General features: G+C 72.7%; 41 protein-coding genes (2 of these 41 running past the window's edge). 21 read left to right on the forward strand and 20 right to left on the reverse strand.

The window, feature by feature from the left end:
- Window positions 1-155 carry the 3' portion of a hypothetical protein gene (locus ACZ7FF_RS36125; RefSeq protein WP_470817844.1) on the forward strand. 40 nt of this gene lie to the left of the window's left edge, so only the last 155 of its 195 coding nucleotides appear in the window; the start codon falls outside the window, past its left edge; its stop codon occupies window positions 153-155.
- A gap of 93 nt (window positions 156-248) precedes the next feature.
- Here ACZ7FF_RS36125 and ACZ7FF_RS36130 read toward each other — a convergent pair whose 3' ends face one another.
- From ACZ7FF_RS36130 to ACZ7FF_RS36145, 4 genes are all read right to left on the reverse strand, one after another.
- On the reverse strand, window positions 249-1,175 hold the full coding sequence (locus ACZ7FF_RS36130) for a hypothetical protein (RefSeq protein WP_470817846.1): 927 nt from the start codon (window positions 1,173-1,175) through the stop codon (window positions 249-251).
- Between the two features lie 295 nt (window positions 1,176-1,470).
- Entirely contained in the window at window positions 1,471-2,577 is a 1,107-nt protein-coding gene (prfB, locus tag ACZ7FF_RS36135) for a peptide chain release factor 2 (protein WP_470817848.1), read from the reverse strand.
- Between the two features lie 682 nt (window positions 2,578-3,259).
- Window positions 3,260-4,489 carry a serine/threonine-protein kinase gene (locus ACZ7FF_RS36140; RefSeq protein ID WP_470817850.1) on the reverse strand — a complete coding sequence of 410 codons (1,230 nt, stop codon included), beginning with the start codon at window positions 4,487-4,489 and terminating at the stop codon, window positions 3,260-3,262.
- A gap of 111 nt (window positions 4,490-4,600) precedes the next feature.
- Complete coding sequence (locus ACZ7FF_RS36145; protein WP_470817851.1) at window positions 4,601-6,262, reverse strand: serine/threonine-protein kinase; 1,662 nt, start codon at window positions 6,260-6,262, stop codon at window positions 4,601-4,603.
- Between the two features lie 362 nt (window positions 6,263-6,624).
- On the opposite strand from ACZ7FF_RS36145, the gene ACZ7FF_RS36150 reads away from it, so the two are divergent.
- From ACZ7FF_RS36150 to ACZ7FF_RS36170, 5 genes are all read left to right on the forward strand, one after another.
- Window positions 6,625-10,356 carry an FtsK/SpoIIIE domain-containing protein gene (locus ACZ7FF_RS36150; protein WP_470817852.1) on the forward strand — a complete coding sequence of 1,244 codons (3,732 nt, stop codon included), beginning with the start codon at window positions 6,625-6,627 and terminating at the stop codon, window positions 10,354-10,356.
- 236 nt (window positions 10,357-10,592) lie between these two features.
- A complete protein-coding gene (locus ACZ7FF_RS36155; protein WP_470817853.1) occupies window positions 10,593-11,978 on the forward strand; it encodes an ABC transporter substrate-binding protein in 1,386 nt (461 codons plus the stop codon).
- A gap of 70 nt (window positions 11,979-12,048) precedes the next feature.
- A complete protein-coding gene (locus ACZ7FF_RS36160; RefSeq protein WP_470817855.1) occupies window positions 12,049-13,329 on the forward strand; it encodes a carbohydrate ABC transporter permease in 1,281 nt (426 codons plus the stop codon).
- Window positions 13,326-14,237: a carbohydrate ABC transporter permease gene (locus tag ACZ7FF_RS36165; protein WP_470817857.1), complete on the forward strand. Its 912-nt coding sequence runs from the start codon at window positions 13,326-13,328 to the stop codon at window positions 14,235-14,237. The genes ACZ7FF_RS36160 and ACZ7FF_RS36165 overlap by 4 nt, the downstream gene beginning before the upstream one ends.
- A gap of 154 nt (window positions 14,238-14,391) precedes the next feature.
- Entirely contained in the window at window positions 14,392-16,623 is a 2,232-nt protein-coding gene (locus ACZ7FF_RS36170) for a bifunctional glycosyltransferase/CDP-glycerol:glycerophosphate glycerophosphotransferase (protein ID WP_470817858.1), read from the forward strand.
- A gap of 183 nt (window positions 16,624-16,806) precedes the next feature.
- Here the strand turns inward: ACZ7FF_RS36170 and ACZ7FF_RS36175 are convergent, their stop codons facing one another.
- Complete coding sequence (locus ACZ7FF_RS36175) at window positions 16,807-17,220, reverse strand: organic hydroperoxide resistance protein (RefSeq protein ID WP_470817859.1); 414 nt, start codon at window positions 17,218-17,220, stop codon at window positions 16,807-16,809.
- Between the two features lie 124 nt (window positions 17,221-17,344).
- Here ACZ7FF_RS36175 and ACZ7FF_RS36180 point away from each other — a divergent pair, with 124 nt between their 5' ends.
- A complete protein-coding gene (locus ACZ7FF_RS36180; RefSeq protein WP_470817860.1) occupies window positions 17,345-17,827 on the forward strand; it encodes a MarR family winged helix-turn-helix transcriptional regulator in 483 nt (160 codons plus the stop codon).
- Here the strand turns inward: ACZ7FF_RS36180 and ACZ7FF_RS36185 are convergent.
- The gene (locus tag ACZ7FF_RS36185) at window positions 17,775-19,268 is read right to left on the reverse strand and encodes a glycosyltransferase family 39 protein (protein WP_470817862.1); all 1,494 of its coding nucleotides are present in this window, start codon (window positions 19,266-19,268) and stop codon (window positions 17,775-17,777) included. The genes ACZ7FF_RS36180 and ACZ7FF_RS36185 overlap by 53 nt on opposite strands.
- Before the next feature lie 231 nt (window positions 19,269-19,499).
- Between ACZ7FF_RS36185 and ACZ7FF_RS36190 the strand changes: the two genes are divergently transcribed.
- From ACZ7FF_RS36190 to galE, 3 genes are read left to right on the forward strand one after another with little or no spacing between them, the layout of a single operon-like run.
- Window positions 19,500-20,771 (forward strand): glycosyltransferase 87 family protein, encoded by a 1,272-nt coding sequence (locus ACZ7FF_RS36190; protein WP_470817863.1) that lies wholly within the window; start codon window positions 19,500-19,502, stop codon window positions 20,769-20,771.
- Between the two features lie 44 nt (window positions 20,772-20,815).
- Window positions 20,816-22,444, forward strand: a complete 1,629-nt coding sequence (locus ACZ7FF_RS36195; RefSeq protein WP_470817907.1) for a glycosyltransferase family 2 protein — start codon at window positions 20,816-20,818, stop codon at window positions 22,442-22,444.
- A gap of 54 nt (window positions 22,445-22,498) precedes the next feature.
- Window positions 22,499-23,479 (forward strand): UDP-glucose 4-epimerase GalE, encoded by a 981-nt coding sequence (gene galE, locus ACZ7FF_RS36200; RefSeq protein WP_470817865.1) that lies wholly within the window; start codon window positions 22,499-22,501, stop codon window positions 23,477-23,479.
- Window positions 23,480-23,577: 98 nt separating this feature from the next.
- Here galE and ACZ7FF_RS36205 read toward each other — a convergent pair whose 3' ends face one another.
- Window positions 23,578-24,216 (reverse strand): TetR/AcrR family transcriptional regulator, encoded by a 639-nt coding sequence (locus ACZ7FF_RS36205; protein WP_470817867.1) that lies wholly within the window; start codon window positions 24,214-24,216, stop codon window positions 23,578-23,580.
- Window positions 24,217-24,422: 206 nt separating this feature from the next.
- Here ACZ7FF_RS36205 and ACZ7FF_RS36210 point away from each other — a divergent pair, with 206 nt between their 5' ends.
- From ACZ7FF_RS36210 to ACZ7FF_RS36225, 4 genes are all read left to right on the forward strand, one after another.
- Window positions 24,423-25,337 carry an ABC transporter permease gene (locus ACZ7FF_RS36210; RefSeq protein ID WP_470817869.1) on the forward strand — a complete coding sequence of 305 codons (915 nt, stop codon included), beginning with the start codon at window positions 24,423-24,425 and terminating at the stop codon, window positions 25,335-25,337.
- A gap of 55 nt (window positions 25,338-25,392) precedes the next feature.
- Complete coding sequence (locus tag ACZ7FF_RS36215) at window positions 25,393-26,232, forward strand: ABC transporter ATP-binding protein (protein WP_470817909.1); 840 nt, start codon at window positions 25,393-25,395, stop codon at window positions 26,230-26,232.
- 178 nt (window positions 26,233-26,410) lie between these two features.
- A complete protein-coding gene (locus tag ACZ7FF_RS36220) occupies window positions 26,411-28,606 on the forward strand; it encodes a CDP-glycerol glycerophosphotransferase family protein (protein ID WP_470817870.1) in 2,196 nt (731 codons plus the stop codon).
- Complete coding sequence (locus tag ACZ7FF_RS36225; RefSeq protein WP_470817872.1) at window positions 28,603-30,267, forward strand: glycosyltransferase family 2 protein; 1,665 nt, start codon at window positions 28,603-28,605, stop codon at window positions 30,265-30,267. The genes ACZ7FF_RS36220 and ACZ7FF_RS36225 overlap by 4 nt, the downstream gene beginning before the upstream one ends.
- Before the next feature lie 158 nt (window positions 30,268-30,425).
- Here ACZ7FF_RS36225 and ACZ7FF_RS36230 read toward each other — a convergent pair whose 3' ends face one another.
- The 3 genes from ACZ7FF_RS36230 to ACZ7FF_RS36240 all read right to left on the reverse strand — a co-directional run bounded on the left by ACZ7FF_RS36230 (window position 30,426) and on the right by ACZ7FF_RS36240 (window position 37,492).
- Window positions 30,426-31,946 (reverse strand): hypothetical protein, encoded by a 1,521-nt coding sequence (locus ACZ7FF_RS36230; RefSeq protein ID WP_470817873.1) that lies wholly within the window; start codon window positions 31,944-31,946, stop codon window positions 30,426-30,428.
- Window positions 31,927-32,406: a GtrA family protein gene (locus ACZ7FF_RS36235; protein WP_470817875.1), complete on the reverse strand. Its 480-nt coding sequence runs from the start codon at window positions 32,404-32,406 to the stop codon at window positions 31,927-31,929. Before ACZ7FF_RS36235 ends, ACZ7FF_RS36230 begins: the two co-directional genes overlap by 20 nt.
- A 136-nt stretch (window positions 32,407-32,542) precedes the next feature.
- Window positions 32,543-37,492 carry an NAD-glutamate dehydrogenase gene (locus tag ACZ7FF_RS36240; RefSeq protein ID WP_470817877.1) on the reverse strand — a complete coding sequence of 1,650 codons (4,950 nt, stop codon included), beginning with the start codon at window positions 37,490-37,492 and terminating at the stop codon, window positions 32,543-32,545.
- Between the two features lie 614 nt (window positions 37,493-38,106).
- Here ACZ7FF_RS36240 and ACZ7FF_RS36245 point away from each other — a divergent pair.
- The gene (locus ACZ7FF_RS36245; RefSeq protein WP_470817878.1) at window positions 38,107-38,664 is read left to right on the forward strand and encodes a DJ-1/PfpI family protein; all 558 of its coding nucleotides are present in this window, start codon (window positions 38,107-38,109) and stop codon (window positions 38,662-38,664) included.
- Between the two features lie 68 nt (window positions 38,665-38,732).
- On the opposite strand, the gene ACZ7FF_RS36250 is transcribed toward ACZ7FF_RS36245, so the two are convergent.
- The gene (locus ACZ7FF_RS36250; protein WP_470817880.1) at window positions 38,733-39,398 is read right to left on the reverse strand and encodes an HAD family hydrolase; all 666 of its coding nucleotides are present in this window, start codon (window positions 39,396-39,398) and stop codon (window positions 38,733-38,735) included.
- A gap of 57 nt (window positions 39,399-39,455) precedes the next feature.
- On the reverse strand, window positions 39,456-39,968 hold the full coding sequence (locus ACZ7FF_RS36255; RefSeq protein ID WP_470817881.1) for a DUF6912 family protein: 513 nt from the start codon (window positions 39,966-39,968) through the stop codon (window positions 39,456-39,458).
- Window positions 39,969-40,658: 690 nt separating this feature from the next.
- Here ACZ7FF_RS36255 and ACZ7FF_RS36260 point away from each other — a divergent pair.
- A complete protein-coding gene (locus ACZ7FF_RS36260; RefSeq protein WP_470817882.1) occupies window positions 40,659-40,991 on the forward strand; it encodes an Rv3235 family protein in 333 nt (110 codons plus the stop codon).
- Window positions 40,992-41,082: 91 nt separating this feature from the next.
- Here the strand turns inward: ACZ7FF_RS36260 and secA are convergent, their stop codons facing one another.
- Window positions 41,083-43,893 (reverse strand): preprotein translocase subunit SecA, encoded by a 2,811-nt coding sequence (secA, locus tag ACZ7FF_RS36265; RefSeq protein ID WP_470817883.1) that lies wholly within the window; start codon window positions 43,891-43,893, stop codon window positions 41,083-41,085.
- 254 nt (window positions 43,894-44,147) lie between these two features.
- On the opposite strand from secA, the gene ACZ7FF_RS36270 reads away from it, so the two are divergent.
- Window positions 44,148-44,720, forward strand: coding sequence for a GNAT family N-acetyltransferase (locus tag ACZ7FF_RS36270; protein WP_470817884.1), 573 nt, complete (start codon window positions 44,148-44,150; stop codon window positions 44,718-44,720).
- 116 nt (window positions 44,721-44,836) lie between these two features.
- A complete protein-coding gene (locus ACZ7FF_RS36275) occupies window positions 44,837-46,012 on the forward strand; it encodes a winged helix-turn-helix domain-containing protein (RefSeq protein ID WP_470817885.1) in 1,176 nt (391 codons plus the stop codon).
- Between the two features lie 16 nt (window positions 46,013-46,028).
- Here the strand turns inward: ACZ7FF_RS36275 and ACZ7FF_RS36280 are convergent, their stop codons facing one another.
- The 6 genes from ACZ7FF_RS36280 to mtrA form a co-directional block, all read right to left on the reverse strand.
- Window positions 46,029-46,778, reverse strand: a complete 750-nt coding sequence (locus ACZ7FF_RS36280) for a response regulator (RefSeq protein WP_470817887.1) — start codon at window positions 46,776-46,778, stop codon at window positions 46,029-46,031.
- Window positions 46,779-46,981: 203 nt separating this feature from the next.
- Window positions 46,982-47,674: a ribosome hibernation-promoting factor, HPF/YfiA family gene (gene hpf, locus ACZ7FF_RS36285; protein ID WP_470817889.1), complete on the reverse strand. Its 693-nt coding sequence runs from the start codon at window positions 47,672-47,674 to the stop codon at window positions 46,982-46,984.
- A 313-nt stretch (window positions 47,675-47,987) separates the two neighbouring features.
- Window positions 47,988-48,896, reverse strand: coding sequence for a ComF family protein (locus tag ACZ7FF_RS36290; RefSeq protein WP_470817891.1), 909 nt, complete (start codon window positions 48,894-48,896; stop codon window positions 47,988-47,990).
- Window positions 48,897-49,387: 491 nt separating this feature from the next.
- Window positions 49,388-51,217 carry an LpqB family beta-propeller domain-containing protein gene (locus ACZ7FF_RS36295; RefSeq protein WP_470817893.1) on the reverse strand — a complete coding sequence of 610 codons (1,830 nt, stop codon included), beginning with the start codon at window positions 51,215-51,217 and terminating at the stop codon, window positions 49,388-49,390.
- A complete protein-coding gene (gene mtrB / locus ACZ7FF_RS36300) occupies window positions 51,207-53,303 on the reverse strand; it encodes an MtrAB system histidine kinase MtrB (protein WP_470817895.1) in 2,097 nt (698 codons plus the stop codon). The genes ACZ7FF_RS36295 and mtrB overlap by 11 nt, the downstream gene beginning before the upstream one ends.
- Before the next feature lies 1 nt (window position 53,304).
- Window positions 53,305-53,994 carry a two-component system response regulator MtrA gene (gene mtrA / locus ACZ7FF_RS36305; protein WP_191870552.1) on the reverse strand — a complete coding sequence of 230 codons (690 nt, stop codon included), beginning with the start codon at window positions 53,992-53,994 and terminating at the stop codon, window positions 53,305-53,307.
- Window positions 53,995-54,160: 166 nt separating this feature from the next.
- On the opposite strand from mtrA, the gene ACZ7FF_RS36310 reads away from it, so the two are divergent.
- Entirely contained in the window at window positions 54,161-54,919 is a 759-nt protein-coding gene (locus ACZ7FF_RS36310) for an alpha/beta hydrolase (RefSeq protein WP_470817897.1), read from the forward strand.
- A gap of 61 nt (window positions 54,920-54,980) precedes the next feature.
- Here ACZ7FF_RS36310 and mtnA read toward each other — a convergent pair whose 3' ends face one another.
- Window positions 54,981-56,123, reverse strand: coding sequence for an S-methyl-5-thioribose-1-phosphate isomerase (gene mtnA / locus ACZ7FF_RS36315; protein WP_470817898.1), 1,143 nt, complete (start codon window positions 56,121-56,123; stop codon window positions 54,981-54,983).
- 140 nt (window positions 56,124-56,263) lie between these two features.
- Here mtnA and ACZ7FF_RS36320 point away from each other — a divergent pair, with 140 nt between their 5' ends.
- Both ACZ7FF_RS36320 and ACZ7FF_RS36325 read left to right on the forward strand, forming a co-directional pair.
- On the forward strand, window positions 56,264-57,661 hold the full coding sequence (locus ACZ7FF_RS36320) for a DUF7847 domain-containing protein (protein WP_470817900.1): 1,398 nt from the start codon (window positions 56,264-56,266) through the stop codon (window positions 57,659-57,661).
- Between the two features lie 4 nt (window positions 57,662-57,665).
- Window positions 57,666-57,671, forward strand: partial view of a DUF4129 domain-containing protein gene (locus ACZ7FF_RS36325; protein ID WP_470817902.1) — the 5' portion only. Its footprint extends 774 nt past the window's final position; the window shows 6 of its 780 coding nt (coding positions 1-6); it begins with the start codon at window positions 57,666-57,668; its stop codon lies off the right edge, out of view.

A 57,671-nucleotide genomic window follows, 5' to 3' on the forward strand; every position in this document is an offset into this window, starting at 1 on the left:
CCGTGAGCGAGGGCCGGTGCCCCGTGTGCCGCGCCAACCGCGAGCGACTGCAGCAGGAGCAGGGCTTCCTCGCGGGTCTGAACCCGATGGCGCTGATCGCGATGCTGGCGGTGCTGATCGCCGCGGTCGCGTTGCTGGCGCACCAGACCGCGTAAGAAAAGCCCGAGAAACCCCAAAGGGCCCGGAGCGCCGAGCTCCGGGCCCTTGGGCATGCGCGGTGCACGCGGGGCGTGACCGTACGGCTACGCTCAGGCGGCCGCGCCGCCCCGGCCGTTCACCAGACGCGGCAGGACGCGGAAGCCGATGCCGCCGGCGATCATCGTCGCGGCGCCGACGAGCAGGAACGCGGTCTGGCCGGCACCGGTCTCGGCGAGCTGCTTGCCGCCGCCCTGGGCCTGGGTGTCGGACCCGGTGTCGGTGAGGGCCGAGGAGCCCTCGTCCTGGGAGGCGTTGTTGTTGCCGCCGCCCTGGGGGGTGTCGTTGTTGCCGCCGGTGCCGGAGCCACCGGTGGTGCCGGAGCCGCCGGTGGTGCCGGAGTGGCCGCCGCCGGTCGTGGAGCCGCCGTTGCCGCCGCCGGTGGTGGAGCCGCCGCCGTTGCCGCCGCCGGTGCCGTTGCCGCCGCCGGTGCCGTTGCCGCCGCCGGTGCCGTTGCCGCCGCCGGTGCCGTTGTCACCGCCGTTGCCACCGTCGGTGTTGCCACCGTTGCCGTTGCCGCCGCCGGTGCCGTTGTCACCGCCGTTGCCACCGTCGGTGTTGCCGCCGTTGCCGTTGCCACCGTCGGTGTTGCCACCGTCCGTGGTACCGCCGATGGTCACCGTGCCGCCGTCGGTGGTGGTCGTGCCGCCGTCCGTGGTGCCACCGTCAGTGGTCGTGCCACCGTCGGTGGTCCCGCCGTCGGTCGTGCCGCCGTCGGTCGTCGTGGTGCCGCCGTCGGTGGTACCGCCGTCGGTCGTGCCACCGGTGGTGTCGCAGACACCGACCGGGTCGCAGCCGCCGCCACCGTCGGTGTTCCCACCGTCGTCGTTGCCGTCGGCGCTCACGCCGAGGCTGATCGGGCCCGCCTGGACACCGAGGTCCAGGGCGGATGCCGCGCCGGCCGCGGTCAGTGACGCACCGGCCGCGATCACGGCGCCGGCGGCTATCCGCGCGACCCGGATCCGCGTCTTCTTCGTCATGTGGTTGCTACCCCCAGTAGCTGTTCGTCAATGAGGCGGCGCGTGGGGCGTGCCGTGATCGACGGAGGCAGCCGGTGACGAAGTGTGCGTCAACTCATTCCCCCGGTTCACATGCGCCCCAAGGTACGCATGCCGCGCTTCACCCTTCCGATTTTTCAAAGCAACGTCAAGGGCATTGCGGGCGCAATGTCCAGGGGGGAGGTTTTTGGGGGGAGTTGAAGGGTGTGAGTGTGATGTAAAACCCAGACATAAGACAACTGCCGCCTCCCGGGCGGCAGTTGTCATGTCGACAAAGTTACTTCTCCTGCTGCTTGCGCCAGCGAATGCCGGCCTCCAGGAAACCGTCGATCTCGCCGTTGAACACGGCCTCGGGGTTGCCCACTTCGTGCTCGGTGCGCAGGTCCTTGACCATCTGGTACGGGTGCAGCACGTAGGAACGCATCTGGTTGCCCCAGGAGTTGCCGCCGTCGCCCTTGAGGGCGTCCATCTTGGCCTGCTCCTCCTGCCGGCGGCGCTCCAGCAGCTTGGCCTGGAGGACGTTCATCGCCGTGGCCTTGTTCTGGATCTGCGAGCGCTCGTTCTGGCAGGAGACCACGATGCCGGTGGGGAGGTGGGTCAGCCGGACCGCGGAGTCGGTCGTGTTGACGCCCTGACCGCCGGGGCCCGAGGACCGGTACACGTCCACGCGCAGCTCGGACTCGTCGATCTCGATGTGGTCGGTCTGCTCGACCACGGGCAGCACCTCGACGCCCGCGAAGGAGGTCTGGCGGCGGCCCTGGTTGTCGTAGGGCGAGATGCGCACGAGGCGGTGCGTGCCCTGCTCGACGGAGAGGGTGCCGTAGGCGTAGGGCGCCTGGACGGAGAAGGTGGTCGACTTGATGCCGGCCTCTTCGGCGTACGACGTCTCGATGAGCTCCGTCTTGTAACCGCGCTGCTCGGCCCAGCGCAGGTACATGCGCTGGAGCTTCTCGGCGAAGTCGGCGGCGTCGACGCCGCCGGCCTCGGCGCGGATGTTGACGAGCGCCTCACGGGAGTCGTACTCGCCGGACAGGAGGGTGCGGACCTCCATCTCGTCCAGCGACTTCTTCACCGCGGCCAGCTCGGACTCGGCCTCGGCGCGGGTGTCCGGGTCGTCCTCCTCCTCGGCCATCTCGAAGAGGACCGCGAGGTCGTCGATGCGGCCGCGCAGCCCCTCCGCCTTCCTGACCTCGGCCTGGAGGTGGGAGAGCTTGCTGGTGATCTTCTGCGCCTCGTCCGGGTTGTCCCAGAGGGACGGCGCGGCCGCCTGCTCCTCGAGCACGGCGATGTCTGCCCTCAGCTTGTCGAGGTCCAGGACGGCCTCGATCGACTCCATGGTCGAGGAGAGGGACTTCAGCTCTTCGGATACATCGACGACTGCCACGCATCCAGCGTAACGGCTCCGCCGGGCAGCCAGCCCCGGCCGTGCCGCCCCCGGGCCCGCGACCGGGCCCCGGGCCGCCGGAGCGGGGCGCACGGAGCGACCGGGGCCCGGCCGGACCAGGCCCACGGGACACCGTCCCGGCCGACCGGAACGGGAACCAGCGGGGCCGGGGCGGGAACCAGCGGTCCGGGGCGGACAGGCCACCGGCCGGGCCGCGCTTCCGGGCGACCACGCCAGGACCCGGGGGGCCTACCGGCGAACCGTTGCCCTCCGGCCGACGGGGACGGGGCGGTGAGGCCGTTTCCGGGGTGTGGCCGGATGCGGCGAGGCCGTTTCCGGAGCGTGGCCGGTTCGGCGGGGCCGGACCTCGGGACCGGGCCGGAGGGGCGCCCTTCGCCACCACCGGGATGAGACCGGCGGGGCCACCTCCGACCGACGGGGACGGGGCGGCGAAGCCGATTCCAGGGTGAGGCCGGATGCGGCGACGCCACTTCCGAGGTGAGGCCGGATACGGCGACGCCGCTTTCGCGGTGTGGCCGGATCGGCGGGGCCGGACCTCGGGACCGGGCCGGAGGGGTGCCCTTCGCCGCCACCGGGATGAGGCCGGCGGGGCCGCCTCCGGCCGACCGGGTCAGGGCCCGCCGGTGTCGCCCGGGGCCGGTGTGGGGGACGCCTGGCGCGGTCAGGGGGTCGACGTGGTGTGGGTTTGGGGGCCGGGGTGGGTGTCGCTGTCGGAGGAGGCCCACCAGGCGCCGGCGGCGATCAGGGCCGCCAGGACCGCGCCGGACACGCCGAGGGTGATCCGGCGCCGCCGTACCGCGGCCCTGTGGCGCGCCGAGCCCGGCCGGGGCGCGCCGGTGGCCCGGGGAGCGCGGGCGGTCCCGTGGGCGCCGCCGGCCAGCTCGTCCGGCGCCGGCACCCGCATCGACGTGTGCGTGTCCCGGTTGGAGTCCGGCTTGGCCCCGGGGACCAGCGACACCGCTCCCCGTCGCCGTACCGGCTCCTCCCCCGCCGGACCCGCGGGCGCCGGCTCCTCCTCCGCGGACGCCTCGGCCGGGTCCGGCTCGTCCACGTCGAGCGGCGGCATGCCCGCCAGGATCGGCAGCTGCTCCCGCAGCCGCGCCGCCAGCTCGGAGGCGCGCAGCCGGGAGGCGGGGGCCTTGGCGAGGCACTGCACGATCAGCTGCCACAGCTCCTCGGGGATGCCGGGCAGCGGTACGACGGTCTCGGTGACGTGGCGGCGCAGCACCGCGCCGGGGTGGCCGCCGCCGAAGGGGGTGAAGCCCGCCAGCAGCTCGTACAGGACCGTCACCAGGGCGTAGATGTCCACGGCGGCCCGCGGGGGCAGGCCCTCGACGATCTCGGGCGCCAGGTAGTCCGGCGTTCCGATGATCTTCGTGGCCCGGGTCCGCCTGGGCGTGTCGATCAGCTTGGCCACGCCGAAGTCGGTGAGCAGCGCCGGGTGGGCCCCGCCGGGACCGAGCGGGCCCTGCATGTCCAGCAGCACGTTCTCGGGCTTGACGTCCCGGTGCACGACCCCCGCCGCGTGGGCCGCCGCCAGCGCGTCGGCGACGTCGGCGACGATCGCCACGGCCGCCTCCGGGGCGAGCCGCCGCTCACGCTCCAGGCGGGTGCGCAGATCGGTGCCGCGCACCAGGTCCATGACCAGAGCCAGGTCGTTGCCGTCGACCACGAGGTCGCGCACGGTGACGATGTGCGGGTGCTCCAGGCCGAGCAGCGCGGTGCGCTCCTGCACGAAGCGCCCGACGAGCTCCTGGTCGGAGGCGAGGTCCTCACGCAGCAGCTTGACGGCGACGGGGCCCTCGGGTCCCTCGCCCAGCCACACCGTGCCGGCGCTGCCCCGCCCCAGGATCTGGTTCGCGGTGTACCGGCTGCCGATCTTCCGTGCCAAGACTGCTCCTACAGACGCGTGTTGTCGTTAAAACTACGCGTCCGACGAGCCAACCTTCACCGCGGAGACGGAAATCACCCGCCAGATGTCGACAAATCAGCAAACTCGCGGTCAGTTGCCACCGCTCGACGAGCCGCCCAGGTCCTTGACCCAACGGCTCACCTGACCCGCCCAGTGGGACACCTCGTGCCAGTAGCCACGGCCCTGGCCGACCCAGGTGTGCAGCGGGGTCAGCTCCCAGACGAGCCAGCTCGCCACCACCAGGATGACGATCGTGAACAGGCAGCCCTTCAGGCAGCCGAGGCCCGGGATCTTCATCGGGTTGGCGCTGCGCTGACGCGGCGCCCGGGGCTCGCGCGCGGGCCGCTGCGGCTCCGGCGGCGCGTACCGCTGCGGCTGCTGCGGCGGGGCGTACTGCTGGGGCTGCTGCTGCGGCGCGTAGCCGTATCCCTGCTGCCGGCCGCGCGGCTGGGGCTGCCGGCCGCCGCCCTGCGGGGCCTGGCGCGGCTGCTGCTGGGGCCGGGCGACCTGACGCTGCGGCCGGTGGTGCAGCGGGTCGTCCTCGGGGGCCAGGAACTGCACCTGCGTCTGCTCGTTGCGGTCGCGGGCGGCGCGCAGCTGGGTCTGCCAGGGGTGCGGCTGGTCGGGTCCCTGCCCCTGCGGGGCCGTGTTCGGCAGCATCGCCGTCGGGTCGGCGGCGCCGGTGTGCGGCAGTACGGCGGTGGGGTCGGCGGCACCGGCGGGGCCGGTGTGTGGCAGCACGCTGGTGGCGCCGTTCGGGTCGTACGCCCCCTGCGGCGCGTTCGTGGGCAGCACCTGGGTGGGATCGGCGGCGCCGGGCACGCCCGGGACGGCGGCCGGGGCCGGGTCGGGCGCGAGCAGCGCGCCCACCCCCTCGGCGGCGGCGATCTGGGCGGCGTTCGAGTGCACGCCGACGCCCTCGGCGACGACCCGCAGCCCGCGCGCCAGGTTCTCGGCGCTGGGGCGCTCCGCGGGGTTCTTGCGCAGGCACCGCTCTATGACCGTCCACAGCGGGTCCGGGACGGTCGAGGGGCGGCGCGGCTCGGCGCTCAGGTGCTGGTGCAGCACCTCCAGGGCGCTGCCGCCGGAGAACGGCGGGTGGCCGGTGACCAGCTCGTACAGCAGGATGCCGGCGCCGTAGATGTCGACGGCGGAGGTCTGCGGGCGGCCCTCGGCGGACTCCGGCGCGACGTACGCGGGCGTGCCGACGAACTCCTGGGTGCGGGTCAGGCCCGGGGAGTCGGCGAGGCGGGCGATGCCGAAGTCGGTCAGCTTGGGGTGCATGCGGCCGTCGTGCTGCATGAGCAGCACGTTGGCGGGCTTGAGGTCGCGGTGGACCACGCCGTCGGCGTGGCTCGCGGCGAGCGCGTCGGCGACCTGGGCCGTCAGCAGCGCGGCGGCGACGGGCGTGAGGGGGCCGTTCTCGCGCAGGTAGCGGTGCAGGTCGGGGCCGTCGACGAGGTCCATGACCAGGGCCAGCAGATCGCCCTCGACGACCAGGTCGCGCACCCGGACGATGTTCGGGTGGGTGAGCCGGAGCAGGACCGAGCGCTCCCGCAGGAAGCGCATCACGATGTCGGGATCGCTCGCCAGCTCTTCCTTCAGGACCTTGATGGCGACGGTCTCGCCCGGCTGGCCGGCCACGGCCGCCTCGGCGCCGGCGGTCTCGCGCTGGCGGGCACGCCAGACGGTGCCTGTGGCGCCGCGTCCGAGCGGCTCCTCAAGCAGGTACTTGCTGCCGACTGGCCGCACGTCACGCGCTCCCTGCTGCTTGCTGATGCTTGCTTCGCTGCATTCCGGTTGTTCCGAACCACTGTAGTGCCGCCCTTCGGAGCACTACGTATGCGTTCCCGAGCATGTTCGAAGGAAAGACGCGCGTCTTTGGCTCGTGGTTGCCGAGGGACGGACGTGACCGATCTCAAGTGATCGCGGGGGCGGTCCTGGTCAGGCACTTTTGGGGGCAGAGCCGACCAATCAAGATCACTTATTACCGGGTGCCGGGCGCGTTGTCGGTGGCAGGTGCGAGGATGCCTCCCAGTACTGGCCGACGTGCTCGTGTGGGGTGGGGGGAAGTCCGCGCCCGCAGACCCGCGCAGAAGGGACCGCTGACGCCGATGCAGATCCGGCTGACCGTCGTAGACCCGCTGGGCCCCTCCCCGCAGCGGGGCCGCGCCGCGAGCCGCGACGTGCTGGTCACGGCGCCCGCGGGCACGGAACTCGGCGCGGTCGCGTCGGCACTGGCCGGAGCGGGCGGCGGGGACGGCGGCACCGGCCGGGACACCGGCGGCGCGGCCGTCGTGATCTACGCCGGCACCGACCGCCTGGACCTGCGCCGCTCCACGCTCGGCGAGCCTCCGCTGGTCGACGGCGCCGTGCTGTCCCTGGGCGCCCCCGCGGTGGCCGAGCCGCACCCGGAACTGGACGACGCGCCGACCCAGCTGCACGTGGTCGCGGGCCCGGACGCGGGCGGGGTCCATCTGCTGCACGGCGGCCGCATCACCGTCGGCCGCTCCGGCGAGGCCGACGTGCCGCTGGACGACCCCGACGTCTCCCGGCTGCACTGCGCGGTCACGGTCGGCGCGGACGGCCGCGTCTCGGTCGCCGACCTCGGGTCCACGAACGGCACGACGCTCGACGCGGTGCGCGTCACCGACCGTCCGGTGCGGTTCCCCGCCGGGGCGCTGCTGCGGATCGGCGAATCGGCGCTGCGGGTTACTCCTTCCGGGGGACCCGGGGCCCGCGTGGAGACGGTGGCCGACGGGGAAGGGTGCGTACGGGTCGCCGCAGGGGGCGGGCAGTCCTCGGCGGACGGTGGGGCCCCGGGGGCCGATGGACCCTCCGGTTCCTTCGGGGCCCAGCGGGTGGAGCTTTCCGGAACGACGGCCTCGGGGGGGCATTCCTACGCCCCCGCCGGCTGGGGGGCCGCCGGCGGGGGCGCGGGGGCCCAGGAGCACCGGCGGCGGGAGGCGCCCGCGGTCCCGGGGCAGGGCGGGGCGCCGGGCATGGAGAGCCGTGGCACGGATCCGGCCCACGGCGGGGACACGCACGTGGGACGCCTCGGTGCCGGCGGGCCCGGCGAGGGCACGCGGCGGCGCGGAATCGGCGCCTGGGCCCGGCGGCTGGCCGGCGGGCGGGCCGAGCAGCAGGAGGTCCCGGAGACGTTCCGCGCAACGGCCGCCCCGGCGGGCGCCGCCCCGGTGGCCGAGGCACCCCGGCGGCCGGACACCTGGCCGGACCCGGCGGCCCTGCTGCTGACGGTGCTGGGCCCCGGGCCCCGGCTGTGGGAGCGGGGGCCGGGACACCCGGAGGCGCTGACCGTACGGCTGGGCACCGCCGACCGGAGCGCGCCGGGCGGTTCCGGGCTGCTGCCCGCCGTCCCGGTGACCGCGGCGCCGCGCGAGGCGGGCGCGCTGGGTCTCGCCGGGCCGCGTCCCCGGCTGTCCGGCCTCGCCCGTGCCGTGGTGGCCCAGCTCGCCGCGCTGCACTCGCCGGATCTGCTGGAGATCGTGCTGATCAGCGCCGACCGTTCGCGCCCGGTGGAGGAGCGCGCGGCCGAGTGGTCCTGGCTCGGCTGGCTCCCGCACGTCAGGCCGGGGCACGGCCAGGACTGCCGCCTGCTGCTGGCCTACGACCGGGAACAGGCGGCGGCCCGCACGGAGGAGCTCCTGCGCCGGCTGGAGGACCACGCGGCCACGGGAAGGACCGCCGCGCACCCCACGCGCGTCCCGGCACCCGGCGCGCCCGCACTCGGCACGCCTGCCGGCACCCCGAGGATCCCCACCCAGAGCACCTCCCGGTCCGCGGGCACGGCCCCGACCGCGCCCGGCGGCCACGGCCAGGCCCAGCCGGGCCCGTACGACCGCTCCACCGCACCCGTGCGGGGCACCGTTCCGGCCGCGTCCGGTCCCTATGACCAGGCCGCACCCGGTCCGTACGACCAGAACCGGCCCCACCCCGCGGGCACGGCCCCGACCGCGCCCGGCGGCCATGCCCAGGCCCAGCCGGGCCCGTACGCCCCCGGTCACCCTGGGCCCGCCCCCTCCGCCCAGGGCCACGCCCCCCACGGCCAGGGGGTCCCGGGCGCATACGTCCCCGGCCAGGCCGGGCCCACGCCTCCCGCGCCCGGGACGGCCGGAACCCCGGGCTTCGCCGCGGGCGCCCCCGCCGGCCCGGTCGACCAGGGCACCCCGCCCGCGCCACACCGAGCGGCCCACGGCCCCGGTCGGGCTCCCGGCGCCCCGGTGGCCGCCCCCGGCCGGCGGCCCTCCTGGGCCAGGGAGGACGCCGGGCCGGACGGGGCCGTCGGGTTCGCGGGGCCGTACACGGTCGTCGTGGTGGACGGCGATCCCGGCGGCGCCGCGCTGCGGGAGGCCGTGGCGCGGCTCGCCGTGGCCGGGCCGCGGGCCGGGATCCATGTGCTGTGCCTGGCCGAGACCGACCCGGCCTCGCCCGCCTCCCCCGTGGCGACGACGTACGAGGCCGCGTGCGCGGCGACCCCGACGTTCCGGCACTGCGGTGCCGTGGCCCTGCTCAGCGGCGACGTCGCCGGCGCGCTGCAGCTGCTGCGGGTGGCGCCGGGCGGTCCCGTCGGGACCGGCACGGTCGCCGCGGTGGACGCCGTCTCCGCCGCCTGGGCGGAGCGGTTCGCGCGGGCACTGGCGCCCCTGCGCCCGGACGGCCCGCCCGGCGAGCCGCACGCGCGCGTGGCCACGCCGTTGCCGCAGTCGGCGCGGCTGCTGGACGAGCTGGGGCTGGCCCGGGCCACCCCCGCGTCACTGATGGCGCGCTGGGCGGACGCCGCCGACGACACCGAGGCGCTGGGCGGCCGGGCCCGCGCGGTGCTCGGTGCCGGACCGCGCGGCCCGGTTACCGCGGACCTGGTGGCCGACGGTCCGCACCTGCTGGTCGAGGGGCCGCCCGGCAGCGGCCGTACGGAGCTGCTGCGGGCCGCGGTGGCCTCGCTGGCGGCAGCCGAGCGGCCGGACCGGCTGAGCGTGGTGCTGATCGACGGCCGGGACGGGACCGGCGCGGGCGCCGCGCGCGGCGAGGGCCTGCGCGCGTGCACGGACATACCGCACGTCACCACCCACCTCGTCGCCAACGACCCCGTGCGCATGCGGGAGTTCGCGCAGTCGCTGACGGCCGAGCTGAAGCGGCGGGCCGAGCTGCTGGGGCGGACCGACTTCGCGCAGTGGCACGCGGGGCGCGAGGTCTCCGGCCGGATCGTCGCCCAGCGCGCCCCGGTCGGCAACGGCGACATAGAGGCCCCGCCCAGTTCCACCCTGCGGCTGCGGCCGGGCGCGGCGGCCCGGCAACGCGCGGAGGCCGCGCCGCCGTTGCCCCGGCTGGTGGTGGTCGCCGACGACCTGGACGCGCTGGTCTCCCCCGCGCTCGGTTCGCCGGGCCGGCCCGCCGCCGGGTCGGTGATGCGGGCGCTGGAGGCGGTGGCCCGGGAGGGCGAGCGGCTCGGGGTGCACCTGGTGGCGGCGGCCGCGACCGGGGGCCGTACGGCGGAGACCGAGCCGGTGCGCCGGGCCGGGCTCAGGGTCACGCTGGAGGCCGCCATGCCCGGACCGGACGAACCGGCGCCGGGACGCGGGCGGTTGGTGTGGGCGGACGGGCGGAGCGTCGGTTTCCAGGGCGGCCGGGTGACCGGCCGTATCCCGCGGACGGCGACCCAGCGGCCCACGGTGGTCCCGCTGGACTGGCAGCGCATGGGCGACCCGCCGGCCCGCCGGCCGGTCCGGGAGCTGGGCAACGGCCCCACGGACCTGGCGCTGCTGGCGAGCGCGGTGGAGCGGGCCGCCCGGGAGGTCGCGGCGGCACAGGTGCCCTCCCTGCTGTGATGCCCTCCCTGTTGTGACCGCAGCCGTGACCGCGGCGGTGACCGGGGCCGTGGCCGGAGACCGGCGGTCCCCCGAAGTCCGCGCGCATACGCCGCCGGTCACGAGCGGGTCACGATGAGATGCCGTACGGCGCAGGCGCTCTTGCCGCCCTTGAGCGGCCCGGCGTAGACCGGAGCGCACGGGACACTCTTCTGATGTTCAACGACGTTCAACGGAGAACGACGAACGGGGAAGTGATGCGCAGAACGAGCAGCACCATCCGGACAGACAGGGCCGTCGCCACGTGCGCCGCACTGCTCGCGGGAGCCCTCGCGCTCACCGCCTGCTCCAGCGGCGGCAAGGACGAGAAGAGCGGCGGGGGCGACGGCGGGAGCCCCACCGCGGGCGGTTCCTCCGTCGCACTGCCGAAGCTGAACGGCGCGAACCTGGAGATCGCCGCCGTCTGGACCGGCCAGGAGCAGACGAACTTCAAGAAGGTCCTCGCGGAGTTCGAGAAGCGCACCGGTGCGAAGGTCACCTTCGTGCCCGCGCAGGACCCGATCATCAACTTCCTCGGTTCGAAGATCGCGGGCGGCCAGCCGCCGGACGTGGCGATGCTGCCGCAGCCGGGCGCCATCAAGCAGGCCGTGCAGAAGGGCTGGGCCAAGCCGGTCGGGCCGGATGCCCTGAAGCAGCTCCGGGCGAACTACTCGCAGGGCTGGCAGGACATCGGCAAGGTCGACGGCAAGCAGTACGGCGTCTACTACAAGGCCGCCAACAAGTCGCTGGTCTGGTACAACGCGAAGGTCTTCGAGAACGCGGGCGCCAAGGAGCCCAAGACCTGGAAAGACCTGCTGACCACCGCCCAGGCGGTGTACGACTCCGGTGTCACCCCGTTCTCGGTGCCCGGCGCGGACGGCTGGCCGCTGACCGACTGGTTCGAGAACGTCTATCTGTCGCAGGCGGGCCCCGAGAAGTACGACCAGCTCGCCCAGCACAAGATCAAGTGGACCGATCCGTCGGTGAAGCAGGCGCTGACGACGCTGGCGCAGATCTGGGGCAAGAAGGACTACCTGGCGGGCGGTCAGGACGGCGCTCTGCAGACGGAGTTCCCGAACTCGGTCACCCAGACCTTCACCGGTGGCGACCAGCCGAAGGCGGCGATGGTGTACGAGGGCGACTTCGTGCAGGTCAACATCGCCGAGACCAAGGCGAAGGTGGGCACGGACGCGAAGGTGTTCCCGTTCCCGGCCGTGGGCTCGACCGCGCCGGTGGTCTCCGGCGGCGACGCGGCGGTGGTCCTGAAGGACTCCAAGGCCGCGCAGGCCCTGGTCACCTTCCTCGCCTCCCCGGACGCGGCGACGATCCAGGCGAAGCTCGGCGGCTACCTGTCGCCCAACAAGAACGTGCCGGTCTCGGCGTACCCGAACGCGGTGCAGCAGAAGATCGCCAAGGCGCTGATCGCGTCCGGCGACGACTTCCGCTTCGACATGTCCGACCAGGCACCGCAGGCGTTCGGCGGCACCCCGGGCAAGGGCGAGTGGAAGGACCTGCAGGACTTCCTGAAGAACCCCAAGGACGTCGCGGGCGCCCAGGCGCAACTGGAGAAGGACGCGGCGGCCGCGTACGGAAGCGGGAGCTGATCCGGCCATGGCGTCGGCAGCGGCGGCCGGGGCCCCACCGGGTCCCGCCGCGTCCCGCGGTCGCAGAAGCGTGACCGGCACCCGCAAGACCGTGGCAGTCCTGTTCCTGCTGCCCGCCCTGGTGCTGCTGGGCGCGCTCGTGGTCTACCCGATCGGGTACTCCCTCGTCCGCAGCTTCTACAACGCCTCGGGCGACGGCTTCGCCGGCTTCCACAACTACAGGGCCATCTTCACCGACGACGGCATCCGTACGGCGCTGAAGAACAACATCCTCTGGGTGGTGTTCGCGCCCACGGTGTCCACCGCGCTCGGGCTGATCTTCGCGGTGCTGACCGAACGGGTGCGCTGGGGAACGGCGTTCAAGCTGGTCGTCTTCATGCCGATGGCGATCTCGATGCTCGCGGCCGGGATCATCTTCCGGCTGGTGTACGACCAGGACCCGCACAAGGGCGTAGCGAACGCGGTGTGGGTGGGGGTGCACGACACCTTCGCGCAGTCCTCGGCGTTCCCCCAGGCGCACCCGGGCCGTGAGTCGCCGCTCGTGGCCCAGGAGGGCGGCTTCCTCACCCGGGCCGCCGTGCACGCCGGGCAGCCGGTGGCGCTCCCGCTCGTGGGGGTCGCCCCGGACCAGATGCCGGACAGCGCGCGCAAGGCCGTCGCCGCGAGGCCCGAGCCGGGGAAGGTCACCGGCACCACCTGGCAGGACTTCACCCGCGGCAAGGGGGTCGGCAGGCTCGGCGCGCCCGACCCGTCCGAGCTGGGCTATGCCGGGATGCGGATCGAGGCGGTGAAGGACGGCAAGGTGGTGGCCTCGACGAAGGCCGCCGCGGACGGCACCTTCATGCTGCCCGCGTCGGCGGACGGGGCGCGGCTGAGGCTGCCGGCGGACAACTTCCGGGAGCCGTACAACGGCGTGGAGTGGCTCGGCCCGACGCTGGTCACCCCGGCGATCATCGGATCCTACGTGTGGATGTGGGCGGGCTTCGCCATGGTGCTGATCGCGGCCGGGCTCGCGGGGGTGCCCCGGGAACTGCTGGAGGCCGCGCGGGTGGACGGCGCCAACGAGTGGCAGGTGTTCCGCAGGGTCACCGTGCCGCTGCTCGCGCCGGTGCTCGCGGTCGTCGTGGTCACGCTGATGATCAATGTGCTGAAGGTGTTCGACCTCGTCTACATCATCGCCCCCGGCTCCTCCCAGGACGACGCGAACGTGCTCGCCCTGGAGCTGTACCGGAAGGGCTTCGCGGAGGGCCAGCCGGGCGTCGCGAGCGCGATCGCGGTGTTCCTGCTGCTGCTGGTGATCCCCGTGATGCTGTTCAACGTGCGTCGGCTGCGGCGGGAGGTGCGGCGATGACGGCGACCGCCGAGGGCATGGGGAAGGTGGCGCCCGTCGGCGCGACGGCGGGAGCACGGCAGTCGCTCGGCTCGCGGATCGCGGAGCGGCTGAGCGGCGGGCTGGTCCGCGCGTTCCTGGTCGTCGTGGGCCTGTTCTGGCTGGTGCCGACCATCGGCCTGCTCATCTCCTCGCTGCGCTCCCCCGAGGACATGAGCGCGAGCGGCTGGTGGACGGTGTTCACCAAGCCCTCCCAGCTGACCTTCGACAGCTACCAGAAGCTGCTGGAGAACGGCGACATCACCGGCTCCCTGTGGAACACGGTGCTGATCACGGTGCCGGCGACCCTGCTGGTCGTCGTGATCGGCTCCCTCGCGGGCTACGCGTTCGCGTGGATGGAGTTCCCGGGTCGGGACTGGTGGTTCCTGGGCGTGGTGAGCCTGCTCGTGGTGCCGGTGCAGGTGGCGCTGATCCCGATCGCCGAACTCTTCGGCAAGCTGGGGCTGTTCGGGACGATCCTGGGGGTGGTGCTGTTCCACACGGGCTTCGGCCTGCCGTTCGCGGTGTTCCTGCTGCGGAACTTCTTCGCGGAGATCCCGCGCGAACTGCTGGAGGCGGCCCGGCTCGACGGCGCGGGTGAACTGCGGCTGTTCACCCGGGTGGTGATGCCGCTCGGCGGGCCGGCGATCGCGAGCCTCGGCATCTTCCAGTTCCTCTGGGTGTGGAACGACATGCTGGTCGCGCTGGTGTTCACCAAGTCCGGCACCCAGCCGATCACGGTCGCCCTGCAGACGCAGGTACGGCAGTTCGGGAACAACATCGACGTGCTGGCGCCCGGCGCGTTCATCTCCATGGTGATCCCGCTGGCCGTGTTCTTCGCGTTCCAGCGGCAGTTCGTGACCGGCGTGATGGCGGGCGCGGTCAAGTAGCCCCTCCGGGAGCACGGTTGAGGGGCGGGCCGGCGACGGTTCGCCCCTTTCCGTTCACCGCGATGTACCCCGATCGGCGCCCGAGCCGTAACCAGGTCACTCCATCGGCCGTTCCCGGGCAGAAGGCCCGCGCCGACCGACCCATGGATGCCCCTTGCCCAGGTTCAGTGTCATCGTCCCCGCGTACGAGGTCCAGGCGTACCTCTCCGAGTGCCTGGACTCCGTGCTGTCCCAGTCGTACCCGGACCTCGAACTGATCGCGGTGGACGACTGCTCCCCGGACTCCTGCGGCGCGGTCATCGACGAGTACGCGGCCCGGGACGCGCGCGTCAGGCCCGTCCACCTGGCCGAGAACCAGGGCCTCGGCCGGGCCCGCAACGCGGGCACGGCCGTGGCGACCGGCGACTACCTGGTCTTCCTGGACGGCGACGACACGCTCACCCCGGGCGCGCTGCGGGCGGCCGCCGACCGGATCGGCGAGACGGCCGAACCGGACGTGCTGGTGTACGACTACGCGCGCACCTACTGGGACGGCACGGCGGAGCGGAACCACCTCGCGGCCGAGCTGGCCCAGGAGGGTCCCGCGCCGTTCCGCCTCGCGGACCGGCCGGGGCTGATCAGGGTGCTGATGGTCGCCTGGAACAAGGCGTACCGGCGGGAGTTCGTGGCGGCCGGGGGGTTCGCCTTCCCGCCGGGCTACTACGAGGACACCGCCTGGACCTTCCCGGTGCTGATGGCGGCGGAGACGGTCGCGACCCTGGACCGGGTGTGCGTGCACTACCGGCAGCGCCGCCAGGGAAACATCCTCGGCACCACCAGCCGGCGGCACTTCGACCTCTTCGAGCAGTACGACCGGGTGTTCGCCTACGTCGCGGACCATCCCGAACTGGACCTTTGGCGGCCGGAGTTGTTCCGGCGGATGATCGACCACTACGCCGTGGTGTTCACCCGGCGGGGCAGGCTGCCGCGCGGCAGCCACGGCGAGTTCCTGCGCCGGGCCCGCGCCCACTACCGCCGCCACCGGGTACCGGGCGCGCGGCTGCGGCGCCGGCACGCCCTGGTCCGCTTCGGTCTGCACCGCACCTTCCGGGCGCTCCAGCTGGCCGCGGCCGTCCGCCGGCGCGTCGGGAAGTCCGCGGTGAAGTCGGCCCGCGCCGTGCGCTCCGGCCTGCTCCGGCTGCACTACCGGGTCCAGCTGCGCCTGCCCCTGCGTCCCGACCGGGCGGTGTTCGCCGCCGACGGGGGCCGGGGCCACGGCGGCGACCCGGGCGCCCTGGAGGAGGCGTTTCGCGCGTACGCCCCGCACATCGCCACCGCCTGGGTCGCCGGTCCCGGGCCCGGGCACACGGTGCCGCCGGGCCCGCGGCGCGTCGGCCGGGGCACGGCCGCGTACTGGACGGCGCTGGCCCGTTCCACGTACCTGGTGACCGACACCGCCTTCGACCGGGGGATGCGCAAGCGGCTCGGACAGGTCTACGTGCAGACCCGGCAGGGCACCCCGCTCGGGCACGCGGGCCTCGACCTCCAGGAGCGCCCGGCGGCGGCCCGGGACACGGACTTCGAGGAGCTGCTGCGGGAGGCCGGCCGGTGGGACCACGTCCTGTCGGGCAACCGGCACTCCACCCTGACCTGGGAGCGGGTCCACCCGGGCCGGTACACCACCCTGGAGTACGGCTCGCCCCGCAACGACGTCTTCCAGCGGGCGACGTCCGCGGACGTGACCCGGCTGCGCGAGTCCCTCGGCGTCCCCGAGGGCACGGTCGCGATCCTGTACGCGCCCGCGCACCGCGACCACCGCCGCACCCAGCTGCCGCAGCTGGACCTGGAGCGGTTCCTGCGCCGCCTCGGCCCGCGCTTCGCGGTCCTGGCCCGCACGCCCGGTGACGTGCCGGCCGAGGGCGTCCGGGTCATCGACGTCTCCGGGCGTGCGAGCGTGCCGGACCTGTGCCTCGCCTCGGACGCGCTGCTCACCGACTACGCGTCGGTCATGTTCGACTACGCGGCCCTGGACCGGCCGATCGTCCTGCACACCCCGGACCGGGAGGCGTACGAGGCGACCCGCGGCGTCTACTTCGACCTGGGCGAGTTCCCGCCGGGCGCGGTCGCGCGCGGCGAGGACGAGCTGATCGACGTCTTCGCCTCAGGCCACTGGTGCGGCTCGCGCTCCGCCCGGCTGAGGGCCGCGTTCCGGGAGCGGTTCTGCCCCTGGGACGACGGCCGCGCCGCCGAACGGGTCGTACGGCACGTGGTGCTGGGCGAGACGGAGCCGCTGCCGGTGGTCCCGCTCGAGGAGCGCACACCGGCGCCGCCCGCGGCCCGCGCACGCACCCCGCTGACCACCGTGCCGCAGCCTTCCGGGCCCGTTCCCGTCACCGGACGCTCCTGAACACCGCCTGTCCCACCGGGAGTTCCCCATGCCCCTCGGTTCGACGCGGCCCACCCCGAGCCGGCCGTCCACCTGGCGTCCGGCGGGACGGCCCGGCCGTGTCCGCAGGACGACGGAAGCGCTGCCGCACGAGGACGTGCCCGGCAGCCGCATCCGGCTGCCGGGCCAGGCCCTGGGCGGGTGTCACTCGACGACGAGGTCGACCTCGATGTTGCCGCGGGTGGCGTTGGAGTAGGGGCAGACCTGGTGGGCGGTCTCGATCAGCTTGCGGCCGGTCGCCTCATCCACGGTGTCCGGCAGCTCGATACGCAGGGTGACCTTCAGGCCGAAGCCCTCGCCCTGCTTGCCGATGCCGACCTCGGCGGTCACGGCCGCCTCGCTGACGTCCACCTTCGCCTGGCGGCCGACGAGGCCGAGGGCGCTGCCGAAGCAGGCGGCGTAACCGGCGGCGAAGAGCTGCTCGGGGTTGGTGCCCTCACCGTTGCCGCCCAGCTCCACCGGCGGGGCCAGCTTGAGGTCGATCCTGCCGTCGGAGGAGACGGCACGGCCCTCACGGCCGTGGGTGGCGGTGGCGACGGCGGTGTACAGCGCGTCCATGGAGACCATCCCTTTACGAAGTCGGTGTTCCGGCGGCTCCTGTCCCGGCCGCCGGACGAGCTCAAGTAGAGCACACAATTAAGTTGCACACAACTGAATCGGTCGCAAGAGCTATCCTGAGGCCATGACCGCCTCGCCCACCGCCCCCGGCTCCGACTGGCTCCGCCTGGACCGCCAGATCTGCTTCTCGCTGCACGCCGCGTCCCGCGCCTTCAACGGCGTCTACCGCGTGATCCTCAAGGACCTCGGACTCACCTACCCGCAGTACCTGGTGATGCTGGTGCTGTGGGAACAGGGGGACCTGCCGGTCAAGAAGCTCGGCGAGCACCTGCGGCTCGACTCCGGCACGCTGTCCCCGCTGATCAAGCGGCTGGAGGCGGCCGGCCTGGTGCGCCGCGAGCGCAGCGCGCAGGACGAGCGGTCGGTACGGGTGCTGCTGACCGAGGAGGGAACGGCCCTGCGCGAGCGGGCCCTGGAGGTCCCCCGCCGCATCATGGGGGCGACCGGCTTCGACCTGACGGAGATCGTCGAGCTGCGCGAACGGCTCGACCGGCTCACCACCGCGCTGGACGCGGCCGCGGTGGCGGAGGCCCGCTCCGCGCACTGACCGCACGGACGTAGAGCCGTACGACCGCCCGGCCCCGCACCGCCTCTCCGCCGTCCGTGAACTCCCTGCGCAGCACGGCGAGTTTGGCCCGCTCCACGGGGTTGCGCGGGGTCCACCGCCCGGCCAGCACGGCCCGGTCGGCGACGACCCACACCCGGTCGAGCCGGGCCAGCCGCCCCAGCAGCTCCGCCGGCGCGACCTCCTTGCCGTACAGCGTCCCCGACACGTCCGCCGGCTCCGCGAGCGCCACGTCCCGCACCCGCCGGAACGCCCCCGGGTACGCCAGCGCCGTGTTCCGCGTGTACGACGGCAGGTACATCACCGCGTCGCCGTCCCGCATGCGCGAGGCGGTCCGGGCGATGGCGGCGAGGTCGTCGGGACGGGCCGCGGGGTCGCGGTCCGCACGCAGCAGGGGGAACTGCTGGGCGAGGACGAGGCAGACGGCGAGGACCCCGGCGAGGGTGACCGCGACGGACCCCCGGGCGGGGCGGCCCGTCGGACGGGCGAGCAGCCCCGCCACCCGCTCGGCCCCCGCGGCGGCCAGCAACGGCGCCCCCGCGAGCGCGTACAGCACGTACCGGTCGACGTACAGCGGCGAGACCTGCGACGCCAGCATCAGCACCACCGGCGGCAGGACCGTCAACGGCAGCGCCACACCCGCACAGGTGATTTCCCCGCGCGCTCCCACCAGACCGGCGAGCCCCACCACCGCGAGCCCCAGACACCCCCAGTACACGCCCGGGGCCGGTCCGAGGAACTCCCGCAGCAGCTCCCGCGCGGTGTCCGTCGTGGGTCTCTGCAGCCACGCCACCTGGGCCGCCTGCGCCCGCGACACCAGCACCATCGGCACCAGCGCGAGGGCGACCGCGCCCGCCGCGCACGCCCACCCCCGCCACACCCGCGCCGCCGCCCGGGCCGAGGCCAGGGCCACCGCGTGGGCGAGCAGCAGCAGGACCGCGAACTCGTGCAGCCAGCAGGTGAGACCGAGGACGGCGCCGTACGCCCACCAGGAGGCGCCCCGCACGGCACGGACGAACAGCAGGGTGGCGCAGGTGGCGCCGGCCGCGACCAGCGCGTAGGAGCGGCCCTCCTGGGCGTAGTGGCCGACCATCGGGTTGACGGCGTAGAGCAGTCCGGCCCACAGCCCCGCGCGCGGCCGCAACAGCCGGGCGCCCAGCGCGGCCACCAGGCCCGCCGTCGCGGCCGCCGCGCACACCGACGGGAGCCGTAGCACCACCTCGCCGGGACGGACGGCGAGGACGGCGTGCATGAACAGGTAGTACAGGCCGTGCACGGCGTCCACGCCGTGCAGCAGCCGCCAGATCTGCGGCACCGTGCGCCGCCCCACCTGGTAGGTGACGGCCTCGTCGCGCCACATCCCGCCCCGGTCGAGCCGCCAGAGCCCGAGCGCCAGCATCACCAGCGCGGGCAGGCACACCACGGCGGCACCGCGGATCCGTGCCGGTACCCGACGGGGGGTGTGCCCCGTCGCGCCCGCCGGGACGACCGCCGCCGCCCCGGCCGTCCGGCGCGAACGGGGGTTCCGTGACTGCGCTTTCACACCAAGCCCGACGTTCACCATGGCCCGATCTTTTGTGATTAGCCAACTCTTGTTGGCCGTTGCGGCGTATCGGCAGGGATACACCATCAGCCCGGCTTAGGCTCCCACGTGATGAACCGACTCCGTGTCACCCCCGGCCCGGTCCTCGCCCTCACCGCCGCCTGGCTCGCCACCCGGGCCCTGATGCTCTGGCTGCTCGCGCACGAGAGTTCCTCCCTGCTCAGCGGGGGTGCGGTGGCCCGGGAGGTGTGGCGCCTGTACTTCCACTGGTACGGCGTCCTCGCGCACGGCTCCTTCCCGTCCGGCGACACCCTGTGGCAGTACCCGCCCGGCGCGGGGGCGGTACTGCTGGTGCCGGGCCTGGTACCGGGGTTGACGTACTTTCAGGCGTTCGTGGCACTGACGCTCGCCGTGGACGCGCTGACCGCGGTGGTCCTGGTCCGCGTGGGCGGCCGGCCCGGGCGCAGCCTGCGCGGCGCGGCCGTCTGGGCCGGCGGACCGCCGCTGCTGCTGCACCTTCCGCTGGCCCGGTACGACGTCCAGGTCACCGCCCTGGCCGTCCTCTCCCTGCTGGCGCTGGAGCGCTCCCCGCGCGCGGGCGGGGTGCTCGGGGCGCTGGGCGCGCTGGTGAAGGGGTGGCCGGCGCTGGTGCTGCTGGGCGCTCCCCGGGGACGGACGACCCGCACGGCGTGGGTGTGGGCGGCGGCCGCCGGGGCCGCCGCCCTGGGCCTCTTCGCCGTATCGTTCCGCCATCCGCTGTCCTTCCTGCGCGAGCAGGGCGGTCGCGGGGTGCAGATCGAGTCGCTCGGCGGTACGGCGCTCAACCTCGCCCGGCACGCCGGTTGGCCCGGCCGGCCCCGCTACCGGTACGGCGCCGTCGAGATGGTCGGCCCGCACGTGCCCGGCGTCGCCACCGCCTCCCTCGCGCTCACGGCCGTCGCCTTCGGCGTGCTGGTGCTGTGGCGGGTGCGGGCCCGGTGCTGGAGCGAGGCCACGCCGTACGACGCGGCGCTGTGCGCGGTGCTGCTGTTCACGGTCACCAGCCGGGTGATCAGCCCCCAGTACATGGTCTGGCTGCTCGGCCTGACCGCCGTCTGCCTGACCTCGCGCCGCACCAGTCAGCGCCCGGTGGCCCTGCTGGTGCTCCTGGCGACGGCGCTGAGCACGGCGGTGTACCCGATGCTCTACGGTGAGGTGATCGTCGGCAGCTGGGCCGGCTGCCTGCTGATGCTCGGCCGGAACGGGTTGCTGACGGCCGCCGCGCTGGTGTCCTTCGCCCGGTTGTGGCGGGCCGCGAGGCCACCGGCAGCAAAGAGCGGGCAAACGACGGAACCCCGGCCCGATTCCCACCGTCTTCCGGACCGAACGTTAAGCCTCTCTTAACGGGGTATTACCGAACATTTCTACGCTCCCGGCCCGTGGACTCCATGCACCCTGACCCGTCCGACCTGCCCAAGGCCTCCGCGACCGAGCGATCTTCACGGGTCGCCGTCGTCGTGATCGGCTACAACGACCGCGCCCACGTGGGCGACGCGGTGCGTTCGGCGCTGTCCCAGGGGCCCTCGGTGGCCGAGGTGATCGCCGTGGACGACTGCTCCACGGACGGCAGCGCCGAACTGCTCGCCCGGATGGCCGAGGCCGAGCCCCGGCTGCGGGTGGTGCGCCGGGAGGAGAACAGCGGCGGCTGCGGCACCCCGCGCAACACCGGCATCGAGGCAGTGACCGCGCCGTACGTGATGTTCCTGGACAGCGACGACGTGCTGCCGCCGGGCGCGGTGGACGCCCTGCTGACGGCGGCCACGGAGGCGAACGCCGAGGTCACGAGCGGCCTGTGCGTGCGCAGGGAGCTGCCCTCGGGGCGCGAGCAGCCCTGGCAGGAGTCCCTCTACGCCGCGCACACCGTGCTCACCCGCCCCGCCCAGCGGCCGCGGCTGGTCCACGACACGCTGTGCGTCAACAAGCTCTACCGCACCGACTTCCTGCGCGAACACGGCATCCGCTTCCCCGAGGGCCGCTTCCTCTACGAGGACATCGTCTTCACCTCGCGCGTGCTGGCGGCCGGCCCACGCATGGTGCTCGTACCGGAGCGCGTGTACGTGTGGCACGTGCGCCGGTCGGCCGAGCAGCTGTCGCTCTCCCTGGACCGGGCGCACATAGGCAACTGGAAGGCGCGCACCGAGGCGTGCGCGCTGGCGTACGACATCCTGCTGGGCGCCGGGCAGAAGGAGCTGGCGCGGGCGGCGCGGGCCAAGTTCCTCGACCACGAGGTGCGCATGTACGTGCGCGAGCTGGGGCTGCGCGACGCGGACTACCGGGACGCGTGGTGGACGCACACCCGTGAGTACCTGGAGCGCTACGACGCCGCCGACTGGGAGCTGAACCCGTCCGCGCCCGGCCGGCTGCTCGGCCGGGTGATCGTGGAGTCCCCCGGGCCGCGCGACCTGCCCAGGCTGCGGGAACTGGCCGCCCGCCCGGCGCGCCTGCTGCCGCCGTACGCCCAGACCCCCGACGGCGTCCCGGTGTGGTCCGACGACCTCGCCCAGGTCACCCTCACCCCGTTCCTGACCCGCCCCACCCATGTGCTGCCGCTCGCGGTGGACGCGGAACTGAGCCCCCGCGGGCGGGCCACGGCGCTGTGCCTGCGGCTGCACGAGCTGTACGGCCGGGTGGCCGAGGCGGACCCGTGCGAGCTGGACGTGGTCTGGGAGTCCCGCGAGGACGACCGGACCCAGGGGCTCACCACGATCCCCCTCGCGTCCTCGGGCGCGGACGTCTGGACCGCCGAGGTGCCGGTCGACCTGGCCGGTCTCGGCGCGGGCACCTGGGACCTGCGGCTGACCCTGCGCTTCGCGGACGGCACGCACCGGGAGATCACCGCGCACGCCCGTGCGGGCGCCGGCCGGCTGCGCCGGCGCGCGGTCCCGAGCCTGCGGTACGGCGTGCTCCTGGTGCAGCCGTACGCCACGCACTCCGGCGCGCTCGCGGTGCGCCTGGCGGCGGGCGTGAGCGGGGTCCTGCAGGTGCTCCGCGGCCGGCTCCGCCGCCTGGTTCACTGAGACAGCCCCCTGATTCACTGACACACGGGGGCCAACAGACGAGGAGACGGCCACATGACCTGGCTCATCACCGGCGGCGCCGGATACATCGGGGCGCACGTCGTACGGGCGATGACCGAGGCGGGCGAACGCACGGTCGTCTACGACGACCTGTCCACGGGAGTCGCCGAGCGCGTACCGGCCGAGGTGCCGCTGGAGCGGGGCTCCACCCTGGACGCCGACCGGCTGGCCCAGGTCCTCGCCGAGCACGAGATCACCGGGGTCGTGCACCTGGCGGCGAAGAAGCAGGTGGGCGAGTCGGTGGAGCTCCCGCTGCACTACTACCGCGAGAACGTGGAGGGCCTGCGCGTCCTGCTGGAGGCGGTGACGCGGGCGGAGGTCCCCTCCTTCGTGTTCTCCTCCTCCGCCGCCGTCTACGGCATGCCGGACGTGGACGTGGTCACGGAGGAGACCCCCTGCCTCCCCATGTCGCCGTACGGCGAGACGAAGCTGGCGGGCGAGTGGCTGGTGCGCGCGACGGGCCGGGCGACCGGGCTCGCCACCGCCTCGCTGCGCTACTTCAACGTGGCGGGCGCGGCCGCCCCCGAACTCGCCGACACCGGCGTGTTCAACCTGGTCCCCATGGTCTTCGAGAAGCTCACCGAGGGCGCGGCGCCGCGGATCTTCGGCGACGACTACCCGACCCCCGACGGCACCTGCGTGCGCGACTACATCCACGTGGTCGACCTGGCCGAGGCCCACGTCACCGTCGCCCGGGCGCTGCGCTCCACGCCCGGCACCGACCTCACCCTGAACATCGGCCGCGGGGAGGGCGTCTCCGTCCGCGAGATGATCGACCGCATCAACGCGGTCACCGGCTACGACCGCCCCCCGACCGTCACGGCCCGCCGCCCCGGCGACCCCGCCCGCGTCGTCGCCTCCGCCGACCGCATCGCCACCGAACTGGGCTGGCAGGCCAAGTACGACACCCAGGACATGATCACCTCGGCCTGGGAGGGCTGGCTCCACCACCACCCGGAGGCCGCCCGCGCGTAGCGGCCCCCGCGAAGTCGCGGCGCCGGCGACAGCACGCCCGACCCCCGCCGCCACGGGGGTCACGGGCGGGTTCGGCCGGCCCGGGGCCGGCCGGGGGCTCATAGGGCCCTGAGGGCCCCCGCCGTGGCGCGCGCCAGTTTCTCCAGGTAGCCCTTCGGGGGCTTGGGGGAGCGGATGACCACCGAGCGCCAGTACAGCGGGCCGGAGATCAGGTCGAGGACGAGGTCGGCGTCGAGCCCCGCGCGCACCTCCCCGCGTGCCTCCGCCGCCGCCACGATCCTGCTGGCGACGCCCTCCTGCCCGTCCCGCAGGGCCTTCTGGAAGGCGTCGGCGATGTCGGGGTTGCGGGCCGCCTCGGCCTGCAGGTCGGGGATGATCTGCGAGGCGACCGGGTGGCGCAGGGCGCGTGACGTCACCTCGTACAGCAGCCGCAGGTCTCCCTCCAGGGAGCCGGTGTCCGGGACCGGCAGGCCCAGCACCGCCATCGCGGAGACCACGTCCAGGACCAGGTGCAGCTTCGAACGCCAGCGCCGGTACACCGCCGTCTTGCCGACGCCCGCCCGCCGCGCGATCCCCTCGATGCTCATGCGGGCGTAGCCGACCGCCGCCAGTTCCTCGAAGACGGCCGCGCGAATGGCCTCGGTCACGTCCTCACGGAGCACGGCGGCCCCCGCCGGGGCACGTCGGCGGGCACGCGTCGGCGACGCGTCGGCGGGTTCGGCGGCGTTCGTCGTCATGCGAACAAGCATAGGGCGTCACGACGAAACGGTTGCGTTCCGACGTCGATTGGTTCTACGCTCGCGATGCGACGATACGGTCCCGTCTCGACGTAAGAGAACGTGAAGAGAAGCGTAAGGAAACGCCGGAAGACGGGTCGTGCATGCCGCGGCCCCGGCCCCGTCCGGATCGCAGCACCCCCTCCCCCCGAGTGAAAGCAGCGGATGTGAGCCAGGTCCTCGACACACCGCCCCCGACCCAGGCCCCGGCCGAAGACGATCTCGCGGCGCTCGCCGCCCGGCACGGCCTGACGGTCAGCGGCGCCCGTCCCACGCTGCCGGAGTACGTCCGCCAGCTGTGGGCCCGGCGGCACTTCATCACCGCCTTCGCCACCGCCAAGCTCACCGCGCAGTACAGCGAGGCGAAGCTCGGCCAGGTCTGGCAGGTCATGACCCCGCTGCTGAACGCGGCGGTCTACTACTTCATCTTCGGCGTGCTGCTCGGCACCAAGAAGGGCGTTCCGGACTACATCCCGTTCCTGGTCACCGGCGTGTTCGTGTGGACGTTCACACAGAGCTCGATCCAGGTCGGCACCCGGGCGATCTCGGGCAACCTCGGCCTGGTGCGCGCCCTGCACTTCCCGCGCGCCGCCCTGCCGATCTCCTTCTGCATCCAGCAGCTCCAGCAGCTGCTGTTCTCGATGGCCGCGCTGGTCGTCATCCTGCTCTGCTTCGGCCTGCCGATCACCGCCGGCTGGCTGCTGGTGATCCCCGCGCTGGCCCTGCAGTTCCTGTTCAACGCGGGCATGGCGATGATCATGGCGCGGATGGGCGCCAAGACCCCGGACATCGCCCAGCTGATGCCGTTCGTGCTGCGCACCTGGATGTACGTGTCCGGCGTCATGTGGAGCATCAGCAAGCTCACGAAGAAGGACCACCTCCCGCACATCGTGACGATCATGCTGGAGAACAACCCGGCCGCGGTCTACATCGACCTCATGCGATACGGCCTGATCAAGAGCTTCCACGCCAAGCAGCTGCCCCCGCACGTGTGGCCCACGGCGATCGGCTGGGCGCTGGTCGTCGGTGTCGGCGGCTTCATCTACTTCTGGAAGGCAGAGGAGAAGTACGGCCGTGGCTGAGTACACCCCCGAGAACCCCGAGAACCCCGAGGACGAGGAGTCAGCCGAGGCGCGCATGCTGCGCGAGAAGCGCGAGCGCCTCGCGAACGCCGAGAAGATCCCCACCGTCGTCTGCGACGGCGTCGACATCGTCTACCGGGTCAACGGCACCGGCTCGGGCCGGGGCTCCGCGACCGCCGCCCTCAACCGCATCATGCGCCGCGAGAAGGCCGAGAAGGCAGCCGGCGTGCGCCGGGTGCACGCGGTGAAGAACGTTTCGTTCGTCGCCTATAAGGGTGAAGCGATCGGGCTCATCGGCACCAACGGATCCGGCAAGTCGACCCTGCTGAAGGCCGTCGCCGGCCTGCTGCCGGTCGAGAACGGCCACATCTACACCCAGGGCCAGCCCTCGCTGCTCGGCGTGAACGCGGCCCTGATGAACGACCTCACCGGCGAGCGCAACGTCTACCTCGGCGGTCTGGCCATGGGCATGTCCCGGGAGCAGGTCAGGGAGCGCTACCAGGACATCGTCGACTTCTCCGGGATCAACGAGAAGGGCGACTTCATCACCCTGCCGATGCGCACCTACTCCTCCGGCATGGCGGCCCGCCTGCGCTTCTCCATCGCCGCGGCCAAGGACCACGACGTCCTGCTGATCGACGAGGCCCTCGCCACCGGCGACCGCAGGTTCCAGATGCGCTCGGAGGAGCGGATCCGCGAGCTGCGCGAGCAGGCGGGTACGGTCTTCCTGGTCAGCCACAACAACAAGTCGATCCGTGACACCTGCGAGCGGACCCTGTGGCTGGAACGCGGGGAGCTGCGCATGGACGGCCCGACCGAGGACGTCATGAAGGAGTACGAGGCCTTCACCGGCGACAAGACGGACAAGAAGCCCTCTCCCAAGAAGGCCGCGTGAACCGCGACTGAACAACTGGCCGCGTAAAAACCCCCGAGGGTGAAACCCGGGGCCCGGGAACTCGCTCTTCCTTCCTGGGCCCCGCTCTTACCCCCGTACGAGGTCATCCCTTTCATCCTCTTAGTGACAGTATGTTATGAAGGGGGCCTTAACTCGACGATCGAAGGAGTCCCCTGCGATGCCCCAACTCAGCGTCATCGTCTACGGACCGAACGCACAGGGGCATCTGACGGAGCTACTCGAATCTCTCGAAGCCCGTCCGCTGTCCGACACCGAGGTCATCGTCGCCCCGGTCGGCGACTGGGCGCGGGAGACGGCGGAGGGCCACGCCCCCGAGACGATCGTCGTCCCCCTCCCGGACGGCACCAGCGACGCGGCGGCCCGGGTGGCCGGCGCCGCCCGCGCCTCCGGCCGCTGGCTGCACTTCGTGCACGCCAAGGACGGCCTGCCGGCCGGTGCCCCCCGCCAGATCGCCGAGCGGGCCGCCGAACTGGACGACACGGTCGACGTGCTCCTCTTCGACCACGTCACCACCACCTGGCAGTCGGCCGCCCGGCCCTCCCGCGACGGCCGCTTCCTCGCCGCCGTCGGCCGCGAGGGCCTGCCCCTGGACGAGGCCGCCGACCTGTTGCGCCTCACCCCGCTGCTCGGCAACCGCGCCCTGCGCAGGGAGTTCTGGCAGGCGCACGAGCAGCGGCTCACCACCGCCGACGAGCCCTACGCCGCCCACGCGGCCCTGCTGCGCGCCCGCCGCGTCGCCTCCCTGAACCAGGTGGCGTACGAGAACCGCGAGCTGCGCCCCGAGAGCCTGCCGCCGCTCGCCCCCGAGGACCGGTTCGCGCTCGTCGAGCGCTACGAGTCCCTGCTCCCGCTCACCCGGGACCGCCGCGCCGCCCGCGCGGTGCTGTACGACCTGATGATGCGCGACCTGGTGCGCACCTTCGCCGGTGAGAACCTGCCCGACGCGGTGGCCCGCGAGTTCTTCCGCCGCGCCTCCCTCGCCGCGGTCCGCTGGCGCCCCGAGGACCACGAGCGCCCCGCGGGCGTCGAGGGCGTGCGCCACTCGCTGCTGGAGGAGGGCGCGTACACCAAGTACCGCGCGTTCCAGGCCGCCAACCGCACCCGCCGCGCCGCCAAGAAGGCCGTACGGACCCGCAAGCGCCAGGTGGGCGCCAAGCTGCGCGACCAGCAGTACCAGCGCGCCCTGGCCCGCCCGGTCGACCCCAACCTGGCCGTGTTCGCCGCCTATTGGGAGCGCGGGGTGGCCTGCAACCCGGCCGCGATCGCGGACAAGCTCGCCGAACTCGCCCCGCACATCCACCCGGTGTGGGTGGTGTCGAAGGAGAACGAGGCCCTGCTGCCGCCCGGCACGGACCACGTCATCCCCGGCACCCGCCGCTACTGGGAGATCCTGGCCACCGCCAAGTACCTGGTCAACAACGTCAACTTCCCCAACGCGGTGATCAAGCGCCCCGACGCGGTCCACCTCCAGACCCACCACGGCACCCCGCTCAAGCGCATGGGCCTGGACCAGATGGAGCACCCGGCCGCCGCCAAGGGCCTCGACTTCGCCGCGCTGCTGGGCCGCATCGACAAGTGGGACTACAGCGTCAGCGCCAACAGCCACTCCACCCGTATGTGGGAGCGCGCCTACCCGGCCCGCTACACGTCCCTGGACTACGGCTATCCGCGCAACGACGTCTTCTACCGAGCCACGGCCGCCGACGTCCGCGCCGCCCGCGAGCGCCTCGGCATCGCGCCGGGCAAGACGGCCGTCCTGTACGCCCCCACCCACCGCGACTACGAGGCCGGCTTCACCCCGCGCCTGGACCTGGCCGCCCTCGCCGACCGGCTCGGCGACGACACGGTCCTGCTGGTCCGCGCCCACTACTTCTACGGCGGCGCGGCCTCACCGCTGACCGGCCTGCGCCGTTCCGGCCGGATCATCGACGTCTCCTCGTACGACCCCGTCGAGGAGCTGTGCCTGGCCGCCGACGCGCTGGTCACGGACTACTCCTCGATCATGTTCGACTACGCCAACCTGGACCGGCCGATCGTCGTCTACGCCGACGACTGGGAGACCTACCGGACCACCCGCGGCGTCTACTTCGACCTGATGACGGAGCACCCGGGCCAGGTCGCCCGCACCCAGGAGGAACTCACGGAGATCTTCCTCTCCGGTGCCTGGCGCGACGACAGCGCGACGAAGGCACGGGCCGCGTTCCGGCGCCGGTTCTGCGAGTACGACGACGGCCGCGCCGCCGAGCGGGTCGTACGACGGGTGTTCCTGGGCGAGCCCGAGGACGCGCTGCCACCGGTGCTCCCGCTCGAGGACCGCACCCCCGCCCCGACCCCCGAGGAGGCTTCGGCATGACGACCCCCGACGTGACCGTCACCGTCATCGTCTTCAACGACGCGGCCCGCCTCCCGCGGGCGGTCGCCTCGCTGCGCGCGCAGACGCACGCGAACATCGAGATCATCATCAGCGACGACCACTCCACCGACGACACCCCGGCGGTGGCGCGCCGGCTGGAGGCGGAGGACGACCGCGTCCGCTACCTCCGGCTGCCGGAGAACAGCGGCGGCTGCAGCGCCCCGCGCAACCGGGCCATCGAGATCGCCCGGGCGCCGTACCTGATGTTCCTGGACAGCGACGACGAACTGCCGCCCCACGCGGTCGAGTCGCTGCTCGCCGCGCACCGGGAGCGCGAGGTCGACTTCACCATGGGCGCGGTCCGCCGGGTCCGGGTGGACAACGGCCGCCGCACGACCTGGATGCCGCACCTGGTGGCCGAGCACCGCACGGTGGAGGGCATCGACGCGGACCCGCGGCTGCTCTTCGAGCACCTGTCGACCAGCAAGATGTACGCCCGCTCCTTCCTGGACCGCCACGACCTCCGCTTCCCGGAGGGCATCCACTACGAGGACCAGCTGTTCTCGGCCCAGGCGTACTGCCTGGCAAAGGCGTTCACGATCATCCCGGACCCGGTGTACGTCTGGTACATCGACCCGTACGCGGCGGCGGCCTCGGCGTCCATCTCCAACCAGCGGCACAAGGTCACCAACGTCCGTGACCGCGTCCACGTCCAGCGCCTGATCGACGACTTCCTGGTGGAGAGCGGGCACGCCGGGCTGCGGGAGGACAAGGACTTCAAGTTCCTCAAGCACGACTTCCGGATGTACGCGGGCGACCTGCCCTACCGGGACGACGAATGGCTGGCCGCCTTCGCCGAGATCATGAACCCGTACCTGGAGACCCTGTCTCCCGGCGCGTACGGCCGGCTGCCCCGCCAGGAGCGGGTGGTGCTGGAGCTGCTCCGGGACGGCCGCACGGCCGAGGCCCGGCTGGCGGCCCGCGGGCTGGGCCAGGAGGTGGCACCGCGCCAGGTCACGGCCGACGCCGACGGCGTGCCGTACTGGGGCGAGGGCGTTCCGGACACCGACCGGGGCCGCCGCGAACTGGAGATCACCGACCTGGAGTTGGACACGCGTCCGTTTCCCAGCGCCCAGTTCCGGCACGAGATCACCGGGCTGACCCGGGGCAGCGGGGCCACCCTCACCCTGGCGATCCGCACCTACGACCCCGGGCTGCGCCTGCCGGTCGGGCCGCAGCGCGCCGGTCTGGTGCTGACGCCCGGCGGACGCCGGATGACGGTCCCCTTCCGCCTCGACCCGGTCAGCCCCGGCGTCTTCGAGGGCAGCGTGCGGCTGGACCTGGCCGCCGCCCCGATCCCCGTCCAGGGCTTCGAGGGCATCCGCCACCCCATGGTCCGCCTGAACCAGCAGGGCCTGTCGAACTCCGGCGTGCTGCTGGCGCCGCTCGACTTCCCCACCGCCAGGACCCGCGTCGAGTACCGCTCCGGCGCGACCCCGCACGAGGTCACCGTCGAACCGGAGGGCCGCAACCCGGGCCGCCTCCAGATCCGCTGGCGCCCGGTCGGCGTGACGGCGAGCGTCATCCGCCCCGTCATCCGCAAGATCGCCCGCCCGAAGGTGCGCCAGGCGGCGAAGCTGGTCGCCAGCGTGCTGCGGTAGGAGTCGCCGCACGACAAGCCGCCGCGGCCCCGTGGAGATCTCCACGGGGCCGCGGCGGCTTGTCGTGCGGGTCTCGGCGCCCCCCGGTCGTGCGGGTCCCGGCGACCCCCGGTCGTGCGGGTCCCGGCGACCCCCGGTCGTGCGGGTCCCGGCGACCCTCACACGACCCGGTACAGGACCTGGCCGTCGGGGCCGGCGGTCACCTTGCGCAGGCCCGGTCCGGCCAGAGCGGCCGGTCCCACGACCCATCGCACGTCGTACTTCCGCAGGATCGCCTGCCGTGCCCCGGCCGGCGTCCCCGCGCCGAAGTACCGGTCCACCGCCGCCTGACGGCGCGCGGCGTCCGGCAGGAAGACGTCCGGGTAGCCCGGCGCCACGGTGTACGCCCCGTACGCCGGGATCTGCCGCGCCGGGTACGTCCGGGCCATCACCACGTCCCCGTAGTGGACCCACGGCGTGAGCCAGTGGTAACCCACCCACGGCCGCTCATACTTGTCCGCGATCACCGAGGGCAGCGCGCCCTTGCCGGTCACGTAACCGAGCATCCCGGCCTGCGTCCAGGCGCCCAGCGCCAGCGCGAGGCCGAGCACGCACGCCCAGCCGGTGCGCACCGCACGCCGCCCGGCCGAGGCCACCTCCAGCGCGGCGGCGAGCTGCGCCGGGATCAGCGCGGCGGGCAGGGCGCGGCCCCAGGAGTAGTGCCCGGTGAGCCCGCCGGCGGCGAACACCAGCACGCCCAGCGCGAAGAACAGCACCAACGGGTCCCAGCGGTCCCGCCGCCAGCGCAGCGCCAATGCCGCCACCCCGAGCAGCACCAGGCCGAACCGCGCACCCAGGTGCTCGTACAGCGGTTTGTGGATGGCCTCCAGGTCCGCGCCCGCGGAGAACAGCGAGTAGAAGTCGTAGTACGGCCACAGCCACAGCAGCACCGCGCCGAGGAGCAGTCCGGCGCCGAGCCGCAGCCACACCGCACGGCCCGGCCGCGCCGCGACCACCGCCGCCAGCGCGCCGAGCGTGGCGACGACGCCCGTGAACTGGTGGCACAGCAGGATCAGCGCCCACAGCACGCCGAGCCCCAGCCACCCGGCCCACGCGGTCGGCGCGGCCGGTGCCCGCAGCGCTCTTGTGAGCCAGGCCCAGAAGTGGAAGGTGAGGCCGAGGGCGAAGACGCTCGGGTACGCGATGGTCAGCGCCAGCGAGTTGAGGCCGACGAAGCCGCTCCAGTTGAAGACGGTCGTGCCCCACAGCAGCACCAGGCTCAGGAAGGCCAGCGCCGGGGCCGCCCGGTGGGCGGTGAGCGCCCGGACGTACCGCCACACGCCCGTGGCCAGCAGTCCGAGTCCGGCCACCGCACCGATCCGCAGGACCGCGAACACCGACAGGCCGGTCAGCCTGGCGACGGCACCCAGGACCAGCATCCACGGCGAGTAGTAGGGGCTCGGGGTGTCCGCGTCGACGAGCGGGTTGCCCGGGTGCAGCAGGTCGTGCCGCAGGCGCTGGACGGTGGCCGCGTGCATGCCCAGGTCGCCGATCCACGGCAGCCGGACGATCACCAGGAGCAGCAGCACCAGGACCACCACCGCGGCGGCCGCCGGCAGTGCCCGGCCCACCCGCGCGGTGCCGCTCGGCGTTCCGGGGCGGCTCACCTGTTCTTCGAGGTCAGACGGCGCTGCTTGCATCCTGCTGGAACACCCACGTGCGGTAGACAAGGAAACGGAAAGCGGAGGCGAGCACGATCGACAGTGCCTTCGCCACGTTGGACCCGATGACGCTGTGCATGCCCAGGCCGTGGTAACCGACCCAGAACAGACCGATTTCCATGACGACACCGATGCCGCTGAACACGAAGAACAGGGCGATCTGCGCACGGGTGCGCGAGGCCCGGTCGCGATAGGCGAAAAAGCGGAAGCCCAGGTAATTGGTCGCCATGGCGATGCAGCTGGCCAGGACCGTCGCGGTCATGGCCTGCCAACCCAGGCCGTGCAGCAGCAGGTTGAAGATCAGGAAATTGACCAGGACACCGCTGCCGCCGACAACCCCGAATTTCACGACCTCCAGCACGACGCGCGTGAGCGGCCGGGCCGGAGCCGGCGCGGGGGGTGCTGCTGCCGGGCGGGTCTCGGTGAGATTCACTGTCACACCGCTGACCCTATCCGAAACGCGTTGATTAGCAGGAAACGGTAAATTCGCTGATCGTTTTTCCCTAAGGGTCGGCAAGAAACGGAACGCCCCGGGCCGTTTTTCCGTCGGCCCGGGGCGTCCTCATGTCGTACGACTACGAGTGCGTGCGCAGCAGCGTCCGCATCGTACGCATCGCCACCGACAGGTTGGCGAGGTCGAAGGAGTCCGAGCCGCGGATCTCCTCCAGGGTGCTGCGCGCCCGGCTCAGGATGGGGGCGTTCTTCTGCTCCCAGGCCGAGAACCGCTGCTCCGGCGTCGAGGCGCCGTTGCCGACCGCGAGGACGTCCGCGGTGAGCGCCGCGTGGGCCGCGTAGAGGTCCTCGCGGATGGAGGCGCGGGCCATGGACTGCCAGCGGTCGTTGCGGGGCAGCTCGATGATGCGGTCCATCAGCTGGGTGATGCCGAGGCGGTCACCGAGGTCGTAGTAGACCTCGGCGACGTCCAGCGGCTCCTTGCCCATGCGGTCGGCCACCGAGACGATGTCGAGCGCCGGGAAGGCGGAGGAGAACCCGGCCACGCGTGTGGCGAGTTCGTCCGGGACGCCGGCCGCGGACAGCTCGTCGTACACGTGCTGGTACCACTCCAGGTCCGCGCCCTTGAGCAGCTTCGGCAGCTGCTGCCAGACCTGCTCGACCCGCTCGGCGAAGAACTCGACCGTCTCGGCGAGCTGCAGCGGCTGCGGCCGGTTGTTCAGCAGCCAGCGGGTGCCGCGCTCGACCTGGCGGCGCGAGTGCAGGCGGATGCGGGTCTGGACGTCCGCGTCGACCCGGTTGTCGAGCGCCTCGACCGCGTCCCACACCGGCGCCGAGCAGAAGATCGCGCGGGCCACGGTCTGGGCCCGGACGATCTCCTCCAGGGAGGCGCCGGTCTCCTCGCGCAGACGGTGCAGGTACGTCGTACCGCCCGTGTTGACCGTGTCGTTGACCAGCACGGTCGTGGTGATCTCGCGGCGCAGCGGGTGGCTGTCGATCGCCTCGGCGAACCGCTCGCGCAGCGCCGTCGGGAAGTAGGCGTGCAGCAGGCCGCGCAGGTGCGGGTCGTCCGGCAGGGAGGTGGCCAGCAGCTCCTCGGCGACCGTGATCTTCGTGTACGCCAGGACGACGGCGGTCTCCGGGCTGGTCAGACCCTGGCCCTGGTTGAGGCGCTCGCGGATCTGGCGGTCGGCCGGCAGGAACTCCAGCGCCCGGTCCAGGTGGCCCTCGCGCACCAGGTGGCGCAGGAAGCGCTGCTGGGCGTGGAGCATGTCCTTGGCCTGGAACAGGGCGTTGGCGAGGGCGGTGTTCTGCGCGTAGTTGTTGCGCAGGACCAGCGCGCCGACCTCGTCGGTCATCTCCGCGAGGAGCTTGTTGCGCTGCTTGACGGTCATGTCGCCGTCCGCGACCAGGCCGTTCAGCAGGATCTTGATGTTCACCTCGTGGTCGGAGGTGTCCACACCGGCGCTGTTGTCGATGGCGTCGGTGTTGATCTTGCCGCCGTGCATGGCGAACTCGATGCGGCCGAGCTGGGTCAGGCCCAGGTTGCCGCCCTCGCCGACGACCTTGACCCGCAGGTCGGCGCCGTCGACGCGGATGGCGTCGTTGGCCTTGTCGCCGACGTCCGCGTTCGACTCCGCGGACGACTTCACGTACGTGCCGATGCCGCCGTTCCACAGCAGGTCCACCGGCGAACCGAGGATCGCCTTCATCAGGTCGGCCGGGGTCATCTTGGTGACCCTGTCCTCGATGCCGAGGGCCTCGCGGATGTGGCCGTTGATCGGGATCGACTTGGCGCTGCGCGGGAAGATCCCGCCGCCCGCCGACAGCAGTTCGGTGTTGTAGTCGGCCCAGCTGGAGCGGGGCAGCTCGAACAGGCGGCGGCGCTCGGCGTAGGAGGTGGCCGCGTCCGGGACGGGGTCGATGAAGATGTGCCGGTGGTCGAAGGCGGCGACCAGACGGATGTGCTCGGAGAGCAGCATGCCGTTGCCGAACACGTCACCGGACATGTCGCCGATGCCGACGACCGTGAAGTCCTCGGCCTGGGTGTCCACGCCCAGCTCGCGGAAGTGCCGCTTCACGGACTCCCAGGCGCCGCGCGCGGTGATGCCCATGCCCTTGTGGTCGTAACCCGCCGAGCCGCCGGAGGCGAAGGCGTCGCCGAGCCAGAAGTTGTACTTCTCGGCGACCCCGTTGGCGATGTCGGAGAAGGTGGCGGTGCCCTTGTCGGCCGCGACGACCAGGTAGGTGTCGTCGCCGTCGTGGCGGACCACGGCCTTGGGCGGCACGACCTCGCCGCCGACCATGTTGTCGGTGATGTCGAGCAGCGCCGAGATGAACGTCTTGTAGCTGGCGATGCCCTCGGCCAGCCACGCGTCGCGGTCCTTCGCCGGGTCCGGCAGCTGCTTGGCGACGAAGCCGCCCTTGGCGCCGACCGGCACGATGACGGTGTTCTTCACCATCTGCGCCTTGACCAGGCCGAGGATCTCGGTGCGGAAGTCCTCACGCCGGTCGGACCAGCGCAGACCGCCGCGCGCGACCTTGCCGAAGCGCAGGTGCACGCCCTCGACGCGCGGCGAGTACACCCAGATCTCGTACGCCGGGCGCGGCGCGGGCAGGTCCGGGATGGCCTGCGGGTCGAACTTCATGGAGACGTACGCGTGCGGCCGGCCGGCCTGCGCCTCCTGGAAGAAGTTCGTGCGCAGGGTCGCCTTGATGACGGTCAGGAAGGAGCGCAGGATGCGGTCCTCGTCCAGGCTCGCGACCTGGTCCAGGGCCGCGTCCAGCTCCTCCAGCAGGGCGTCCACGATCTCCAGCCCGGCCTTCTGCCGGTCCGGGGACATCCGCGCCTCGAACAGCGAGACGAGGAGCCGGGTGGTGTGGACGTTGTTGCGGAGGGTGTCCTCCATGTAGTCCTGCGAGAAGGTCGAACCGGCCTGCCGCAGGTACTTGGCGTAGGCGCGCAGCACCATCGCCTCGCGCCAGGTCAGCCCGGCGCTCAGCACGAGGGAGTTGAAGCCGTCGTTCTCCGCCTCGCCGGTCCAGGTCGCGGCGAACGCCTCCTGGAAGCGCTCGCGGCCGTCGTCGCCGAGGTAGTCGCCGTTGCCGCCGCCGAGCGACTTCGGGATGCGCAGGCCGAAGTCGTAGATCCAGGCGGTGGTGCGGTCCGAGCAGCGCAGCTCGTACGGCCGCTCGTCCACGACCTCGACGCCGAGGCGCTGCAGCACCGGCAGCACGGCGGACAGGGAGACCGAGTCGCCCTTGCGGTAGATCTTGAAGCGGCGCTCGTCGGGGGCGGCGCCCACCGGCTCGTACAGGCTGAGCGCGAAGTCGTTGCCCGCCTCCTCGCTGAGCCGCTCCAGGTGGACCAGGTCGGCGACCGCCGCGCGCGGGGTGTGGTCGGCCTTGTAGCCCTCGGGGAAGGCACTGCTGAAGCGGCGCAGCAGCTCGGCCGCGCGCTCCTCGCCGCACTCGGCGTTCAGCGCCTCGGCGAACCCGTCCGCCCAGGAGCGGGCGGCCTCGACCAGGCGGGCCTCGATCCGGTCCTTGTCGGAGTCGGACAGCTCGGGCAGCTCGGTGCCCGGCGGGACCCGGACGACGAAGTGCAGCCGGGAGAGGATCGACTCGGTGTTCCAGGCGGTGAAGTCGACGCTGATACCGCCGAGTTCCTCCTTCAGGATGTCGATGATCCTGAGCCGGACACCGGTGGTGTAGCGGTCGCGCGGCAGGTAGACGAGGGCCGAGTAGTAGCGGCCGTACTCGTCCTGGCGCAGGTACAGCCGCAGCCGGCGGCGCTCCTGCAGGTACAGGACGCTGGTCACGATGGACTGGAGCTCCGCGGCCGGCGTCTGGAACAGCTCGTCGCGCGGGTAGGTCTCCAGGATCTGGAGCAGGTCGCGGCCGTCGTGGCTGTTGGGCGAGAACCCGGCGCGGACCAGGACCTCGTCGACCTTGCGGCGGATGACGGGGACGCGGCGCACGGACTCGGTGTAGGCGGCCGAGGAGAACAGGCCGAGGAAGCGGCGCTCGCCGACGACGTTGCCCTCGGCGTCGAACTTCTTCACGCCGATGTAGTCGAGGTACGACGGCCGGTGCACGGTGGCCCGGCTGTTCGCCTTGGTCAGCACGAGCAGCTTGTGCTCGCGGGCCTTGGCGCGCGCGTCGGCCGGCAGCCGCTCGAAGGACGGGCTCACCGGGTGCTGGTCGTCCTCGGCGTGCTGGGGGTCCGAACGCAGTATGCCGAGACCGGTGCCCGGCACGGCGGCGAGGGTGTCGTCCTCGCGCAGCTGGTACTCGCGGAAGCCGAGGAAGGTGAAGTGATCGGCGGAGAGCCAGCGCAGCAGCTCCCGGGCCTCCTCGACCTCGGGCCGCGGCAGGTCGGCGGGGACGGGCTCGCTGTCGAGGCCGTCGGCGATCCGGACCGCCGCGTCCCGCATCTTCTCCCAGTCCTCGACGGCCTCGCGCACGTCGGACAGCACGCGCAGCAGGTCCGCGGTGATCTGCTTCAGGTCGGCGCGGTCGGTCTCGCGGTCGATCTCGACGTGGATCCAGGACTCGACGTGCACGTCGTGCGGGAGGTCACCGGTGGCCGGGGTCGGCAGGACCTCCAGCAGCTTGCCGGTGACGTCGCGCCGGACCACGAACTGCGGGTGGATCACGACGTGGATGCCGCGCCCCTGCCGCGTCAGCTCGTTGGTGACGGAGTCGACCAGGAACGGCATGTCGTCGGTCACGACCTCGACGACGGTGTGGCTGCAGGTCCACCCGTTCTCCTCGACCGTGGGGGTGTGGACCCGGACGTTCGCGGTGCCCTGGGGGCGGTTCTCGGCGAGACGGTAGTGCGACACCGCGGCGCCGAAGACGTCGACCGGGTCCCGGTCGGAGAGGTCTTCCGGGGCGGTGTGCAGGTAGTAGCGCTGGAGGAACGCGAGCACGGATTCGCTGTCCGGGGTGTCCGGGTTGCCCGCGCCCGTGGTCCCGGTCGGTAGGTGCCCCCCGACCGGGCTGTTCTCAGCTACCCGGGCGGCCCTCTCGAGCAACTCGGCCTTGGCTTCGTCCAGCTTGGTCTGCATTGTCCTCTGGCTCCTGTCGCGCGCCGTTGCGTGACGTAGAAGGAAGTACGGTCTCTTCCCCTGCGGCTCGACGCCACGTCCCGGGGTGTCCGGTCCGTTCAGACGCTATGCCGCCAGGTGAGATGAGCGGGGGCGATTCGGCCATTCTCGACACGGCCGCGAAGTGTGACGCTGCTCTCGGCACCGTCGTGTTCCGGGCCGTCCTCGGCGTCCTGGGGGCGTCCGCGCCCCCGTCCCGCCCGCGAAGACCAGCGACCGCCGCCCGGTCACGGAGGTGTTCCGTGCAACCCGGGCGCAGGGCAGGGGCAGCATCGCCCCCGCGAGATATCGCGCTGATCACGCCACAAGGCTATCGCCACTCACCCCGGAGCCGTCATGAGCCGTATGTGTACAAAACAGGGGGTCGAAGTTTGACGTTCTGCACAGCGGCGGGTCGGGGCCGGGTGGCGTATCCGGGACCGTCGCGCCCGGGGCCGCGTGACCCATGCGGTCGCGCCCCGGGGACCCGCGCCGCACTCTGAGAAGCGACGGGCCCCCTTGGCAAGCACGGCCGGCGGAGGCACGTTGCCCAAGTCAGTGCGCCCCGCCAGGAGCCTGCCTCGGAGGAAGCCGACATGCCCGCGAAGATCCTCATCGTCACCGGCGACGCAGCGGAGTCCCTGGAAGTCCTCTACCCCTACCAGCGGCTGCGCGAGGAGGGCTACGAGGTCCACATCGCGGCCCCCAGCCGCAAGACGCTCCGCTTCGTCGTCCATGACTTCGAACCCGGCTTCGACACGTACACCGAGAAGCCCGGTTACACCTGGCCCGCCGACCTGGCCTTCGCCGAGGTCGACCCCGGCGAGTACACGGCCCTGGTCATCCCCGGCGGCCGGGCCCCCGAGTACCTGCGCAACGATCCCGAGCTGCGCAAGATCCTCAAGGCCTTCTTCGACGCGGACAAGCCGGTCGCCCAGATCTGCCACGGGCCCCTGCTCACCGCCGCGATCGACAGCCTGCGCGGCCGTCGCGTCACGGCCTACCCGGCCCTCGAACCCGACATGCAGGCCGCCGGGGCGGGCTTCCAGGACTCCGAGACGGTCGTCGACGGCACCCTCGTCTCGGCCCGGGCCTGGCCGGACCACCCGGCATGGATGCGCGAGTTCCTGGCGGTGCTGCGGGCGACGGAGTAACGACGGCGGCTCCGCGCGGGCGGGGGCGTCGCGGTCCGCGCTCACACGGGGGCGTCGCGGTCCGTGCCTCAGGCGGGGAGGCGCTGCGCGAGCTCCACCGCCTCGGCCAGCGTGTCCACCACGGGGACGCCGACCTCCTCCAGGCTGGCCCGGCTGTGCGACCCGCCCGTGTACAGCACGGCCGACGCCCCCACGTGCCGCGCAGCCACCGCGTCGTCCGCCGCGTCCCCGATCACCACGGTCCGCGCCGGGTCCACGCCGGCCAGCTCCCGCAGGTGCCGGACCATGTGCTCGGCCTTGCTCCCGCCCGACGGCCCGGTGCGCCCGTCGACGCGTATGAAGTGCTGCTCGATCCCGAAGCCCCGCACGAGCGGCATCAGATCCGCGTGCCCGTACATGCTCAGCAGCGACTGGCTGTGTCCCGCCGACCGCCAGCCCTTGAGCAGCTCCGCCGCCCCCTCGGTCAGCGAGCACAGGCTGCGGTGCTCGCGGTAGTAGCTGTGGAAGATCCCGTCCATCAGCTCCCACTCGGCGTCGGTCGGCAGCCGGCCGAGCAGCCGCTCGTAGAACTTCGGCACCGGCACGCAGTACAGCGCCCGGTACTGCTCCAGCGTGATCGGCGCGAGCCCCAGCTGCGCGAAGGCCGCGTTCGTCGCCCCGATGATCGCGTCATTGTCGTGGAACAGCGTTCCGTTCCAGTCCCAGACGATGTGCGCGTCTGCCTGCTTCCCCATGTCCAAGACCGTACCTCCCGCCACTGACAGCCACGGCGGGCGAGCGGTCCGGCCTGGTCAGCCCTGGTCGACGAGGTTGGGGATCTCCTGCGTGGCGAACCACAGCAGCTCGTGGTCGTCCGCCCCGTCCACGACGAACTGCGCGTCGTCGTCCGCAGCGTCGGCCGCCCCCAGCGCGTCCGCCGCCGCGGCCACGTCCCGCTCCGCGTCCCCGGCGTCGACGTGCACCGCCGCCGCCTTGGCCAGTGGCACCGTCGCCGTCACGGACACCTCGCCGAGCGCGGCCGGGTCGAGGCCGCGGTCAGGGTCGGCCGCGGCGGCGCCGTCGGACACGTCCACGGCCACCACGACCCGCCGCCGGGGCGCGCCCGGGTCGGCCGCCAGGAGCCGCAGCGAGGCCAGCGCGGCGCGGCTGAGCGCCGCGTACTCCAGTTCCTCGATGTCGTCGGAGAGGTACCACTCGCGCAGCGCGGGCGTGACGGCGTACGCGGTGAAGGGGCCGGTCCCCAGCTCGCCCGTCTTGTGCGCCTCGGCGAGCCCGGGGAGGGTCAGGGGGACGTAGACGCGCATGCTGGCCGCTCTTTCCTGGTCAAGGGCTCCGCTGGCTCCGGAGGGGCCGCTGGCCGCCTCGCGGAGGGCCTTCAGGATACGTGCGCCTGTCCCCTTTCGGGCCCCCGCCCACACCCGCGCCAGGGTCAACCCCGCGGGCCGCGCCTCACCCGGTACACCCGCTCTCCCTCGGGGTTCCGGGCTCGCTCCGTCCCTCTGATGAGTGAACGTCTCCGGCCCCCCGCGGCCCCCGTGTTCCTCCTTGCCACCCGTTCCCCTCCCCCGTACAAGATCCCCACCAACTGGTTACCGCCCGGTATCCCGGGCCCGCCGAACGGGGACCCCCATGAACAAGGTCATGAGCCGCACCCCTCAGCCCCGCCCGCGCCACCGCCCGCCGACCCGACACGACTCCCGCCGCCCCGGCGGCGCACCCCCGAGGACCCCGGCCAGGAACACGGCCACCCGCACGACCGACCGGAACCCCGCCCCGACCGGTCGCCCGGCGACCCACGAACCCGCCTCCACCGCCCGCCCGCCCGCCCGCCCGCCCATGGCCCCGTCACGGCCGGCGGCCCGGTCATCCATGGCTCCGTTACCCATGGCTCCGTCCCGGCCGGTCGTCCGGCCAGCCCCGCGACCACCCGGGAGGCCCTCCGCCCGGTCCCGACCACGCGGCCGGAGCCGGCCCGTACGGCGCACGGGGCGGCCGTGGGGCAGCCTCGGCCCACCGATGTCTTCGCAGACCGTCTGCTGGCCGTTCTGAGCGGTCAGCGCCCCGTCCACTGGATGCTCCGCCACACCGCGGGCCGCGCCTACGACGATCTGGCCCTGCTCGCCGCCCGAGGCCCCCTGCGCACGCGCGGGTCGCGCCCGGTCGTCCGGGACATCGGCTACTACGTCGCCGGTGAGGGCGCCCTGGAGGTCTTCGCCCGTATCGCCGCCGGCGACCAGCTGCGCGCCCTCGCCTTCCGCCTGGAACTGGGCCAGGACCTCCGCTGGCGCTGCACCGCGGTGGAAACCGGCCCCCGGCCCACGCCCTGACCGCCCCTCGCGACAGCCGGAGGCAACGCGAAAGGGCCGGTCCCGCGGGGGAACCGGCCCTTCTCGGCCGCCGACGAAGCGCGGCCGCGCGTTACTTCTTGCGGCGGCGGCCGCCCTTGGCCTGCTTGCGGCGCTCCGCCCGCGTCAGCCCGTCCGACTCGGACCGCACCGGCTCGTCGTCCTCGAGGTCACGCTCGAGGATGCCGCCCTCGCCGTCCACCGTCGGCGCGGAGAAGTGCAGGTCACGCCGCTGCGGAACGTCCAGGCCCTTGGCCCGGATCTCCGGGCGCGCGCCCGCCTGCGCCGGCACCGCGTCCTGGACGCCCTCGCCCACCAGCTGGGCCTCCTCGACCGGCACCTCCTCGACCTGCTGCTCGACCTGGACCTCCAGGTTGAACAGGTAGCCGACGGACTCCTCCTTGATGCCCTCCATCATCGCGGTGAACATGTCGAAGCCCTCGCGCTGGTACTCGACCAGCGGGTCCTTCTGCGCCATCGCGCGAAGGCCGATGCCCTCCTGGAGGTAGTCCATCTCGTAGAGGTGCTCACGCCACTTGCGGTCGAGGACCGACAGCACGACCCGGCGCTCCAGCTCACGCATGATCTCGGAGCCGAGCTGCGACTCACGGGCCTCGTACTGCTCGCGGATGTCGTCCTTGATGGACTCGGAGATGAACTCGGCGGTCAGACCTGCGCGGTCGCCGGCCGCCTCCTCCAGTTCGTCGATGGTGACCTTCACCGGGTAGAGCTGCCGGAAGGCGCCCCACAGCCGGTCCAGGTCCCAGTCCTCGGGGAAGCCCTCGGCGGTCTCCGCGCCGACGTACGCGTCGATCGTGTCGTTCATGAAGTGCTGGACCTGCTCGTGCAGGTCCTCGCCCTCCAGGACGCGGCGACGCTCGCCGTAGATGACCTCGCGCTGCCGGTTGAGCACCTCGTCGTACTTCAGGACGTTCTTACGGGTCTCGAAGTTCTGCTGCTCGACCTGCGACTGCGCGGACGCGATCGCGCGGGTGACCATCTTGTTCTCGATCGGCACGTCGTCCGGGACGTTCGCCATGGCCATCACGCGCTCGACCATCTGGGCCTTGAACAGGCGCATGAGGTCGTCACCGAGGGACAGGTAGAACCGGGACTCGCCCGGGTCGCCCTGACGGCCGGAACGACCGCGCAGCTGGTTGTCGATACGGCGCGACTCGTGCCGCTCGGTGCCGAGGACGTAGAGACCGCCGAGGTCCTCGACCTCGTCCTTCTCCGCCTTGACGGCCTGCTCGGCCTTCTCCAGGGCGGCGGGCAGGGCCCCGGCCCACTCCTCGATGTGCTCCTCGGGGTCGAGGCCGCGCTGGCGCAGCTCCGCCTCGGCGAGGTCCTCGGGGTTGCCGCCGAGCTTGATGTCCGTACCACGGCCGGCCATGTTGGTGGCCACCGTCACGGCGCCCTTGCGGCCGGCCTGCGCGACGATCGACGCCTCGCGCTCGTGGTGCTTGGCGTTCAGCACCTCGTGCTGGATGCCGCGCTTGCTCAGCTGCTGCGAGAGGTACTCCGACTTCTCGACGGACGTCGTGCCGACGAGGATCGGCTGGCCCTTCTCGTGCTTCTCGGCGATGTCGTCGACGACCGCCTCGAACTTGGCCACCTCGGTGCGGTAGATCAGGTCCGACTGGTCCTTGCGGATCATCGGCTTGTTCGTCGGGATCGGGACGACGCCGAGCTTGTAGATCTGGTGGAACTCGGCGGCCTCGGTCATCGCCGTACCGGTCATGCCGGAGAGCTTCCCGTAGAGGCGGAAGAAGTTCTGCAGGGTGATCGTGGCGAGCGTCTGGTTCTCGTCCTTGATGTCCACCCCTTCCTTCGCCTCGATCGCCTGGTGCATGCCCTCGTTGTAGCGGCGGCCGGCGAGGATACGGCCGGTGTGCTCGTCGACGATCATGACCTCGCCGTCGATGACGACGTAGTCCTTGTCGTTCTTGAAGAGTTCCTTGGCCTTGATGGCGTTGTTCAGGTAGCCCACGAGCGGGGTGTTCACCGACTCGTAGAGGTTGTCGATGCCCAGCCAGTCCTCGACCTTGCTGACACCGGACTCGTGGATGGCGACGGTGCGCTTCTTCTCGTCGACGTCGTAGTCGCCGGTCTCTTCGACGCCCTTGAGGGGGTTGCCCGCCTCACCCTTCTTCAGGCGCGTGACCAGCTTGGCGAAGTCGCCGTACCACTTGGTGGCCTGGTCGGCCGGGCCGGAGATGATCAGCGGCGTACGGGCCTCGTCGACCAGGATGGAGTCGACCTCGTCCACGATGGCGAAGTTGTGGCCGCGCTGCACCAGCTCGTCCTTCGACCACGCCATGTTGTCGCGCAGGTAGTCGAAGCCGAACTCGTTGTTCGTGCCGTAGGTGATGTCACAGGCGTACTCCTCGCGGCGCTGGGCCGGCGTCATGTTCGCGAGGATGCAGCCGACGGAGAGGCCGAGGAACTTGTGGACGCGGCCCATCATCTCGGAGTCGCGCTCGGCCAGGTAGTCGTTGACCGTGATGAGGTGCACGCCGTCGCCGGAGAGGGCGTTCAGGTACGCGGGCAGCGTGCCGACGAGCGTCTTGCCCTCACCGGTCTTCATCTCGGCCACATAGCCGAGGTGCAGCGCGGCACCACCCATCATCTGCACGTCGTAGTGGCGCTGCCCGAGGACGCGCTTCGCGGCCTCACGGACGGTGGCGAACGCCTCGGGGAGCAGGTCGTCCAGGCTCTCACCGTCGGCGTACCGCTGCTTGTACTCCTCGGTGAGGGCCCGCAGCTCGGCGTCGGAGAGGTCGACGAAGTCCTCTTCGATGGAGTTGACCTGGTCCGCGATGCGGTGCAGCTTGCGCAGGATCTTGCCTTCGCCTGCACGCATGATCTTCGAGAGGACGGACACGGGGGCTGGTCTCCTTGCCGGTCGGGCCTGGGACGGTCGGTTTTCCAATGACGTACTGAGCAACGGCCATCGTATGCGAGGACCCGGCTGCGCCGGGAGGGCCTGGCGTCCGGGCGGCTGCTTCACTCCGGACAACGGACGGGACATCCGGATAGTGCCGCATCCACGCGAGGAATTGCGCGAAATGTGTTCACGCGCTCACGGATCGCGAATACGACTGGCCTGCCCGGGGCCGGTCCGAGCAGAATCGCCCGATGGAACCCGTCACGCTCACCACCGACCGCCTCGTGCTGCGCACCGTCGGGCCGGACGACACCGGGGCGGTGTACACGGCCGCCCAGGACCCCGACATCCAGCGCTGGACCACGATCCCCTCGCCCTATCTGCCCGAGCACGCCCGGGGATTCACGCAGGAGATGGTCCCCGACGGCTGGGCGCAGGGGTCGATGTTCACTTTCGGGATCTTCCTCGCCGACGGCGGCGAGCTGGCCGCCATGCTCAGCCTCACGATCCGCGCGCCGGCCGTCGCCGAGGTCGGTTTCTGGGCGGCCAAGGAGCACCGCGGCCGCGGCTACGTCACCGAGGCCACGCTCACCGCCTGCCGGTGGATCTTCACCGCGCTGGGCGTCGACCGCGTCGAGTGGCGCGCCGAGGTCGGCAACCTCGCCTCCCGCGCGGTCGCCGAACACGCCGGCTTCACCGTCGAGGGCACGCTGCGCTCCGCGCTCAACAACAAAGGAGTACGACGGGACTGCTGGATCGGCTCCCTGCTCCCCTCGGACCTCGGACTGCCCTCCACGGCCCCCTACCTGCCCGCCCGCGGCTAGCGCCGCGACCGGAAAGGTTCGCCGGGCGTCGCGAGCCGGTGAGCCTTTCCGGTCGCGGCACCGGCGAAGCGGCAGCTCGTCGCGGGCTGTCAGTGGCACCCTCTATCGTCCGACGCATGACGACCCTTCCGCGCCCGACCACCACGCTCACCGCGGACGACGCCCGCCGTATCGCCCTGCGGGCCCAGGGCTTCCTCGGCGCGCCCGACCGGCGGGCCGGTGTCCGCGGGGTGCTGCGCCACCTCGGCGCGGTCCAGCTCGACACGATCTCGGTGCTCGCCCGCTCCCACGAACTCGTGCCGTACGCCCGGCTCGGCGCGGTCGGCCGCAAGACGGTCGAGGACGCCTACTGGACCGGCGCCCACGCCTTCGAGTACTGGTCCCACGCGGCCTGCATCCTCCCCGTCGAGGAGTGGCCGCACTTCGCGTTCCGCCGCCGCGCCTACCGCAACCGCCCGCACTGGAACCACGAGCTGCCCGACGGCACCTACGACCAGGTGGTCAAGCAGCTGCGCGCGGAGGGCCCGCTGACCGCCACGGACCTGGGCGGCGCGAAGAGGACCAGCGAGTGGTGGGACTGGTCCGGCACCAAGGTCGCCGTCGAGCGGGCGCTGATGTACGGCGAGGTGGTGTGCGTGGAGCGGCGCGGCTGGAAGCGGGTGTACGACCTCGCCGAGCGCGCGATCCCGCAGCCGCTGCTGCACGACGAGCTGGACGACACCGAGTGCCTGCGCCGCCTGGTCCGGCTGGCCGGCGAGTCCCTCGGTGTGGGCACGCGCGCGGACATCGCCGACTACCACCGCCTCAAGGCCGAGCAGGTCGACGCGGTGATAGCCGACTCGGGTCTGGTGCCGGTCGAGGTCGAGGGCTGGGGCCGGCCGGCCTGGGCGGATCCGGCGGCCCTGGCGACACCGCCGCGCGGCCGCCACCGCACCACGCTGCTGTCGCCGTTCGACTCGCTGGTCTGGGAACGGGCGCGCACGGAGCGGATCTTCGGCTTCACCCACCGCCTGGAGGCCTACGTCCCCAAGCCCAAGCGGGTGCACGGCTACTTCGCCATGCCGGTCCTCTCGGGCGGCCGGCTGGTCGGGCGTGTCGACCCGGCGCGGGAGGGCCGCACCCTGGTGGCCAGGCAGGTCACCCTGGACGGCCCGAAGGCGGTCCCGGGCGTCGCCCAGGCCCTGGTCGAGGCCGCGAGCTGGGTGAACTGCACGGACGTCCGTGTGGAGCGGGTGGACGCGCCCGCCCTGCGCGAGCCCCTGACCAGGGAACTCGCCCGGGCCCTCGGCTAGAGCCCGGTGCCGGCGGCTACCGGATCTCCAGGATCTTCTCCCGCATCGCGTAGACCACGGCCTCCATCCTGGAGTGCAGCTGCAGCTTCTCCAGGATGTTGCGGACGTGGTTCTTCACGGTGTTCTCGGAGATGAACAGCTCCTTGGCGATGTCCCGGTTGTTCATCCCGGTGGCGACGAGCTTGAGCACTTCCAACTCGCGGTCGGTCAGCCGGGGCGCGGGCACCAGCCGGCGCTCGTCGGTGCGCTGGATCATCGACTTGAACTCGGTGAGGAGCTTCGACGCCATGGACGGACTGATCTGCGACTGTCCGTCGGCGACCGCGCGGATGGCGGTGGCCACCTCGTCGGTGGAGATCTCCTTGAGGAGGTACCCCGTCGCCCCCGCCTTGATCGCCTCGTAGAGGTCGGCCTCCTCGTCGCTGATGGTCAGCATGATGATCTTCGCGCTGGGGGCGACCTCCTTGATGGAGGTGCACGCCTCGATCCCGCCGCGCTTGGGCATGCGGACGTCCATCAGCACGATGTCGGGCAGCAGGTCGGCGGCCTTGTCGACGGCCTCGGCGCCGTCGCCCGCCTCGCCGACGACCTGGATGTCCTCCTCGGCGGCGAGCACGATCTCCAGGCCGCGCCGGAAGAGGGCGTGGTCGTCCACCACCAGGACCCTGATCGGCTCGTCGCGTGAAGAGCCCACGTCCTGGGCCATGCCGACGACGTTGTCCTCGTCGGTCCCCTCGTCCCGCATCGGTCCGAAGGTGTCCGCCATCGTTCCTCCCCCTGAAGGCTGTGGCCTGTCTTCCTGCGCCATCGCCAACCCAAGGCAGCGGCCCACCGGTTGGGCCAGTACGGCCATGATTTCATGCCCGGGCGTCACCGGGGTGACGTGTGGGGCGCGAAGTGGTCGCACACCGGTGCCCCTGGGGGCGCACACGCGCTCCAGGGGCACCGGCTCAGCTTCGGTCCGGCGGTTCAGCCGCCCAGCGTGCCACCTGCCGCGGGGGGCTGCGCCTCGGCGACCATGGGGTCCGTGCTCAGGTGGATCACACCGTAGTCGTAGGCGTGCCGCCGGTAGACGACGCTCGGCTCCTTCGTCTCGGAGTCGACGAACAGATAGAAGTCGTGGCCGACGAGTTCCATCTCGTAAAGGGCCTGGTCCAGGCTCATCGGGGAGGCGACGTGGGTCTTCTCGCGGACGATGAGGGGGCCTTCACCCTTGACCTCCAGCGAGCCGATCTTCTTCGTCGGGACGCCGTCCCCCTCCTCCTCGTGGACGGGGAGGCCGTTGCCGTTCAGCGTCGCCGCGCCCGGGACGTGGTCGGGAACCTCCGCCGCCGAGATCCGGCGTGCGCCGCGGCGCGAGAACCGCTTGTCGTGCTGCTTGCGCAACCGCGCATCCAGCTTCTCCGCCGCCAGGTCGAGTGCCGCGTACGGGTCGCTGGCCGCTGCCTCCGCCCGGATCACCGGACCGCGGGAGCGGAGCGTGATCTCCACTCGGTCGCAGCGGTCGGCCTGTCGGGGGTTGGGCTCCTTGGACACCTCGACGTCGAGGCTGATCACCTTGGCATCGAGCCTCTGGATCTTCTCCAGCTTCAGCTTCTCGGCCACGTGCTTGCGGAACCGGTCGGGCACCTCGGTCTTGCGGCCTTTGACGACGATGTCCACGCAGAACTCCGTTCCCGGATCGCTCCGCTGCCTCGGCGGAGCATCTCCCTTTTGCACCAGGTCCGGTGAGCACCGGAACCTCGGACTCGGTGACTTCCACCTCCTCCTCCCCCATGGGCGAGATCTCCACCCCACCGGCGCGGGTGATTGCGAAAAACCCGCAGCACGGCATTCGGATATGAGGGGTGTGGCCTGCGCCTTTCCTCACAACCGAACATATCTCGCCCGGACGGATGTCGTCACCCTCTACTCCCGCGTACCTCCGTTCAGGTGAATTGCCCCTCTCTCTACCTGCAACGATGCAAGTCAGCGGTCAGTTCCTGTTTATTTCGAAAGAATCCCGAGGGGCGGCGACCACGGCCGCGCGGAGTGCCTGCCCAAGGGCGTTCGCTGGCGCCTTTTCCGGTGCACGATGCACCCACTTCCCCCTCTCCGGTCGCGCTCCGGTCAGTCGTTCTGTCCTTCCTTCCCGACTTACGGCTCCGTACACGACTGTTCTCAAGCCACTTTCCCCCTCATCTGTTCTCTCCCGCCTCTCGTGACGCGGTACGGCCGTCTCCCGCAAGGCTCTCGCCGCCTCGGCGAGACTGGCGCCCGTGGTGATCAGGTCGTCGACGAGCACGACCCGTCCGGCGGCAAGCAGCCGGCCACCGCCCGCCGTCACCTCCAGCGCGCCCGAGAGGTTCTCCAGGCGCCGCCGCGCGTCCAGCCCCGCCTGGTCCGCCACGGGTCTGCGCTGACGCAGCACGGCCGCCACCCGGGCCGGTGTCCCGGTGCGTCGCAGCTCCGCGGCCGCCGCGAGCGCCATCCGCCGTACCGGATCATGTCCGCGCGCCCGCACGGCCCACCGGGCGGAGGGCACGGGCACCAGCAGCACGGCCCCGGACGACGGCGCCCCGCCCGGTCCGCGGGGGGCACCGGCACCGCCCTCGTCGAGCCCCGCCCGCACGGCCCCTGCCAGAGCCCTGCCGAGCGCACCCGCGAGCGACAGCGCGCCCCGCTCCTTGTGGGCGAGAGGGAGCGCACGCACCTCGTCCGCGTAGGGAGCCGACGCGTGCACCACCGGCAGCCCGGCCGGCTCCGGCTCGGGCCGCACCCGGCGCGGCCCACGCCCGGCCAGCGCGTTCCCGCACCGCGTGCAGAGCGCCGTACGAGGTGCTCCGCAGCCGGCGCACTCGGCCGGAAGCACCAGGTCGGTGAGGTCCTGCCACCACCCCCGCATGACCCCACTGTGCCAAGACCGGAGCCGACGGGCCACCCCTGTGGAAAACGCCCTGTGGACAACTCGGAACGCGCCGGGCAGCTGGTCGCCCACACGAGTGAACGATGCATGAGTGCGCCCCGGCAGGTGCGACGGCCGGGGCACGTGGGCCGACCCACCCATTGGAGTACCGGCCGGGCCCGTGCGCGCTGCCGCAGCGGAAGCGGCTCCGTGCGCGCCGCCGCAGTGGAAGCGGCTGGGCACGTGCGCGCTGCCGCAGGAGCACCCGCCAGCTGCGTACGCGCCGCCGCCGCACGGAGCACCCACCAACCGCGTACGCGCCACCGCACGGAACACCTGCCAGCCGCAGACGCGCCGCCACACGGAAACACCGGCCGGACGCGTACGCGCCACCGCACGGAACACCGGCCGGTCACATGGGCGCCCCCGCGGTGGTACCCGCCGAGCCGGACGCCTAGGCGCGCCCCGCCGGAGTACCGGCCCCCCGGAACTCAGCCCGGATAGACCGGTGCCGTGCCGTCCTTGTCGATCTTCTGCCACTGCGCCCCGGTGGGCAGCCGGACGATCCCGTCGTCCGAGTAGGCCACCAGCGGCACCCGCTCGTCCTCGGACGCGGCGATCGCCTTCACCCCCGGCAGCGCCTCCGGCGCCGGCCCGTCCAGCGTGGAGCCGTCGACCTGTGCGTACCGCATCTGCTGCACGCCGCCCTGCTCCTGGCCGACCACCAGCAGACTGCTGTCCCCGGCCCAGGAAACGGCGCTGACCTGCTCAAGGTCGGGCGCGGCGGAGCGGAGTTCGACCACCGAGGGCCCCTCCCCGGTCCGGTCCTCGCGCTCGATCCGGCCGATCAGCAGGGACTGCTTGCCGTCCTTCTCCTGCACGACCAGCGCGATGCGCACGCCGTCGGCGGCCACGCGGACGTCCTTGATGCTGCCGGACAGGTCCGGGACGGCGACCTTCTCCGCCTTGGTGACGCCGTGTTCCAGGACGTACAGCGTCGAGGCGTGCGGGTCACGGTCGGCCACCCACAGATCACCGCGGGCGTCCCAGCTCGGTGTGGTCAGCCGCTCGGCGGGCGTCGGGCCCTTGCTGGTGACCACGGGCTCCCCGAGCGCGCCGTCCGACGTCAGGGACGCCACGTGCAGCGAAGCCCCGTCGTTGTCGACCGCGGCCACGGTGTGCTCGTCCCGGGACACCGCGACCGACTGCAGCGACCTGACGCCCTCGCCGAGCGGGCCCGGCACCGGCAGGGAGCTGGTGCCGGCGCTTCCGGTCGGCATCCGCACCAGCCGGTGCTTGCCGTCGACGTAGTACAGGTACTCGGGCCGCTTGGACGACGCGTGCCAGGCGGCGGACTCGGCGCCGCTCCCGGTCAGGTCGCACAGCCGGTGGCCCCCGACGCCCTGGAGCTCGACCGACTCCAGCGTCGGCGCGAGGTTGCGCAGGGTGAACAGCACCTGCGTCGCCATCTCGGTGCACTTGGATGCCGCGACCTGGGACGCCTTGAGGTTCAGCGGCACCGTCAGCCTGTTCTGGTCGTCCGGTGCCAGCCCCGACACGCCCTTCTGCAGGGCCGTACCGGTCGGGAAGCTGGACCGGACCACCGGCCCGAGCCAGCTCGTGGGCCCGCTCAGCAGCGAGCGGACCATCTGCGTCATGGCGTCGACCTTGCTGCGCACGAACACCGGATCGGCGACGGCGACCGGCTGTCCGGCCGCGCCGACCGCGGTGTTGGAGGCGAAGTAGTACTTGTCTACGGACGTGTAGTTGCGCTGGAAGTCCGAGTTGCCCATGACGACGCCGTCGGGCAGCTGGTCGATGCGCCACTGCCCCGTCTTGGCGTCCCTGCTCAGGTGCACCTTCTTGCGGTACGAGCCGTCGGCGGGCTGGTACGCCTGATGCGCGTCGACCGTGGCCACCTGGTTGCCGGCCAGCACACAGGTGACGCTGTTGGTCACCTCCCGGCCGCCCACCCGGCAGTCCGTCTCGATGCTCGGCCCGTTCGCGAGGACCGTGGTCGACCGCTCCGGCCGCCAGGTGCGCGCGGCGTCGTTCGTCAGGTACTTGCGAGCCGTGTCGTACGCCGGATCATCGCTGGTCAGGGCCTCCAGAAAGCCCTGCATGATCTCGCCCGGGTTGGCGTCCTCGGCCGGCGGCATGGCGAACACGCGCACCCCGGTGTCCTGCCGGGGCGTGGACTCCACGTCCCGCAGGTCGCCGTTGTCCGGCATCGAGGCGCACCCGGCCAGCAGAACGACCCCCAAGGCGGTGAACGCCGCCGCGCGCCCTGGCCGGGCGCCCCCCTTGCGGTCAGCGCCCACGAAATGCCTCCCCTGGCTCGGTCGATTCCTCCGGCCCCGCCGGTTCCGGCCGGGCCGCGCTCGCTTCGGGTGTCCCGCCCGCGGCGGGCCTGTCCTCGGGGCGCCGCGCACCGCTTGCGGGCCGGGGCACCACGCGCGCCCCGTTGCCGTTGCCGGGCAGTGCGGTCGGGTCGGCGGAGGGCCTGACCGAGGGCACGCGCGGCGGCAGCGCGGACGTCTGCCCGCCTTGCTGCACGGGTACGGTCGCCCGCTTCTCCTCGCCCCCGCGGGGCAGCCCGGAGTCGTCGAGGCCGCGGTTGCGGCGCGAGTCCTTGGGCTCCAGCGGTATCGGCGAGCCACGCAGCGGCTCGTCGGCGGTCCTGGGCAGCGTCAGGCGGAACTGGGAGCCCCCGCCCGGCTCGCCCCAGGCCTGCAGCCAGCCGCCGTGCAGCCGCGCGTCCTCCAGGGCGATCGACAGCCCGAGGCCCGTGCCTCCGGTGGTACGCGCGCGTGCCGGGTCCGCCCGCCAGAAGCGGCTGAAGACACGGGTCGCCTCGCCGGGCTTGAGACCGACGCCGTAGTCGCGCACCGCGACGGCGACCGCGCCGCCCGCCGAGGCCAGCTTGACGACGACGTCCTTGCCCTCGCCGTGCTCGACGGCGTTGACGACCAGGTTCCGCAGGACGCGCTCCACGCGCCGGGCGTCGGCCTCGGCGACGACCGGCTGCAGATCGCCGACCACCCGTATGTGCGAGCCCTTGCGCTCGGCGAGCGGCTCGGCGCCGCTGACCACGCGCCGTACGACCTCCCTGAGGTCTATCGGCTCGGCTTCCAGGGCCGCCGCGCCCGCGTCGAAGCGGCTGATCTCCAGCAGGTCCGCGAGCAGCGACTCGAAGCGGTCCAGCTGGTCGGCGAGCAGCTCGGCGGAGCGTGCGGTCACCGGGTCGAAGTCCTCGCGGGCCTCGTGGATGACGTCGGCGGCCATCCGTACGGTCGTCAGCGGGGTGCGCAGCTCGTGCGAGACGTCCGACACGAACCGGCGCTGCATCCGCGACAGGTCCTCCAGCTGCTGGATCTTCACCTGGAGGTTCTGCGCCATCTTGTTGAAGGCCTCGCCCAGGCGGGCGATGTCGTCCTCACCGGTGACCTTCATGCGCTCCTGGAGGCGTCCCGCGGACAGCCGCTCGGCGATCCCGGCCGCCATCCGCACCGGGGTGACGACCTGGCGCACCACCAGCCACGCGATGGCCCCGAGCAGCACGACCACGAACAGCCCCGCGGTCGCGAGGGTGCCCTTGACCAGGCTCAGGGACTTCTCCTCCTGCGTGAGCGGGAAGAGGTAGTACAGCTCGTACGGGCGCCCGTTGGGGTCGTTGACCTGCTTGCCGATGACCAGCGCCGGCTGCGACTCCTTGTCGTTGGAGTAGACGATCCGGGTGTAGCTCTGGGCCGCCGTCGTACCGCTGTTGACCCGCTCGCGCAGGTCGGCGGGCACGCTGGAGGTCGGGTTGACGTTCCCGGAGCCGCGGGGGCTGCGTCCGCCGCCGCTGTCGTCGCCCACGGGCAGCGTCACCACGTCGAAGGCGCCCGCGCCACCGCTGGACAGCGACTCCACGAGGTCGCTCATCCACTGGATGACGCTCTGCGGCTGCCGGCCGTCCGCGGCGGTGCCGTCGGCGGCGCCGGGCGCCGCCCCGCCCGTGTCCGTGCCGGTCCCGCCCGCCGCCTCGTCGGCCTTCTGCTTGGCCACCGCGAACCCGCCCGTGGCCTGGCTCTGCGAGGCACGCACCTTGGCGTCCAGCAGGCCGTTGCGCACCTGCCCGATCACGACGAAGCCGAGCAGCAGGACGACGCCCAGCGACATCAAGAGAGTCGTGGCGACGACCCTGAGCTGGATGTTGCGCCGCCACAGGCGCATCACCGGCAGCAGCGGGCGGCGCACCCAGCGCAGGAAGAGGCGCAGGACCGGGCTGCCCTGCACCCCGCCCTGCAGCAGGCCGCCCTCGAAGAGGCGCCTGAAACGCGTACCCGCCTCCGACCGGCCGACAGGCCGCCCCGGACGCGACCCGGACTCGCCGGGAGCCGAAGCGGCGCTGTCCCCGGACATGTCAGCTGGGTCCGGCCTTGTAACCGACACCGCGGACGGTCACCACGATCTCGGGCCGCTCCGGGTCCTTCTCGACCTTGGAGCGCAGCCGCTGGACGTGCACGTTGACCAGGCGGGTGTCGGCGGCGTGGCGGTAGCCCCACACCTGCTCGAGCAGCACCTCGCGGGTGAACACCTGCCACGGCTTGCGGGCGAGCGCGACCAGCAGGTCGAACTCCAGGGGGGTCAGCGCGATCGACTGCCCGTCCCGCTTCACCGAGTGGCCGGCCACGTCGATGACGAGGTCGCCGATGGTCAGCTGCTCCGGCGCCGGCTCCTCCGACCGCCGCAGCCGCGCCCGGATCCGCGCCACCAGCTCCTTCGGCTTGAACGGCTTCACGATGTAGTCGTCCGCGCCCGATTCGAGGCCGACGACGACGTCGACGGTGTCGCTCTTGGCCGTGAGCATGACGATCGGCACACCGGACTCCGCCCGGATCAGCCTGCAGACCTCGATGCCGTCCCGTCCGGGCAGCATCAGGTCGAGCAGCACCAAGTCAGGCTTGGTCTCACGGAAAGCGGCCAGCGCCTTGTCGCCGTCGGCTACGAAAGACGGCTCAAAACCTTCACCACGCAGCACGATGCCGAGCATCTCGGCCAGTGCGGTGTCGTCGTCGACGACAAGGACTCGTCCCTTCATAAACGACATCATCCCATTCTCGTAACGACGACAGAGGTGCAGGTGAGGGAGGTCACTGGGGCGTGACGATAGTCGTATGTGGCCGTCACTGTCTGCCCCTGTCCGCCGCCGTTGATCGATAGGGTCGCCTGCGGGCGCGTGACGCCCGCCGGACAAGGGCGGAACGGGGTGGGTGGCCATGGCCGTCGCTGTGACGCGGGGGATCGTCTACGAGGCCGGTGGACAGCGCCTTGACGTGTACCGGCCCGCCACTGCGTCAGAGGCGCTCCCGGTCGTGCTGCTCTGGCACGGCAGGGGCGCGGACGAGCGTGACGTCCTCGCGCCGCTCGCCGGTGCCGCCGCCGCGCTGGGCATCGTGTGCTTCGTGCCGGACTGGCGCCCGGACGCCGACGACGGCGGACGTGCTCACCTGCGTGACTCCGCAGTGTTCGTCCGGCGGCACGGGGGCGACTTCGGCGGGGACGCGGACCGCACGGCCCTCGCGGGCTGGTCCCTGGGCGGCAAGGCCGCGGTGGCCGCGGCCCTGACCCCCCGCGTGCTCGACGGATGGCGGCCAGGCGCCGTCGTCGGCATCTCCGGCGGATACGCCCGCCCTGAACCGCTGACCGGCCGCGCCCCGCTGGACGACCTGACCGGCACCGGGGCCCTGCCGCCCGCCGTCCCCGTCCGGCTGGTCCACGGCAGCGCCGATCCGGTCGTGGACGTCCGGCAGGCCCGCCGGTTCCACGAGGTGCTGCGGCACCGGGGCTGGCCGGCACTGCTTCACGAGCCCGACACCGACCATGCCGGCATGATCATGACCGAGTACGACCCCGAGTCCGGCCGCTGCCGTCCCACCGACGCCGACCACGCCGTACGAGGCGGGACCACGACGGCGGAACTCCTCGCCCGCACCGCGGGCGACATCCCGTCCCGGAACACCGGGCCCGCCGTCTGACACCACAGGCCCGGCCGCCGGGCGGACGTCGCCCCCCTGCGGCGCGGCCGGTTTTCTCCCGTCAGCCGGTCGTGCCCTGCCGCGTCCTGGCGGTCAGCTCCCCGAGAGCCGGCGCCGTGACGGGAGAGACGACTCCCTCCTCTGTGACGATGGCCGTCACCAGCTCGGGCGGCGTCACGTCGAACGCCGGGTTGTACGCCTGCGACCCCAGCGGCGCCACCGGCACCCCGCCCCCCGGCCCCGCCACCGGCACCTGCGGAACCGCGACCTCGGTGACCTCGTAACCGGGACGCTGCTCGACCTCTATGGACGCCCCGTCAGGAGTCCGCGCGTCGACCGTCGTCAGCGGCGCCACCACGATGAACGGCACATGGTGGTAGCGCGCGAGCACGGCGAGCGGATAGCTCCCCACCTTGTTCGCCACCGAGCCGTCGGCCGCGATCCGGTCCGCACCGATCAGCACCGCGTCCACCTCCCCCGCCGCGAACAGCGAACCCGCCGCGTTGTCGGTGAGCAGGGTGTACGACATGCCGCTGCGGGCCGCCTCGTACGCCGTCAGCCGGGCGCCCTGCAGCAGCGGACGCGTCTCGTCCACCCACAGCCGGCGCAGCCGTCCCTCCCGGTGCGCGGCGAGCGCCACCGCGAAGGCCGTGCCCTCCCCGCCCGAGACCAGCGACCCGGAGTTGCAGTGGGTGAGGACCCGGTGCCCACCGCCCGGCAGCAGCTCGTCCAGCAGCCGCAGGCCGTGCGCCGCCATCCGGGCACTGGCCTCGGCGTCCTCCCGGTGCAGCGCCCGCGCCGCGGCCAGCGCCTCCGCCGCCGCGGCGGTGGGGTCGCCGGCACCTGCCAGCGCGGCCTCGTACGCGGCCCGGGCCCGGCGCACTCCCACGGACAGGTTCACCGCGGTGGGCCGGGCGTCCTCGAGCGCCCGCGCCGCCTCGGCCACGTCGAAGCCCCGCGCGGCGGCGAGCGCGACGCCGTACGCCCCGGCGATCCCGAGCAGCGGCGCCCCGCGCACGGCGAGCGTGCGGATCGCCTCCACCAGCGCCGGCGCGTCCGTGCACACCAGCTCGACCTCTTCGGACGGGAGCCTTGTCTGATCGAGAAGGACCAGCACGGGACCTTCGGGTGGTTCCTCCCATCGGATCACCGGTATCTCGGTCGGCCGCTTGTCTCCACCGGTTCGCGCCTGCTGATCAGCCATGCCGTCAGTCTGCCCCGGATCCCACGGACAATTGAAGGCATCCGGCGTCCACCGCGGCCGGTCACCCGGTGAGCACCCCATGGCACGATGGCTGCCAACCTGCCGCCGCGACCGCGGAAGGGCACCGAGAAGGAGCTTCGATGACTGACACTCCGGGCTGGGCCTCGCCCGGATCCGCCCCGTCGCCCGACGGGCGGGAACCCGGCGCGTCCGGCCCCGCCGAGCCGGCCGACCGTCCCGGCCCCGGTGAGCCCGCGCCGCAGCCGGGCGCCAACCCGCAGGGCCAGGGCTCGAAGTGGTCCCAGGAGCAGCCGCCGGCCGGCCAGTGGTCCGCGCCCACCGGTGCCCCCAGCCCGGGCCAGACCCCGCCGCCCCCGCCGCACGGCCCGGGCTGGGGCGGTCAGCAGCCCGGCATGCCCGGCGGCTACGGAGGCCCTCCCGGCGGCGGCTACGGCGGTCCTCCCGGCGGCTACGGCGGTTACGGCGGCCCCGGCGGCCCCGGCGGCTACGGAGCCTGGGGCGGCGGCTGGGGCGGTCCCCCGCCCGCGGCCAAGCCCGGTGTCATCCCGCTGCGCCCGCTCGGTCTCGGTGAGATCCTCGACGGCGCCGTCTCCACCATGCGCACCTACTGGCGCACGGTCCTCGGCATCTCCCTGACGGTCGCCCTGCTCTCCCAGATCGGCTCGGTCCTCGTACAGGGCCTCGTCCTGAACGACACCGTCACCCGACTGTCCGTCAACAACCCGGACACCACCCCCGACGACGTGTTCCGCGCCATGCGCAACACGTTCCTCAGCTCCGGCGTCATCACGCTGATCACCGTGGTCGGCACGATCATCGCCACCGCCCTGCTGACCACCGTCACCAGCCGCGCCGTCCTCGGCAGGCCGGTCAGCACCGGGGAAGCCTGGCGCGACGCGCGCCCCCAGATCCCGAGGCTGTTCGGCCTGCTCATCCTGCTCGGCCTCATCGGCGTCGGCGTCTTCGCCGGCGGCGCGCTGCCTGGCATCATCGCCCTCGCCGCGGGCAGTTCCAACCTCGGCATAACCCTGCTCGTCCTCGGTCTCCTCGCGGCGTTCGTCGTCCTGATCTGGCTGACGGTCCGCTTCTCCCTGGCCTCCCCGGCACTGATGCTGGAGCGGCAGAGCATCGTGAAGTCCATGGGCCGCTCCGCCAAGCTCGTGCGCGGCTCCTGGTGGCGGATCCTCGGCATCCAAATGCTCGCCGGACTCATCACCGCCATCGTCTCCGGGGTCGTCGCGATCCCCTTCACCCTGATCGGCATCGCCGTCAGCGGTGAGGGCGTGACCGGTCTCTTCGGCACCACCGCCCCGCACGTCAGCTGGGTCTTCCTGATCATCAGCGGCATCGGCTCGGTGATCAGCGCCACGCTCACCCTTCCGATCACCGCCGGCGTCACCGTCCTCCTCTACGTGGACCAGCGCATCCGCCGCGAAGCCCTCGACCTCGAACTGGCCCGCGCCGCCGGCGTCCAGGGCCACGGCACCGGCGCTCCCAGCGCCGTCCCGGGGAGCTGATGCGGTGAGC

Source organism: Streptomyces sp. NPDC037126, from assembly GCF_055605965.1.

Bases quoted from the DNA above. Each gene is read 5' to 3' on its own strand.
- ACZ7FF_RS36270 (WP_470817884.1), top strand. From the start codon at position 44,148: ATGGAACCCGTCACGCTCACCACCGACCGCCTCGTGCTGCGCACCGTC.
- ACZ7FF_RS36150 (WP_470817852.1), top strand. From the start codon at position 6,625: ATGCAGATCCGGCTGACCGTCGTAGACCCGCTGGGCCCCTCCCCGCAG.
- galE (WP_470817865.1), top strand. From the start codon at position 22,499: ATGACCTGGCTCATCACCGGCGGCGCCGGATACATCGGGGCGCACGTC.
- ACZ7FF_RS36275 (WP_470817885.1), top strand. From the start codon at position 44,837: ATGACGACCCTTCCGCGCCCGACCACCACGCTCACCGCGGACGACGCC.
- ACZ7FF_RS36320 (WP_470817900.1), top strand. From the start codon at position 56,264: ATGACTGACACTCCGGGCTGGGCCTCGCCCGGATCCGCCCCGTCGCCC.
- ACZ7FF_RS36240 (WP_470817877.1), bottom strand. From the start codon at position 37,492: ATGCAGACCAAGCTGGACGAAGCCAAGGCCGAGTTGCTCGAGAGGGCC.
- ACZ7FF_RS36230 (WP_470817873.1), bottom strand. From the start codon at position 31,946: ATGCAAGCAGCGCCGTCTGACCTCGAAGAACAGGTGAGCCGCCCCGGA.
- ACZ7FF_RS36215 (WP_470817909.1), top strand. From the start codon at position 25,393: ATGCTGCGCGAGAAGCGCGAGCGCCTCGCGAACGCCGAGAAGATCCCC.
- ACZ7FF_RS36290 (WP_470817891.1), bottom strand. From the start codon at position 48,896: ATGCGGGGGTGGTGGCAGGACCTCACCGACCTGGTGCTTCCGGCCGAG.
- ACZ7FF_RS36280 (WP_470817887.1), bottom strand. From the start codon at position 46,778: ATGGCGGACACCTTCGGACCGATGCGGGACGAGGGGACCGACGAGGAC.
- ACZ7FF_RS36225 (WP_470817872.1), top strand. From the start codon at position 28,603: ATGACGACCCCCGACGTGACCGTCACCGTCATCGTCTTCAACGACGCG.
- ACZ7FF_RS36180 (WP_470817860.1), top strand. From the start codon at position 17,345: ATGACCGCCTCGCCCACCGCCCCCGGCTCCGACTGGCTCCGCCTGGAC.
- ACZ7FF_RS36245 (WP_470817878.1), top strand. From the start codon at position 38,107: ATGCCCGCGAAGATCCTCATCGTCACCGGCGACGCAGCGGAGTCCCTG.
- ACZ7FF_RS36310 (WP_470817897.1), top strand. From the start codon at position 54,161: ATGGCCGTCGCTGTGACGCGGGGGATCGTCTACGAGGCCGGTGGACAG.
- mtrA (WP_191870552.1), bottom strand. From the start codon at position 53,994: ATGATGTCGTTTATGAAGGGACGAGTCCTTGTCGTCGACGACGACACC.
- ACZ7FF_RS36205 (WP_470817867.1), bottom strand. From the start codon at position 24,216: ATGACGACGAACGCCGCCGAACCCGCCGACGCGTCGCCGACGCGTGCC.
- ACZ7FF_RS36190 (WP_470817863.1), top strand. From the start codon at position 19,500: ATGAACCGACTCCGTGTCACCCCCGGCCCGGTCCTCGCCCTCACCGCC.
- mtnA (WP_470817898.1), bottom strand. From the start codon at position 56,123: ATGGCTGATCAGCAGGCGCGAACCGGTGGAGACAAGCGGCCGACCGAG.
- ACZ7FF_RS36175 (WP_470817859.1), bottom strand. From the start codon at position 17,220: ATGGACGCGCTGTACACCGCCGTCGCCACCGCCACCCACGGCCGTGAG.
- ACZ7FF_RS36130 (WP_470817846.1), bottom strand. From the start codon at position 1,175: ATGACGAAGAAGACGCGGATCCGGGTCGCGCGGATAGCCGCCGGCGCC.
- ACZ7FF_RS36255 (WP_470817881.1), bottom strand. From the start codon at position 39,968: ATGCGCGTCTACGTCCCCCTGACCCTCCCCGGGCTCGCCGAGGCGCAC.
- ACZ7FF_RS36195 (WP_470817907.1), top strand. From the start codon at position 20,816: ATGCACCCTGACCCGTCCGACCTGCCCAAGGCCTCCGCGACCGAGCGA.
- ACZ7FF_RS36165 (WP_470817857.1), top strand. From the start codon at position 13,326: ATGACGGCGACCGCCGAGGGCATGGGGAAGGTGGCGCCCGTCGGCGCG.
- ACZ7FF_RS36220 (WP_470817870.1), top strand. From the start codon at position 26,411: ATGCCCCAACTCAGCGTCATCGTCTACGGACCGAACGCACAGGGGCAT.
- ACZ7FF_RS36250 (WP_470817880.1), bottom strand. From the start codon at position 39,398: ATGGGGAAGCAGGCAGACGCGCACATCGTCTGGGACTGGAACGGAACG.
- mtrB (WP_470817895.1), bottom strand. From the start codon at position 53,303: ATGTCCGGGGACAGCGCCGCTTCGGCTCCCGGCGAGTCCGGGTCGCGT.
- ACZ7FF_RS36155 (WP_470817853.1), top strand. From the start codon at position 10,593: ATGCGCAGAACGAGCAGCACCATCCGGACAGACAGGGCCGTCGCCACG.